This window comes from Allobosea eneae (genome assembly GCF_042657265.1).
GTDB lineage: Bacteria > Pseudomonadota > Alphaproteobacteria > Rhizobiales > Beijerinckiaceae > Allobosea > Allobosea eneae.
Map to the genome: position 1 here is coordinate 1 of NZ_JBHSLW010000003.1, position 43,563 is coordinate 43,563.

At 62.1% G+C, this 43,563-nt stretch carries 38 protein-coding genes and 4 pseudogenes; 24 read left to right on the forward strand and 18 right to left on the reverse strand.

Going from position 1 to position 43,563, the window contains the following annotated elements; translation table 11 throughout:
- Positions 1–101: 101 nt before the first annotated feature.
- The 5 genes and pseudogenes from ACFPOB_RS00955 to ACFPOB_RS00975 form a co-directional block, all read left to right on the forward strand.
- A pseudogene (locus tag ACFPOB_RS00955) lies at positions 102–488 on the forward strand (MBL fold metallo-hydrolase); the annotation flags it as partial.
- Between the two features lie 284 nt (positions 489–772).
- Positions 773–1,978 carry a hypothetical protein gene (locus ACFPOB_RS00960; protein WP_377795160.1) on the forward strand — a complete coding sequence of 402 codons (1,206 nt, stop codon included), beginning with the start codon at positions 773–775 and terminating at the stop codon, positions 1,976–1,978.
- 55 nt (positions 1,979–2,033) lie between these two features.
- Entirely contained in the window at positions 2,034–2,687 is a 654-nt protein-coding gene (locus tag ACFPOB_RS00965; protein ID WP_068175942.1) for a TerD family protein, read from the forward strand.
- A 7-nt stretch (positions 2,688–2,694) separates the two neighbouring features.
- Complete coding sequence (locus tag ACFPOB_RS00970) at positions 2,695–3,780, forward strand: hypothetical protein (RefSeq protein ID WP_377795162.1); 1,086 nt, start codon at positions 2,695–2,697, stop codon at positions 3,778–3,780.
- A gap of 14 nt (positions 3,781–3,794) precedes the next feature.
- Positions 3,795–4,541: a VWA domain-containing protein gene (locus ACFPOB_RS00975; protein WP_068175935.1), complete on the forward strand. Its 747-nt coding sequence runs from the start codon at positions 3,795–3,797 to the stop codon at positions 4,539–4,541.
- Between the two features lie 98 nt (positions 4,542–4,639).
- Here the strand turns inward: ACFPOB_RS00975 and ACFPOB_RS00980 are convergent, their stop codons facing one another.
- The 3 genes from ACFPOB_RS00980 to ACFPOB_RS00990 all read right to left on the reverse strand — a co-directional run bounded on the left by ACFPOB_RS00980 (position 4,640) and on the right by ACFPOB_RS00990 (position 12,089).
- Positions 4,640–6,691, reverse strand: coding sequence for a heavy metal translocating P-type ATPase (locus tag ACFPOB_RS00980; RefSeq protein ID WP_377795164.1), 2,052 nt, complete (start codon positions 6,689–6,691; stop codon positions 4,640–4,642).
- Positions 6,692–7,484: 793 nt separating this feature from the next.
- Positions 7,485–10,748 (reverse strand): efflux RND transporter permease subunit, encoded by a 3,264-nt coding sequence (locus tag ACFPOB_RS00985; protein ID WP_377795165.1) that lies wholly within the window; start codon positions 10,746–10,748, stop codon positions 7,485–7,487.
- 18 nt (positions 10,749–10,766) lie between these two features.
- Positions 10,767–12,089: an efflux RND transporter periplasmic adaptor subunit gene (locus ACFPOB_RS00990; protein WP_377795167.1), complete on the reverse strand. Its 1,323-nt coding sequence runs from the start codon at positions 12,087–12,089 to the stop codon at positions 10,767–10,769.
- A 312-nt stretch (positions 12,090–12,401) separates the two neighbouring features.
- Here ACFPOB_RS00990 and ACFPOB_RS00995 point away from each other — a divergent pair, with 312 nt between their 5' ends.
- Positions 12,402–12,842: an MgtC/SapB family protein gene (locus ACFPOB_RS00995; protein ID WP_377795218.1), complete on the forward strand. Its 441-nt coding sequence runs from the start codon at positions 12,402–12,404 to the stop codon at positions 12,840–12,842.
- Between the two features lie 205 nt (positions 12,843–13,047).
- On the opposite strand, the gene ACFPOB_RS01000 is transcribed toward ACFPOB_RS00995, so the two are convergent.
- Positions 13,048–13,455, reverse strand: a complete 408-nt coding sequence (locus ACFPOB_RS01000) for a TFIIB-type zinc ribbon-containing protein (protein ID WP_377795169.1) — start codon at positions 13,453–13,455, stop codon at positions 13,048–13,050.
- 443 nt (positions 13,456–13,898) lie between these two features.
- Between ACFPOB_RS01000 and ACFPOB_RS01005 the strand changes: the two are divergent.
- A pseudogene (locus ACFPOB_RS01005) lies at positions 13,899–14,453 on the forward strand (AAA family ATPase); the annotation flags it as partial.
- Between the two features lie 294 nt (positions 14,454–14,747).
- Here the strand turns inward: ACFPOB_RS01005 and ACFPOB_RS01010 are convergent.
- Both ACFPOB_RS01010 and ACFPOB_RS01015 read right to left on the reverse strand, forming a co-directional pair.
- The gene (locus ACFPOB_RS01010; RefSeq protein WP_377795173.1) at positions 14,748–15,713 is read right to left on the reverse strand and encodes an arsenic resistance protein; all 966 of its coding nucleotides are present in this window, start codon (positions 15,711–15,713) and stop codon (positions 14,748–14,750) included.
- A 31-nt stretch (positions 15,714–15,744) separates the two neighbouring features.
- Positions 15,745–16,131: an ArsR/SmtB family transcription factor gene (locus ACFPOB_RS01015; protein ID WP_377795175.1), complete on the reverse strand. Its 387-nt coding sequence runs from the start codon at positions 16,129–16,131 to the stop codon at positions 15,745–15,747.
- 219 nt (positions 16,132–16,350) lie between these two features.
- Here ACFPOB_RS01015 and ACFPOB_RS01020 point away from each other — a divergent pair, with 219 nt between their 5' ends.
- A complete protein-coding gene (locus tag ACFPOB_RS01020; protein ID WP_377795176.1) occupies positions 16,351–16,707 on the forward strand; it encodes a LexA family protein in 357 nt (118 codons plus the stop codon).
- A pseudogene (locus ACFPOB_RS01025) lies at positions 16,652–17,293 on the forward strand (Y-family DNA polymerase). The gene ACFPOB_RS01020 and the pseudogene ACFPOB_RS01025 overlap by 56 nt, the downstream one beginning before the upstream one ends.
- Before the next feature lie 49 nt (positions 17,294–17,342).
- Here the strand turns inward: ACFPOB_RS01025 and ACFPOB_RS01030 are convergent.
- On the reverse strand, positions 17,343–17,861 hold the full coding sequence (locus tag ACFPOB_RS01030; protein WP_377795178.1) for a ParB/Srx family N-terminal domain-containing protein: 519 nt from the start codon (positions 17,859–17,861) through the stop codon (positions 17,343–17,345).
- A 514-nt stretch (positions 17,862–18,375) separates the two neighbouring features.
- Here ACFPOB_RS01030 and ACFPOB_RS01035 point away from each other — a divergent pair.
- Positions 18,376–18,993 (forward strand): acyl-homoserine-lactone synthase, encoded by a 618-nt coding sequence (locus ACFPOB_RS01035; RefSeq protein WP_377795179.1) that lies wholly within the window; start codon positions 18,376–18,378, stop codon positions 18,991–18,993.
- Between the two features lie 26 nt (positions 18,994–19,019).
- Here ACFPOB_RS01035 and ACFPOB_RS01040 read toward each other — a convergent pair whose 3' ends face one another.
- Together ACFPOB_RS01040 and ACFPOB_RS01045 are read right to left on the reverse strand one after the other, a co-directional pair.
- Positions 19,020–19,238, reverse strand: a complete 219-nt coding sequence (locus tag ACFPOB_RS01040; protein ID WP_377795180.1) for a DUF4113 domain-containing protein — start codon at positions 19,236–19,238, stop codon at positions 19,020–19,022.
- Positions 19,238–19,483: a DinB/UmuC family translesion DNA polymerase gene (locus ACFPOB_RS01045; RefSeq protein ID WP_377795182.1), complete on the reverse strand. Its 246-nt coding sequence runs from the start codon at positions 19,481–19,483 to the stop codon at positions 19,238–19,240. Before ACFPOB_RS01045 ends, ACFPOB_RS01040 begins: the two co-directional genes overlap by 1 nt.
- Between ACFPOB_RS01045 and ACFPOB_RS01050 the strand changes: the two genes are divergently transcribed.
- The gene (locus ACFPOB_RS01050; protein ID WP_377795184.1) at positions 19,482–21,128 is read left to right on the forward strand and encodes a ParB/RepB/Spo0J family partition protein; all 1,647 of its coding nucleotides are present in this window, start codon (positions 19,482–19,484) and stop codon (positions 21,126–21,128) included. The two genes, ACFPOB_RS01045 and ACFPOB_RS01050, sit on opposite strands and share 2 nt — an antisense overlap.
- Positions 21,129–21,307: 179 nt before the next feature.
- On the opposite strand, the gene ACFPOB_RS01055 is transcribed toward ACFPOB_RS01050, so the two are convergent.
- Positions 21,308–21,775, reverse strand: a complete 468-nt coding sequence (locus tag ACFPOB_RS01055) for a type II toxin-antitoxin system VapC family toxin (RefSeq protein ID WP_377795186.1) — start codon at positions 21,773–21,775, stop codon at positions 21,308–21,310.
- Entirely contained in the window at positions 21,772–22,014 is a 243-nt protein-coding gene (locus ACFPOB_RS01060) for a type II toxin-antitoxin system Phd/YefM family antitoxin (protein ID WP_377795188.1), read from the reverse strand. The genes ACFPOB_RS01055 and ACFPOB_RS01060 overlap by 4 nt, the downstream gene beginning before the upstream one ends.
- 337 nt (positions 22,015–22,351) lie before the next feature.
- Here ACFPOB_RS01060 and repA point away from each other — a divergent pair, with 337 nt between their 5' ends.
- The 5 genes from repA (at position 22,352) to ACFPOB_RS01085 (ending at position 26,812) form a co-directional block, all read left to right on the forward strand.
- Positions 22,352–23,566, forward strand: a complete 1,215-nt coding sequence (gene repA / locus ACFPOB_RS01065; protein ID WP_377795190.1) for a plasmid partitioning protein RepA — start codon at positions 22,352–22,354, stop codon at positions 23,564–23,566.
- Complete coding sequence (gene repB / locus ACFPOB_RS01070; RefSeq protein ID WP_377795191.1) at positions 23,563–24,579, forward strand: plasmid partitioning protein RepB; 1,017 nt, start codon at positions 23,563–23,565, stop codon at positions 24,577–24,579. Before repA ends, repB begins: the two co-directional genes overlap by 4 nt.
- Before the next feature lie 179 nt (positions 24,580–24,758).
- Entirely contained in the window at positions 24,759–25,988 is a 1,230-nt protein-coding gene (gene repC, locus ACFPOB_RS01075) for a plasmid replication protein RepC (RefSeq protein WP_377795192.1), read from the forward strand.
- Between the two features lie 144 nt (positions 25,989–26,132).
- Positions 26,133–26,387: a type II toxin-antitoxin system Phd/YefM family antitoxin gene (locus tag ACFPOB_RS01080; protein WP_068184785.1), complete on the forward strand. Its 255-nt coding sequence runs from the start codon at positions 26,133–26,135 to the stop codon at positions 26,385–26,387.
- Entirely contained in the window at positions 26,384–26,812 is a 429-nt protein-coding gene (locus ACFPOB_RS01085; RefSeq protein WP_068184790.1) for a type II toxin-antitoxin system VapC family toxin, read from the forward strand. The genes ACFPOB_RS01080 and ACFPOB_RS01085 overlap by 4 nt, the downstream gene beginning before the upstream one ends.
- A 257-nt stretch (positions 26,813–27,069) precedes the next feature.
- Here the strand turns inward: ACFPOB_RS01085 and ACFPOB_RS01090 are convergent, their stop codons facing one another.
- Genes ACFPOB_RS01090 through ACFPOB_RS01100 form a run of 3 tightly spaced genes read right to left on the reverse strand, consistent with a single transcriptional unit; the run spans position 27,070 to position 29,077 of the window.
- Entirely contained in the window at positions 27,070–28,512 is a 1,443-nt protein-coding gene (locus ACFPOB_RS01090) for a type IV secretory system conjugative DNA transfer family protein (RefSeq protein WP_377795194.1), read from the reverse strand.
- A complete protein-coding gene (locus ACFPOB_RS01095) occupies positions 28,512–28,754 on the reverse strand; it encodes a hypothetical protein (protein WP_377795196.1) in 243 nt (80 codons plus the stop codon). Before ACFPOB_RS01095 ends, ACFPOB_RS01090 begins: the two co-directional genes overlap by 1 nt.
- Entirely contained in the window at positions 28,754–29,077 is a 324-nt protein-coding gene (locus tag ACFPOB_RS01100; RefSeq protein WP_377795198.1) for a mobilization protein, read from the reverse strand. The genes ACFPOB_RS01095 and ACFPOB_RS01100 overlap by 1 nt, the downstream gene beginning before the upstream one ends.
- 264 nt (positions 29,078–29,341) lie before the next feature.
- Here ACFPOB_RS01100 and traA point away from each other — a divergent pair, with 264 nt between their 5' ends.
- Positions 29,342–32,503 (forward strand): Ti-type conjugative transfer relaxase TraA, encoded by a 3,162-nt coding sequence (traA, locus tag ACFPOB_RS01105; protein WP_377795199.1) that lies wholly within the window; start codon positions 29,342–29,344, stop codon positions 32,501–32,503.
- Between the two features lie 111 nt (positions 32,504–32,614).
- On the opposite strand, the gene ACFPOB_RS01110 is transcribed toward traA, so the two are convergent.
- Entirely contained in the window at positions 32,615–32,776 is a 162-nt protein-coding gene (locus ACFPOB_RS01110) for a hypothetical protein (RefSeq protein WP_377795201.1), read from the reverse strand.
- Between the two features lie 406 nt (positions 32,777–33,182).
- Here ACFPOB_RS01110 and ACFPOB_RS01115 point away from each other — a divergent pair, with 406 nt between their 5' ends.
- The 4 genes and pseudogenes from ACFPOB_RS01115 to ACFPOB_RS01130 all read left to right on the forward strand — a co-directional run.
- Positions 33,183–35,477, forward strand: a complete 2,295-nt coding sequence (locus tag ACFPOB_RS01115) for a tetratricopeptide repeat protein (protein ID WP_377795203.1) — start codon at positions 33,183–33,185, stop codon at positions 35,475–35,477.
- A 259-nt stretch (positions 35,478–35,736) separates the two neighbouring features.
- On the forward strand, positions 35,737–37,095 hold the full coding sequence (locus tag ACFPOB_RS01120; protein ID WP_377795205.1) for an esterase-like activity of phytase family protein: 1,359 nt from the start codon (positions 35,737–35,739) through the stop codon (positions 37,093–37,095).
- A gap of 15 nt (positions 37,096–37,110) precedes the next feature.
- Entirely contained in the window at positions 37,111–37,239 is a 129-nt protein-coding gene (locus tag ACFPOB_RS01125; RefSeq protein WP_377795220.1) for a hypothetical protein, read from the forward strand.
- Positions 37,213–37,503: pseudogene (locus ACFPOB_RS01130) on the forward strand (transposase); the annotation flags it as partial. The gene ACFPOB_RS01125 and the pseudogene ACFPOB_RS01130, both read left to right, overlap by 27 nt.
- Positions 37,504–37,755: 252 nt before the next feature.
- Here the strand turns inward: ACFPOB_RS01130 and ACFPOB_RS01135 are convergent.
- Positions 37,756–38,259: a hypothetical protein gene (locus tag ACFPOB_RS01135; RefSeq protein ID WP_377795207.1), complete on the reverse strand. Its 504-nt coding sequence runs from the start codon at positions 38,257–38,259 to the stop codon at positions 37,756–37,758.
- A gap of 287 nt (positions 38,260–38,546) precedes the next feature.
- Positions 38,547–39,275 carry a flagellar basal-body rod protein FlgF gene (flgF, locus tag ACFPOB_RS01140; RefSeq protein WP_377795209.1) on the reverse strand — a complete coding sequence of 243 codons (729 nt, stop codon included), beginning with the start codon at positions 39,273–39,275 and terminating at the stop codon, positions 38,547–38,549.
- Positions 39,276–39,450: 175 nt separating this feature from the next.
- Here flgF and ACFPOB_RS01145 point away from each other — a divergent pair, with 175 nt between their 5' ends.
- Positions 39,451–40,428, forward strand: coding sequence for an NAD(P)/FAD-dependent oxidoreductase (locus ACFPOB_RS01145; protein ID WP_377795211.1), 978 nt, complete (start codon positions 39,451–39,453; stop codon positions 40,426–40,428).
- Positions 40,429–40,527: 99 nt separating this feature from the next.
- On the opposite strand, the gene ACFPOB_RS01150 is transcribed toward ACFPOB_RS01145, so the two are convergent.
- Positions 40,528–41,184 carry a recombinase family protein gene (locus ACFPOB_RS01150; protein ID WP_377795213.1) on the reverse strand — a complete coding sequence of 219 codons (657 nt, stop codon included), beginning with the start codon at positions 41,182–41,184 and terminating at the stop codon, positions 40,528–40,530.
- 554 nt (positions 41,185–41,738) lie between these two features.
- Between ACFPOB_RS01150 and ACFPOB_RS01155 the strand changes: the two genes are divergently transcribed.
- Together ACFPOB_RS01155 and ACFPOB_RS01160 are read left to right on the forward strand one after the other, a co-directional pair.
- Entirely contained in the window at positions 41,739–42,656 is a 918-nt protein-coding gene (locus tag ACFPOB_RS01155) for a cation diffusion facilitator family transporter (RefSeq protein WP_377795215.1), read from the forward strand.
- Positions 42,657–42,763: 107 nt separating this feature from the next.
- Complete coding sequence (locus ACFPOB_RS01160; protein ID WP_068186367.1) at positions 42,764–43,066, forward strand: hypothetical protein; 303 nt, start codon at positions 42,764–42,766, stop codon at positions 43,064–43,066.
- Positions 43,067–43,563: the final 497 nt, after the last annotated feature.

Consider the following 43,563-nt stretch of genomic DNA (forward strand, 5'->3'; position numbering starts at 1 on the left):
CGCTCAAGGGCCTCGTCGAAATCTACAAGGCCAATCCCGACCTGCTCTCGCGATCCGACGGTCCGACGTAGACGCACTGCGGCCTACGCCGCATGGTTACCTTTATCCATGATACTTTGTTCATGCCTGACAGCGGCACCGCCAGGACCGACTTTCCTGGTGGCAGCGCCGCCCAGCTTTGGACCTCGATCCAAGGGATCCTGGCACTTCCCGATGAGACGCGGCTCTTCGTCGGTCACGACTACCAGCCAGGGGATCGCGAACCGTTGTGGGAATCGACCGTCAAGGAACAGCGGGCGGAGAACGTACATCTCGTCACAGCTCGGACAGAGGCGGAGTTCATCGCCCTTCGCGAGGGGCGCGACAGGACCTTGCCAATGCCCCAGCTGATCCTCCAGTCGCTCCAGGTCAATATCCAGGGCGGGAAGCTGCCCAAGCCGGAGTCCAACGGCCGGCGCTATTTGAAGATACCACTCGATGCGCTTTGAGCGCCGGTTTGTGATCTGACCGCCAAAGTCAAAAACGCGGAACGATTACAATGCTAAAGCGCTGCGGTTGCGTACGCGAGACGCGTCCCGAACTTTCTCCTGCAAAGAGTAGCCAGTCGCTGACCATAATCGGGCCGATGTCGCCGAATTGAACCGATCAAGTGTAGGTGTCCGACGTCGGACGGTCTGGCGCACCCTGTAGAACTCTCACGCTAAAGACATAAAGAGCGTCTACCTGATAAGCGGCTAATATCCGGCCGAATGCTGACTGATAGGGAGCCCCAATGAAGCCGACGAAAATTGGGGCGATTACGCGAGTCGTGGCGGATGCGACAGCGCAACGGATCGCGCCGGAACAACCTTTGGGCTCGGCCGCGCCGCTCGAAACCGGCGCCATTGTCCTGAGATCAGAGCAGCTCCCGCAGGTCGAAACAGCGCTCGCGGCGCTCGATTTTGCGACATTGCCGTCCGGCGACGTGATCAAGATCGGGCTCAGCGCCGAGCAGGCGCTCCAGCGAACCCTGGACGGCTTCCTTGCACGGCTCGACAAGAACAGCGCTTCGGCCGTCTTCGCCCTGTTTGGCCGTCTTGAAGAGGGCGTTCAGGACGCCAAGCTTCCCGAAATTCTCGACAGGATTCAAAACGGCGAAAAGCCCGGTATGATCGGCTCCCTGCTAGCGAGGTTTAGCGGCAAGCGTCCCGCTCAGCTTGCGGCGGAAGCGTTAGCCGAGATTGGCGAACTGATCTCCGGACGCACGAAGACGCTCGCTGACCAGATGATGAAGCTTGAGGGCGAGTTATCCGGCGAAATGCAGAAGCTGTTTGGCGAGCTGCAGGCTCTCGAAGCCCTCAAACGGAGCTATGGCGAACATTTCGGCGATTTCACCGTTTCGGCCGGTGTCGCCCGGGCTTTCCTCGCCCGGGCGCAGGCTTATGTCGGTGCGCAGGAGGCGAGCCTCAACCCGGCCGATCCCGTCGCGCTGACGCGCCTGATCGAGCTCAAGGACAAGCTGCGCCTGCTCGAAAGCCGGGCGCTCGCGCTTGAAGGAACCTATACGCGGCTGCCTGCCGATCAGCTGGTGATCCAGCAGATCGAACAGGCGGGAATCGCCACGCTGCAGGAGACCGCCACGACGGTCGCCTCGCGATTTGCCTCGATCAAAATGACGCTGCTTTCGATTCACGGAGCCTTCGCGGTCAGAAGCGTGCAACAACTGGCGGGCCGACAGGCCCAGCTCGACAGGCAGCTGACCGACCTGCGCGGCCGTGCGCTCAAGGATGTCGCGGTCACGGCGGCGCAGGCGCCAGGCGAGAACCGTCTCGCGCAGGCCCAGCAGATCGAGCAGATCATCGCCACCACGAACGAGATTCACGGTCTCGTCGCTGCCGCGCGCAAGACCACCGAGGAGAAGTTCGAGCAGGCGCGGCAGAAGTTCGCCGCAGCCCGCCAGGAACTTGCGACCCTATCGTCGAGGCAGCCGGCGCCATGATATTTTCATGCGCCTTGACTACGGGAGCGGTCAAACCACAGGAGAGATTCCACCCATGCTGACGCTTTCCCTCGAAAAGGCCGGCGCCGAGACACCAAAACTGCAACTGTCCCTGAAAAAGGGTGCCCGGTTCACGGTCAAGGTCGAGTGGCGATGCGACGCTCAGCATGCCGACGATGTCGACGTGCATGCGCTCGAGGCCCGCAATGACGGCAATGGCGCAAAGGTCACGCAACTCGCGAGCGTACTGTCGACCTACAACACCACCCGCATGAATCCGAAAGGCGGCGCCCTGCCGACGAATCCCGACGGCTCGTTCCAGACGACCAGTGGCGGGTTGGTTCATAGCGGCGACAAGCAGGTCCAGAACAACGTGGAATCCATCGTAATCGACGGGTCCAGTATCCCCGACGGGGTCAACGAGATTCCGATCCTCGTCACGGTCCATGAGGCCGATCATGGCGGCGGTCACGAGACCGGGGAACCCGCCGAAGACGAACCGGCGTTCGGCGACATCGAGTTCTGCTCGATCGTTCTTTTGGACGACACGGGCAAGGAGCTCGGCGCCTACAGGCTTTCCGACGAGTTCAAGGACTTCAATGTGGTTCAGCTCGGCAGCGTCTTGCTCGGCGCCAATGGCTGGGAATACGCAGCCGTCGGCAGCGGCTTCAACGGCACCTTCAACGACGTCCTCGCTCATTTCTCCTGAGGCAGTCATGCCGCGGGACAAGGACGCCGAGCCGCGCCGACCCGGAGCGGAGGACAGCCGGGAGCGGCTTCGCCCGACCGTCATCGGCCCACCGGCTGGACGGGTCCGCGCGCCTGACGTCGGACCGCAAGAGCGGGACAAGGCCGGCATTGGCCCCAAGCCGACCGTCATGACTGCGCAGAGTCTTGCGGCCAGACCCTCCCGAGCCCCGGCGCAGGTCAAAGCGCCTTCGCCGCGGAACGCTGGCCCAGCCAGGCCGACGGCGATCCCAGGGGTCGCGCGCAAGCGCATTGCGGTCGATCGCGCCGACTTGGCGAGGTTGTCGCCGCAGAGCGCGCCTGGCGTGCTGGACGAGGCGCGACGCCTCGTCCAGGCCTTCGTCGTAGAGGGCGCCAGGGATCGCCAGGCGGTGTTGTGGGGGTACCGGATCCAGCAGGACTATAGCGAGCTGGTATCGCGGAGCGTGGAGCTGTCGCAGGCCGATGTCATGAAGCGCGTGACAGCCCATCTCGGTCGCATGACCGACATCCTCGGTGCGATCGACCTCGAGGCCGTCTGCGGCGTTGCCCCGGCCCGGGGCCTGTTGACCCAATATCTCAAGACGGTGAACAGCAGGATCGACACGCCCGAAGAACTGCAACGGGCCCGTGTCGAGCTGGACCAGTTGCTAATGCTGATGGGAGGGGCGCTGGAGCCGCTCATGTCGTTCAAGGATACGCTCGAGCGGCATTCCCGCCGCATCGAGGAGATCGCCGACGAGGTCGAGGCCGCCGCGCTCGCCGCGGAATTCCTGGCGGCGCATCTCGGAGATAGCGCGAAGCCGTTGTCGCAGCGCTTCCTCGAGCGCAGCATGAGCCTGACCCAGACCGTCGCGCAGATCCGCGGCAGCGCGTCGATGCGGACGCTGCAGATCGAGCAGCCGCTCCGGCTCATCGGAGCGATTCAGAACGTGGCGCTCGTCATGGTTCCCGGATGGCTGGGAAGCATCGCCGCATTGGCGACAATGCTGGAGGAAAAACGACAGGTGACGCCGACCCAAGCCGGGGAGCTGACCTACCAGCTCCGCACCATCCTGCAGCAACTGAAGACATAAGGGGACGATCCGCCATGGCACTGCAACTGAACCTCAAGAAGTCGGCCGAAACCCTGCGCCTCTCACTCGACAAGGCGGGTGTAGCGCCGGGCCTCAAGGCCGAACTGATCTTCGACATGGATGTCTCGGGATCGTTCGAGCACGAGCATGAGGAAGGCACCACGAGCAAGCTCATCGAACGGCTCGTCCCCTACGGAATGGTTCTGGACCCCGACGGCCAGATGGACGTCTTCAGCTTCAGCCACGGCAATGAGAACGTCCACCATGTCGGCACGGTTACGCCGAACAATTGCGAGAACTACATCATTCGCAATGTGATCGACAAAGTGCCGGGCTGGAAGGGCGGGACCACGTACAGCTATGTGCTCGAACGCAATCTTCAGCACTTCGGCTGGCTGCCGCGCGAACAGAGCGGCGGCTTCCTGAGCCGGTTCTTTGGTGTCTCCCGGGACGAGCCGGCCGCCGTGAAGAAGCGCTCGGTCGTCGTCTTCGTTACCGATGGCGAAAACGACGCCAGCGACCTTGACCGGACCATTCAGGTACTCGAGGCGTCCGAGCGCCGCGGTGACCAGGTCTATTTTCTGTTCATGGGCGCCTGCGAGCATGCGGTGGATTTCGGCTTCCTCCGGACGATCGCAGCGCGGTTCAAGAACACGGGCGTTGTGATCGTGCGCGACCTCGATGGCTTCGTCGAGCTTTCGGACGAGGAGCTGAATGCGCAGTTGCTTGGACCGGAACTGCTGCAATGGCTGCGCAATTAGATGAGCCGAATGAGGATGTCATCCCAGAGACCGATCCCTAAAGCGATTTTCTCCTATGAAAAGTGCTTCCGATCTGATCATCGGAAGCGCTACCTGGTTCACGGCCCATCCGCCGCATCTTTTCGATAAGCCAGCAGCCGGAGCGCGTTGAACACGACCAAAAGCGTCGATCCCTCGTGAAAGGCCACAGCGATTCCGATGCTAAGGCCCATGATCGTGGACGGCACCAAGATTGCGACGACTCCGAGGCTGACGAAGACGTTTTGTCGGATGACCGATCGCGTCGTTCGGCTCAGTCCAACCGCAAACGGAAGATGAGAGAGATCATCCGCCATCAAGGCGACATCGGCCGTTTCCAAGGCAACATCAGAGCCAGCGGCGCCCATGGCGATCCCGACGGTCGCGGTCGCCATTGCAGGCGCATCGTTCACGCCATCGCCGACCATGGCGACCTTTCCCAGCGACCGAAGCTTCTTGATCGCCTCGACCTTGTCCTCGGGCATCAGATCGCCCCAAGCCTCGTCGATGCCGACTTGGGCTGCGACTGCCTCTGCGACCTTTTGATGGTCGCCAGAGATCATGATCAGCCTCGTGATGCCTAAGTCGTGCAGGCGTGCAAGCGTGGCTTTTGCAGCCTCCCGCGGCGTGTCCATCAGTCCGATCGCACCCATATCGCTATCGCCGCGCCGAACCACCATCGTTGTTCGGCCGCCCTCGCGAAGCGATGCGATCGCCTGTTGCATCGGTTCGGAAAGGGGAGGTACTCCCTCCACCCCAAACATCTCCGCCTTGCCGATCAGCACCGTCTCGCCATTCAGACGCGCTGAGACGCCGCGTCCGGTCAGGCTGTCGAGATCGGTTGCTTCCGGCAGCGGCTTGTCGCCGAGCCGCTCGCGTCCATCCCGCGCGATCGCGCGGGCTAGCGGGTGGTCGCTCAGGCCCTCGACAGCAACCGCAACGGTCAGCAGGTCATCCTCTGTCACGCCGGGAGCTGGCACGATATCGGTGATACGCGGGTTGCCGGACGTCAACGTGCCCGTCTTGTCGAAGGCGATCGCCGTCAGCGATCCCAAGTTCTCCAACGGGGCGCCGCCCTTTATAAGAACGCCGCCGCGCGCGGCGCGCGCGACCCCCGACAGGACCGCGCTTGGAGTGGCGATGGCAAGGGCGCATGGACTGGCTGCAACGAGAACCGCCATTGCCCGATAGAAAGTATCGCGGAACGGTTCATCAATGACTAGGCCAGCAAACAGGAGAGCGACAGCAAGCACCAACACTGAGGGCACGAAGATCCGCTCGAATTGATCGGTGAAGCGCTGTGTCGGCGATTTCTGGGTTTCGGCCTCGCTGACCATTTTCACGACTTTAGCGAGCGTCGTGTCCGAGGAATTGCGGGTGACTTCGATTTCGATGACGCCGCTACCATTGATCGTTCCGGCAAAGACCCGATGAGCCGCGGCGACACTGTCGGGATTGGCGCGCGCAACCGCCACATCGTCGACGGGACGCTTATCCACGGGGATGCTTTCGCCCGTGACCGGCGCCTGGTTGATGCTGCCGTTGCCCTTGATCAAAAAGCCATCGGCCGGAAGCCTCGAATCCGGCTTTACGACGATGATGTCGCCGATTTCCAAGGTCTCGACCGGCACCTCTTCGAGATCGCTTCCACGCCGCCGCAACGCGGTCCTTGGCGCCAGCTCCCCAAGAGCCTCGATCGCGCGCTTGGCGCGTCCCATGGCATAATGTTCGAGAGAATGGCCGAGGCTGAACAGAAACAGCAGCAGCGCCCCTTCCGCCCATGCACCTAGCGCGGCAGCCCCGGCTGCCGCCACCAGCATCAAAGTATCGATCTCGAATTTCTTCAGCCGAAGGTTCTCGAACGCCTCGCGAACCGTAAAGAAGCCGCCGAAAAAATATGCTCCCAGATAGAAGGCCAAAGGCAACCAGGCCGGAACACTGAGAGTTTTCTCAATGACATAACCGGCAATCAGCAAAGCTCCACAGAGCAGCGAAAAAATCAGTTCGGTGTTCGCCCCAAAGATGCCGGCCTCATGGTCGTGGCCCCCCTCTTTTTCACCATGGCTGTGCTTGCCGGGCGAATGGTCATGACCGGCGTGAGCATCCGGCTTAGCGACAGTGTTCGACGTCACGGCATCACCAAATCTAAGTTTTTACAGCTCGTTCTTGAGCACGGTTTCCGGCGGAACAGGCCGGCTAAGTCCTATATGTCAAACGCCGCTGGGCTTGCGCCTATCACGAACTTGCACATCCTGCCTCGCGCGACGATCGAGCCTGAATTTTGCTTGCGTGAAGGATCAAATCCAGACCACGATTATGCATCCTCTCTTCAGATTTTGTCGCCATCCGGCTCAGAAAATGCGCTATGGCTGTCACCAGCCACCGGTTCAAAACCATCACGGAAGCCCGACCTCGCCGGCTTCAAATCAACGGCAGCTCTCTGAACGATCGCTATTCATCTCGCTCGCTAGGCTCATCTCGCCTCCCGTGGGGGTGATCTGGAGTGCATTTTCCGTTCATGCAAACGACCCTGACAATCGTATGCGAGGTTCCAGCACAGGTGGCCTCGTAAACCAGGGCTTTGCCGATCGGGGGCCAGGTCTTGATGCTCGATTGCACGCAGCCGGCCTCGGCCAAAGCGCTGTTGATGCCACCATCCGCAGCTAGAGCTTTAAAAACCATGATGCAGCCGAGCAGGATCAAAGGGCTGACTAACCCCATCTTCAACCGGCGTGAATAACGCTTCAAGTTCAGTATCATCTCATGGACCTCTGCTCTTCCGACACAGCGGTCAGGTCGATCATCGCCTCATCTGGCGTTTGCGAAATTTTGACGTGATGAGACCCTGCCGGGCTCGCCGCACCGGCTAGTCCTCGTGTGAGCCTGGTCCACGATTCCATGTTTGCGCTTCTAAAACTCGCATGATTATTCGCCTGCGGGATGTAAAATGATTGGCCCCGGAAGAGCATCCGCGGCGTCTTCATGCTCGTCCTTGCGCCGGTGCGGCTGCCCCGAGAATCGAGCATAGAGCGCCGGAAGCACGACAAGGGTCAGCAGGGTTGCGCTGATGAGTCCGCCGATGACCACGGTGGCGAGCGGCCTTTGCACCTCGGCTCCGGTTCCGGTGGCAAGCGCCATCGGAACGAAGCCCAGCGACGCAACAAGCGCGGTCATGGCAACCGGCCGCAGTCGCACCATCGCCCCTTCCAGAATAGCTTCATGCTTTGGCATACCTTCGTCCATGAGCTGCTTGATGAACGTCAGCATGACCAGGCCGTTCAAGACCGCGACGCCCGACAGCGCGATGAAGCCGACGGCTGCCGGAACAGAAAAGGGCATGCCGCGCAGCCACAGGGCCGCGATTCCGCCTGTCAGTGCCAGGGGTACGGCGCTGAACACCAGAATAGCGTCCCGCGCCGACCCAAGCGCTTGGTAAAGCAGCAGGAAGATCAGGAAAAAGCAGCCCGGCACCACGATCATGAGGCGCTGGCGCGCGGAGGCGAGGTTTTCGAATTGGCCGCCCCAGCTCACGTAATATCCTGCTGGCAGTTGGACCTGTTCGCCGACCTTGCTTTGAGCTTCTGCGACGAGCGAACCGATGTCTCGGTCCCGGACGTTTGCGGTCACGACGATGCGCCGCTTGCCGTTCTCGCGAGAGATCTGGTTGGGCCCTTCCGCCACCGCAAAGGAGGCAACCTGTTTCAATGGGACCGATGACCCGCGTCCGGTCGCCGTTGGCGGCAGTGGGACCGGTATGTTCTGCAAGGCCTCCAGATTTTCACGCCGCTTGTCGTTGAGCCGTACCACAATCGGAAAGCGCCGATCGCCCTCGAATACATAGCCGGCCTCGCGTCCCCCGATGGCGGCGCCGATGACTTCCTGCACGGTGAAAAGGCTGAGGCCTAGGCGCGCGATCTCTGTCTTATCGACCTTGATTTCAAGGAATGGCAGGCCAGTGGTCTGTTCGACCTTAACATCCTCAGCCCCTTGAGTGTCGCGCAGAACCGTCGCGATCTGGTTTGCGGCTTGGAGCATCGGTTCGAATTCCTCGCCGAACACCTTTACCGCAAGGTCGCCGCGCGTACCCGCCAGGAGTTCGTTGAAGCGAAGCTGGATTGGCTGCGAGAACTCGTAATTATTCCCCGAGAGCTGTGAGACGGATTTTTCCATCTGCTCCTGCAGTTCAGCTTTCGGCAGCGTCGGATCGGGCCACTCAGCCTGGGGCTTCAATATGATGAAGGTGTCGGACGAATTCGGTGGCATCGGGTCGGCCGCCACCTCCGCCGTTCCTGTTTTGGAGAACACATAGGCGACCTGCGGGAACTGGCTGACAGCCCGTTCGACCTTGATCTGCATGGCCTGCGACTGAGACAAGGACGTCGAGGGAATCCGCAACGCGTTCATCGCAATGTTCTTCTCGTCGAGCGTCGGAATAAACTCCTGTCCGAGCCCTGTGAATACAAGGCCTGACAGTAGGAATAGGCCAACCGATCCGAGGATGAATGCCATGGGCCGCCGCACTGCGCCTGCCAACATGGGGCGGTAGGCCGCCTTCATACCACGAATGAAAATGTTGTCCTTCTCCTGCACGCGCCCGGTGATCGCGATTGCGATGAGAGCGGGAACGAACGTCAGCGAGAGGATGAAGGCTGAGACGAGCGCGATGATGACCGTCAGTGCCATCGGCTCGAACATTTTGCCCTCGACGCCGGTGAAGGTGAGGAGTGGGACGTAGACGAGAATGATGATGGCTTGGCCATAAAGCGATGGCTTTATCATCTCCTCGGCCGACTCGATGACTGTGCTGAGACGCTCGCCTTTCGAGAGCTTGCGTCCGAGTTCATGTTGACGTTCGGCAAGGTGTCGAAGGCTGTTTTCGGCGATGATGACGGCGCCATCGACGATCAGCCCAAAATCCAGCGCGCCAAGGCTCATCAGGTTGGCGCTGATCCGGCCTTGGACCATGCCGGTCATCGTCATAAGCATGGCGACGGGGATCACCATCGCGGTGATGATGGCAGCCCGGATGTTGCCGAGGAGCAGAAACAGGACGACGACGACGAGCGCCGCTCCCTCGGCGAGGTTCTTGGCAACCGTCTTGACGGTGGCATCGACGAGCAAGGTGCGATTGAGCACTGTCTTGGCTTCGACGCCGGGAGGCAGCGAACGAACGATCTCCTTCATCTTGGCATCGACTGCCGCGGCGACCGTCCGGCTGTTTCCACCGATCAGCATTAGCGCCGTGCCGACCACCACCTCCTGGCCGTTCTCTGATGCCGAGCCCGTCCGCAAGTCGCGTCCGATCCGGACTTCGGCAATATCCTTGACCCTGATCGGCACGCCGCCGCGGGTCGCCACCACGACGTTGCCGATCTCATCCATGCTTTCGAGGCGTCCCGCCGAACGGACGACGTAGCCTTCACCGTTTTCCTCGAGATAGCCTGCGCCCCGGTTGGCGTTGTTGGTGTCGAGCGCCGCAGCAATGTCGCTGAAGGACAGGTTCAAACCTACCAGCTTCGCAGGATCGGGCTGGACGTGATATTGTTTTTCGTAGCCGCCGATGCCATCGACGCCGGCGACGCCCAGGACAGTTCTGACCTGGGGACGAATGATCCAATCCTGAACCGTGCGCAAATAGGCTGAACGTTCAAAATCAGTGGTGAGGCTTTGACCCTCAGGCGTCAGGAAGCTTCCATCTTTTTGCCAGCCAGGGCGACCGTCGTGAACCGAGGCTCCGTCAGAGGGCTTTTTGTACTGGACCGCCCACATATAGATTTCGCCCAGCCCGGTCGAAATCGGGCCCATGCGGGGTTCGGCTCCGACTGGAAGGCTTGCCTTCGCCTCGGCGAGTCGTTCGTTGACCTGCTGCCGGGCGAAGTAGAGATCGGTCTTTTCGTTGAAGACGGCAGTGACCTGGGAGAAGCCGTTGCGCGACAGCGACCGGGTGTATTCCAGGCCCGGGATGCCAGCCAGGGCGGTCTCGACCGGATAGGTCACCTGCTTTTCGATATCGAACGGCGACAGCGACGCCGCGGTCGTGTTGATCTGGACTTGATTGTTGGTGATGTCAGGCACGGCATCGATCGGCAGCTTCGTCAACGAGTAGCCGCCGAAGCCCGCCGCCAGAAGCGACAGAAGCAGCACGAGCCAGCGCTGATGCACCGAGAAAGCGAGAATGCGGGCGATCATGAGGGTTCGTTTCCGTTTTCAGTCGTCGTGCTTGGCTTCGGTCTTGCCGAGTTCGGCCTTGAGCAGAAAAGTGTTCTTGACCGCGATCTCGTCGGCTGAGGAGAGCCCTGATAGAATTTCGACCACGGTATCGTCGGCCTGGCCCACCTTGACGTCCCTGCGCTGGAAACCCTCGGGTTTGCGCACGAATACAACCCGTTCGCCGCCGATCGTTTGCAATGCAGCGCGCGGAACGAGGACTTTCGCTTCCTCTCTGGCAATCTCGATCTCGGCGGTGACGAAAGAGCCTGGGCGCCAGAACAGGTCTTTGTTGGAAAGCGAAGCGACGACGCGCGCCGAACGGGTTTCCGGGTTCAAGATCGGGCTTACGAACATGATCTTGGCTTCGGCGCGCCTTTCATCGTCTCCACTTGTCGCGATCGAGACTTTTGCGCCCTCGCGAACTTTGCCGAGATCGCCTGGCGTCACCGTGAGATCGATCCAGACTGTGGAGAGGTCGGCCACGGTGTAGAGATCGGCGGGATCGCCTTCTTTGCCGACTGCTGTGCCGACATCCACCTTGCGATCGACGATCCGTCCCGACATCGGAGAGCGGAGTTCGTACTGCCGTAGGCTCGATTGGCCTGATCCCGCAGTGTCCTGCCTGGCCGCATTCGCGACTTCTGCCGCATCCACGCCAAGAGCGGACAGTTTCTGACGAGCCAGATCGATGCGCAGTTGCGCCTCCGAAAAACTTGCACGGACCTGCAGATACTGCTGCTCGGCCGAAATCCGCTTGTCCCACAGGCCCTGCGCGCGATCGAAATTCGTTTTCTGCAGGTCGAAATTCACCGATGCCGTCAGGTATTCGCTCTTGGCGTCTGCAACCTCGCGGCTATCGAGCACCGCGACCACTTCCCCCTTCTCGACCATCTCGCCGAGCTGCTTGCGCATTTCCGCGACTGTGCCGACCACGCGTGCCGGCACGCGTGCAATCCGGTTGACGTCCGGCGTGATCGTGCCAGGCACAATGATGTGCCTGGAAAGAGCGCCTCCCGCGACGGGGGCAATTTCGATCTCCTGCGCACTGATCTGGTCTTGCGTCAATTTGATCGAGCCTTCTGTCGATGCCTTGTCGTCGCCATTCTCAGGCTGCCCAGGCGTGCTGCTCCCGGCTTTTGAAGTCTTGCCGCCGCCTGTGGAGCGAGCTTTCGATCCATCCTGGGCCCGAGCCTGCTCGACACCCGGCGTCGGCTTGAAACCGACGACACTGCGGATGGCTTGGCCCAGGTAAGGCACGAAAGCGCCAACGACGATGCCGACTATGGCAACGAGCGCGAAAAGATAAGCCCGGCGGGTCATTCCATATCCTCTAACGTCAAGTTTCGGGCCGGCTGCGACAGCTCGCATTGAAACGCAGTAAAAACCACAAACGGGCCTACGCTTACCAGGTTCTCGTCCCATGCCGAAGCGAACGACGATGACGAGCTTCTAGCACTCGCCAGGTGTTGGTTTTGCGGCAGGAGATGTGTCGATCCGTACTGAGCAGCTCAAAAAAATACGAGCAACTCGGTTGGTTTGGGTGATCAAGACCCGCAATCTGCGAAATCGTGTGCCAGCGAAAGGCTGCTGGCCTATAAGGCAACTATGATTGGATCCGTGACCACCGCTGAAATGCTGTCCCATGTCGTCAGTCTCGCCGTGGCGTATGCGCTTGCGCTGCCTATCGGCTGGAATCGCGAACAGGAGGAGCGCAGTGCCGGCATCCGGACGTTCCCGCTTGTCGCGATGGCGGCGTGCGGGTTTGTGCTCGTCGCCATCGCCGTGCTGGGCGCCAATTCTCCTGGCCAGGCTCGCATTCTCGAGGGGCTGATGACCGGTGTCGGCTTCATCGGCGGCGGCGCAATTTTGAAGCACGGCACCCAGGCGTTGGGTACGGCGACGGCTGCAAGTCTCTGGGCGACCGGAGCACTGGGAGCAGCCGTCGGCTATGGTCTCTATGACATTGCTGCCATCCTGAGTGCCGTGACCTATGTGACTTTGCGGTATTTGGCACCATTCAAAAAAGAGCTCCCTGACAATGTCGCCCAAGTCACGCCTCCCGATAAAGAGTGACGCGCACCGATCAGACCGGGCGAGCGTGCGCCCGTTGTGTGGGGGGCGGTCATGATCCTGTGAGGGTCGTGATTTCCCAAGCGCCGCTCAATAAAAGCACGTGAGTGCGTCACAGTTTTCGGAGCTCGTCTTGGGTGACATCAGCTTTTCACACCGCACGCTTGCTGGCTCGTTTGAGACTGTCGGCGCCATGGAAGCGGCAAGTTCAATCGAAGATGCGTCCCAGAAATCCGCGCCGGCCACCATGCCCGCCTCCGCCATGGCCACCGCCGCCGTGACCATTATCGCCGTGGCCACCGCGTGAATCCCAACTCTGTGGTACGTTCGGGGTAGGATAGGGCTGCGGCGGCGACCTGCCCCACGGAGCGGTCGCCCCGGGCGGTTGAGCGGAGCCTGCAACCTGCCCACTTGCGGCCCGGTCCACGCCAAAGGGCGCATCCTGCTCATTGACGCTGCGCTCGATAATCTTGTCGAGTTCGCCTCGATCGAGCCAAACGCCGCGGCATTTTGGACAATAATCGATTTCGATACCCTGTCGTTCGCTCATGACGAGATCGATACGACAGGTCGGGCAAAGCAAGCCTTCATTCTTGGAAGACGCGATATCGGCCATGGCAGACTGACTCCGATGAGTTGGGCTTCAGAACGATGCTCAACGGTTGGGAGCGTAATTCCTCTAGCCACTCGAGCTACAAGACGGATTGATGAGACAAAACGCCACAGTCATTTTGCAAGATCGAGAAACGGGTCCTGCCCCCGCACTCAGAGGTGAAGTTTCGTTCGCCTCGGGAGTTCATTGGGCCCAACTGCCGCTCAGCGAAAACGGTGTCACTCCAGTGACAGGCCAAGAATCCGGAGGTATGTTTGATCGCTACAACCACGCCCCTGTGTTGTAGGAGAGCGTGGGGCAGCACTCGAGACCCCGTGCTGCCCCATTGCTCGTCCCATGCTACACGCTTTTGAATTGATGGATCTGCCCGTTCGGCGCCTGACACGGAACGGCCAAACCCTGTTGCGTCAACCCTCGCCAATTCATGAATAATAAGGGCGATCTATTCCGCTGGTTTGAGCGACGAGCAGCGTCTGGCGATGGATCATGTCACCGGTGGGGAGCAGGTCGTGGTCCGCTTGGCCGGCGCCGGCAAGAGCACGATGCTGGTTGCGGCGCGCGACGCTTGGGAGCTTCAGGATTTTGCGGTTCATGGCGCGGCCTTATCGGGCAAGGCGACCGAGGGGCTGGAGGAGGCGTCCAGGATCGGCTCGCGGACGCTGGCGTCGTGGGAGCATGGCTGGAAGGCAGGACGCGGCGAGCTCGGGCCGAAAGACGTTATGGTGATCGACGAAGCCGGCATGGTCGGATCGCTCAAGCTCGCCCGCTTTGTCGCCGAGGCCGAGCGCACGGGCGCAAAGCCCGTCATGGTCGGGTACCAGTCGCAATTGCATGCAATCGGGGCCGGCGCGCCGTTCCCCGCGATGGCGGAGCGGGTCGGGTTCTCCAGGCTGCAGGAAATCCGCCGCCAACGCGAAGACTGGTAGCGAGAGGCATCAGGCGACTTTGCCCGTCACAAGACGGGCGAAGGGTTGGCTGCCTATGCCCAGCGTGGCGGTGTTCGCGAGCGGCAGTTGCAGGTGCGGCATGATGCGGCGGAGCGAGGCCTGGAGGTTACACGGCCGCTTGATGTGCTCACGGTTCCGCGCGGACCGGCCGAGTTCGAGCGCGAGCTGATCAAGGCCCCTACCGGCGAGGGCCGCTCCCTCGCTAAAGCCCGAGGTCAGCCCATGGGCAGGCCGGGCGCCCTTACCCGCCATCAGCCAGACGAGGCGCTGCAGGCGCTGGACGCCGGAACAGCGACGCAGGCCGTCCTGGCCAGACGGTTTGATGTCACCCAGGCAACGATCTCACGGTTAGCCCGAACCGCTGCCGCCTAATTTTGGAATGAGGCGCATGTAGATCAACGAGCTGACAAGCTCGACCACCGTTTGTGCGACGATGATCGCAGGCAGCAGAGGCATGGCGTTGGGAACGGCGAACGCCAGCGGCAGGACGACTAGCGAGTTGCGGGTCGCGGCGCTGAACGCGACGGCCCGCCCGGCCGGAGCATCGAGGGCCCCCATTCGGCCGATACCCCAACCGATCAACGGCGCGGCGATGGCAAAGGCTATATAGACCGGCACCGCCCGCACCGCGCTTCCGAACGCGAGTCCGAGCTGCGGCACCACCGACGCGAACACGATAAACAATACCAGCGCGGTCGCAGGCACCGGCAGCAGGCCGAGGACAGTGGCAATATTGCTCACCTCTTTATTGCTGGTGGCGCCGAGCTGGACGATTGCCGCGAGGGCCAGCGGCATGGCGATCAGCCAGATGAACGCGTGCAAGAACGGCCCCATCTGGATCAGGTCTACCGCATCGCGCCCGAGAAACAGCCCGAAGTAGACTGGCAGCAGCAGCATTTGCAGCACCAGCAGGGCTGGCGTCGAGGCGAGCAGCAGCTTCGCGTCGGCACGGCCGATATGGGCAAAGGTCACCACATAGTCGATGCACGGTGTCAGCAGCACGAACAGCACGCCAAGCCTCACCATCGGATCGGCAGGCAGGAACTGGATAAGCCCCAGCACCAGCAGCGGGACCGCGATGAAATTGGCGGCCAGCAGCGCCCCGAGGAAGCGGATCTGCAATAAAGCCCGGCCGAGGTCGGCGAGCGGCACCTGCAAAAAGGTGACGAACAGCATCAGCGCCAAAGCGGGATTGATACCGGCCTCCAGTACGATCGTCGCGGGCACGGCGATCGAGAGCAGCACGGCCGCGACAATCGTGGCGAAATAGATTCTCACCTGCCGGGCTTCTAGAAGGTCGCGGAGAGCGGTCATGGCGTCATCGCTTGCTAGTCAGCCAGGAAGATCAGTTGCAGACCATCTTGCGGCGGGCAGGCTCCGCGAGTGCGGTCGGACGCCCCGTGCACTTAGCGAAGAGCGCGATGGCGCGATCGCAGGCCTCGCAATGGCCTTCGCAGCAGTCCTTCATAAGAAAGACAACCAGATCTGACAGAGCGGGGAAGATCGCGCTGTAGATGATCGAGCGACCTTCGCGGCGGCTGACGATCAGCCCAGCATGTTCGAGATGCGTGAGATGAAAGGACACCTTCGACGCAGCCGAGCCATCGAGCGCGGTCGCGATTGCGCCCGCAGCCATCCCTTCGGCTCCGGCCGTGACCAGCAGGCGGACAATCCGCAGCCTGGTGCGCTGAGACAGCGCGGCAAAGGCCCCAAGTGCCTTGGCTTCATCCATAACGTTTCAACCATTCAATAATTATTGAATTAATATGCATTGCTCGGCCCGATGGCGCAAGTGGGAAAACGGCCCCGGCCAGCGCGGGCGGGGCAGCTGGCCAGGGTTGCAAAGCCGACCGCGCGGGTGATTTCTCTCGACGCGAATGATGTTCGTGTGATGTTCTAGATATGCGTCACGATAATCAACCCGCCTTGCTGTTGCTCGGACCGAAAGCCCATGGCGATATCTCCCTGGCCGATAGCAGGCACGCGCATCTGTGCCGGATTCCCCTCCCGGGCCGACGACTTCCTGGACGGTGAGATTGACCTGGCCTGCATCCTGACGCCGAACCGGGCCGCGACGTTCCTGTGGCGGGTTGCCGGGCATTCAATGAAGGAGACCGGCATTCACGACGGCGACGTGGTGGTCGCGTCGATCAATGGCGAGGTCAGCCTGAAGCTCTTCAGGAACGACGGGCGCCCTACCCTCTCCTTCGCCAACCGTGACATGCCGGTGTTTTTCCTGGCCGACACCGCCGATGTCGAGGTGTGGGGCGTGGTCACCTGGACATTGCATCAGCCCCGCCTGCCATGACCGGCCGGGTGTTTGCTTTGGTGACGGCAACAGCTTCTATTGCAGTTGCGAGCGCCTGTTCGCGCCGAAGCTGCGCGATCGGCCGGTCATCGTGCTGTCGAACAACGACGGCTGCGCCGTGGCGCGGACGCCGGAGGCCAAGGCCCTCGGCATCAAGATGGGCGCGCCGTTTTTTTAAATCCGCGACCTGTGCCGAGCCGAGGGCGTTGCCGTGTTCAGCAGCAATTACACCCTGTACGGCGACATGAGCCGCCGCATGAACGAGATCTATCACCAGTTTGCGCCGGAGGTGGAGGTTTACTCGATCGACGAGAGCTTCCTGGATATCACCGGCATCCGGGAGACCGACCGCACCGCCTACGGTCTGGAAATCCGCGCGAGTGTTCGTGAATGGACCGGCATCCCCACCTGCGTCGGCATCGGACCGACCAAGACTCTGGCGAAGCTGGCCAACCGGACGGCCAAGAGCCACCCTGAACTTCACGGGTCTGTGACTTCACCGACGAGGTGCTGCGCGAGAGCCTGTTGCCAGGCATTCCCGTGGAAGACCTGTGGGGCATCGGCAAGGCCTCGGCCGCGCCGCTGACAGCGGCTGGAATCGGCACCGTTGGCCAGCTTCGGGACATGGCGCCGCGTCACGCCCGCCAGCTGCTGACGGTGGTTGGCGAGCGGATGGTGCTGGAGCTGAACGGGGTGTCCTGCCTCCCCCTGGAATCCCTGGCGCCGCAGCGCAAGGGCATCGCCGTGACCCGCAGCTTCGGCGGGTCGATCGTCCGGTTCCCGGAGATGCGCGAGGCCATGGCGGCCTCGCGCTGCGTGTTCTCGGCAAGAGAGATCTCTGTATCGCGCTCGGCCGCCAGCACATTGCAGGGGATGTCGATGTTCTTGGCGATCCGGCCCTCCTTCGCCAGAAGCCGCAGCGCCGCGAGCCGACGCGCACCGGCGACGACCTCGAACTTCTGGCCCTTGCCCGCCTTCCTGACGGTGAGGTTCTGGATCAGGCCATGCGCCTCGATGCTGTCGGCCAGTTCGCCAATCCCAGCCGTCGAGTTGACCTTGCGGACATTGGCGGCGCTGGGAACGAGTTTCGACAGAGCGATGTGCTGGAAGGCCGTAGTGAGCGTGCCGATCGTCGCGGTGGTGGTCGTGGTCATCGTGTTCTCTCCTTGTCTGAGGCCGTAGGCCCGTCACCCGGCAGGGTGCAGGTCCGCCTGCACCTCTGCCTTCGCGGCGAGCAGCGGGGAGAGAGGGGGGCAAGAGCCAAATCGGGAGGGGGATCGCCCACGCGGCACGCGCCGGGCGAGGGGCCGCGGCACGCGGATACTCGTCCCGGTCCTGCACAAGCCGCCCAAGCGGCGCGGAAGGATGGGGAGACCCGATTTGGCTCTTGCTGGGGAGAGAGGGCCGCGCGCCTCTCTTCCCGCCAAGCGCAACATCATCGCGCCAGCGGCGCGGCGATCGCCGGCGCCTGGCGCCGGCCCGCGCGAGGGATCGTCACCGAAGGCCGAGACGCCGATCGGCGGCTCGGGGAGGGGCCCTGGCCCCGAGTAGAGCCCGGTCACGGCGAAGCCGGGACGCACATAACGCGAATATCGCCTGATCTGCGGCTCAAGATTGCCCAATTCGATAACTACCAGACCGGCCCACTTTCGAGATCCGGAGATAGTCATGCAGGTTTTGGAGATGAATCGAACCAATAGCGGCCCAAACATGGGACTGTTGATGGGCATGCACCGGTTGAGGCGAAAGGTTTTTAAGGATCGCCTGGAATGGGCCGTTTCCTTAACTGGCGACCTCGAGATGGATCGATTTGACGCACTCGACGCCAGCTATCTGATCGTGAAAGAGGGGAATTCGGTGCTCGGCTCCGTTCGCCTTCTTCCGACCACCGGGCCCAACATGCTTGCCGACACGTTCCCGGAGCTCCTCGACGGCGGCAGCGCGCCGAACTGCGACTCGATTGCCGAAAGCTCTCGCTTCTGCGTCGATACAACCGCCACGGACGCGATCACCGAAGGAGGTTTGAGGCAGGCCACCTTCATGCTGTTTGCTGGAATGCTGGAGTGGGGGAGGGCTCGTGATCTGCGATCCATCGCGACTGTCACCGACGTACGCATGGAGAGAATTTTGCGGCGCGCGGGCTGGCCGCTCGATCGGCTCGGCGCTCCCCGCAGGCTTGGAGTGACGGTAGCGGTCGCCGGCTTACTGCCGATCAAAACCGCAGCTCTAGACTCGATACGGACAAAAGCGGGGCTCGTTGCTCCAGTCCTTGCCGCCCTCCATTGATCGGCGATCAGGGTACCAGGTAGTGCTCAACACGGCACGGTCGGCAGTTCCCTCCATTGGGTCGTGTACCGGGCGGATTTCCGCTCGAACTTGGTCTGCCAGTCCCGCTTCACGCCTGCGGCGGCCGGATAAAGCGTGCCCCGGCCGTAGCGCTGGTTCAAGGAATCCAGCGCGCCCATCAGCTCCGCCCGCCTCTCCCGGTCGAACCCGACCAGCAGGCTTTTTTGCACGGTTTCGATTGGCATTAGCTCGGTAAGCACCAGCCCGGCCTTGGCGTACCGGAACCCGCCTGCCAGGCGGCTGCGGCGGCTCCGATCGCGGCGGTCACCAGTTCATGGGTGTCGTCGGTCACCTCGAGGAACGCGAGGGCCTTGCCGACATGCCGAAAGGGGTCACCGTTGAACTTGTTGGTGTGCATGAACACGTAGCCCTGCACGGCCGAGACGCGGTGACGGCGCAGTTTCTCGGCCGCGCGTGTCGCGTAGGCCATGCATGTCGTGGACGAGGTGCTGGCCTATCAGCGGCTGGTCGAAGACGGGCTGCCGGCGGACGCGATCGCTGGCCGGTTCGGCCAGTCCATTGTCACGGTGCGCCAGCGCTTGAAACTCGCCAGCCTGTCGCCGGCCATTCTGGACAAGATGCGCGGCGATGCCATCACGATCGAGCAGGCCCGCGCGCTGGCGATCAGCGACGATCATGCGGCGCAGGAAGCAGCATGGTTCGGGCGCGAGGGCTGGAGCCGCAGCCCCGGCAATCTGCGGGCAGTGCTGACCGACGAGCATATCCGCAGCAGCGACAGGCTGGCGCGCTTCATCGGCATCGAGACTTATGAGGCCGCCGGCGGGGCGGTGCTGCGTGACCTGTTCTCGCAGGATCAGGCGACCTTCCTGACCAACCGTCCCTTGGCGATGGAACTGGCGGCCGAGCGGCTGCAAGCGGTTGCCGATGCCGTCCGGCCGGAAGGATGGGCATGGGCTGAGATCAGCATCGAGGCCGACAGCCTTCATCAGGCCGGCTATGGTCGCATCCACCCCCGCCGCCGCGATCACACCGAATCCGAGCAGGCCGAGCTTGCGGCATTGGGTGAGAGCTATGACGCCTTGGCCGAGCAGATCGAAGCGCATGCCGAGGGCGACCCGCAGATCGCGGCCGACGAAGACCGCCTTGCCGAAATCGAACGGCGTATCGAGGCGATCAGGGATGCCACCGAGAGCTTTGCGCCCGAGGAACAGGCCTTGGCCGGTTGCCTTGTCGCGATCGGCTATGACGGCGCGCTGAAGGTGACGCGCGGCCTCGTCAAGGCGGAGGACCGTCCGGCGCTGGAGCGGTTGTGTCACGGCGAGCAGGGCGATCACGATAACAGTGAGGCCCCTGCCCTGCCCTCACAGCCTGACACCACGGAGCCGAGCGGGTATTCCACGACGCTGATCGAGGAGTTAACGGCGATCCGCACGGCCGCGATGCGGGTGGAGCTTTCGCAGCGGCCGACGATCGCGATGGCGGCGATGCTGCATCCCTTGGTGCTGGCGAGCTTCTATGGCCGGCATCATGGTCTGCACATGCACTCAGCCATCGAGGTCAGGGGTGAGCGCAAGGCGCTCGACCTCAGCATCAGGCAGCCCGAGGCTTGCCGGGCGCTGTCCGGCTGGACCGAGATTGTGGAGGCATGGGGTTACCGCCTGCCGGGCGATCAGGCCGATCTCTGGGCATGGCTGATCGACCAGCCGATCGAGACGCTGACGGACCTTCTCGCCGTGGTGTCGGCGGCGAACCTCAATGCGGTCACCGCGCGCCATGAGATTAGGCGCGGTCGTATCGCGCAGGCGAACCAGATCGCGCAGGCCGTCAATCTCGACATGCGGTCATGGTGGAGCCCGGAACAGGAGTTCCTGTCGCGCCTGTCGAAATCGACCATCGCCGCGATCCTGCGCGAGGCCGGATGCTCCGAGGATGCCGCCAAGGCGATCGAGCGCAGCCCAAAGGCCGAGGCTGTCGCTCAGGCCGAACGCGAACTGGACGGCAAGGGCTGGCTCCCCTCCCCGCTCCTGACGCGCGGCGCTGATCAGGCCAACGCCGCCGATTCCGAGCATGATGATGTCGAGGACGAGGTGCCGACGCCCATGGCGGCCGAGTGAGTAGCCGCGCCGTTGGCGAGCCAGACATCTCCGATCGAAGCAGCAGTCCGGGTCTCATGGCCCGGGCGGTATTCGCCCGCGGGGACTGCTCCTGCGCGGGATCGACCCGCCCAGGACCAGATCAGGGGCGCCCCAAAGACCCGCCCCTCACGCTCCCCTGTCCGCCCGAGGCGCGTGAATCAGTCGGCATTCGGGAGGTCGTCCTGCAAAGGGTTGAACAATCGGACGCTTAGACTTAGCGGCTCGAAATGGCGCATGTTGTCGGTCAGAAGCCCGTGTCCGTGCGCCTGCGCGGTTGCCGCGATGAGCACGTCGGACAGACCAGGATGGCGACCGTTGGCCCTCGCCTCTTCGGTCAGGACGCCAGCGACCTTCGCTACCTCCGCATCCAGCGGCAAAACGCGTTCGTCGTACGCATCGAGGATTCGGCCGAGCCACTTGCCCAAGTCGATGGCACGTCGCTCGCCTCCGGCGCGACGGAGCTTTTCGATGCCGGCCGTGATTTCGACGACGGAGAGCGCCGACAGAAAAAGGGTATCGGAATTCCTCAGCATCCAGTCGCTCAAATTCTTCGGAGCTTTCGCTTGACCATTTTTGTCCGGCGCGAGTTGGCTGACGATATTGGTGTCGAGCAGCCAGTTCGTCACAGTTCGATCTCGCGAGACGGCGAGCGATCGCGCTCGATCTCGAGTTCATGTGGAATCGAGAGCAACAGTTCGGCGAAACTGGGCCGGTCATCGGGATAAAGTTTGCGGCCATCTGCGAACGGCACGATCATAGCCGCCGGGCGGCCGTGTTTGGTCACGATTGTCGGCTCGCCGTGTTGTGCCGATTCGATGATGGCCGAGAATGTCGTCTTGGCCTCTTTGAGGTGCAGGGTTTTCATGCGGCACGTCCTTAGTGGTCACCAGTGACCATTTAGCATGTGTAATAGAAATTGGCCATCGGCGCTTCGGGCGTTATTCGACAGCTGGTCCAGTGGTTTTCTTGGCTCCGGCTTGACTGCTCACCTGCTCGATCTGTCAGTTCCTGCCCGGAAAAAATCCCGGATGACGCGCGGGTCACGATCGCCAATGGCCGACACACTTCGAGTTGCCACATGGCAACACGGCAAAATGCCAGATAGGTAAATCCGAGTTCACCTTAAATCGCTTGCCAACAAGGCCGACTCGGGCCATTTCTGACTACGATGAAAAACCGTAGTTGGATGAGATCGCGTAGTTATGGCGAAAGCACGTAGCGAAAAGACTTTAGCAACCGGTCAAAAGCCGCTGATGACAGACGTCATCGCTGGCGACGGTGCTGCGCTCTCTGCCGAGCTGCTCGCGATGCGAGAGGCGCTGTTTCCCCCTGTCTCCAAAAAATCCCTGCGCTCGTTTTCTTCGGTTGAGACTGCGAAGTTGATAGGTATTGCCGACGCCTATCTGCGCCAGCTTTCGCTTGGCGGTAAGGGCCCCCAGCCTTCGATTATTGCTGGCGGGAGACGGTCTTATACCCTCGAGCAGATCAACGAGCTGCGCGTAGTGCTCGAAGAAGGCTCTAAGGGTAAGCGTTATGTGCCGCATCGGAGCGACACCGAGCATTGCCAGGTAATGGCAGTGGTTAATTTCAAAGGCGGGTCTGGCAAAACGACGACCGCTGCGCATCTTGCTCAATTCCTGGCACTTCACGGCTATCGTGTACTCGCAGTCGATCTCGATCCGCAGGCCTCCCTCACCGCTCTTTATGGGTATCAACCGGAATACGATATTCAGCCAAACCAGACGATGTATGCTGCCGTCCGTTACGGTGAGGAACGTCTCCCACTCCAGGATGTCATTCGCAAAACCTATTTCTCGGGTCTCGACCTGGTTCCAGGAAATCTGGAGCTGATGGAGTTCGAGCACGATACGCCGAGAGCGCTGGCTGAACACAATGCAGAGCCATTCTTCGGACGAGTCGCGACCGCTTTAGGGTCGGTCGCCGACAACTACGATGTGATGATTCTGGATTGTCCGCCTCAACTCGGCTTTCTGACACTTGGGGCGCTCTGTGCGGCGACCGGTCTTCTTATCACCGTGCATCCTCAGATGCTGGACGTCATGTCGATGTGCCAGTTCCTGCTGATGGCCTCCGATATCCTAAAGGTCGTGCAGGGCTCTGGTGGAGACCTAGATTACGACTTCATCCGTTACGTCGTGACCCGATTCGAGCCGGCTGACGCGCCGCAAACTCAGATGGTCGCTTTCATGCGTTCCCTCTTCAGAGAGCGGGTGCTCAACAGCACGATGGTGAAATCAACTGCGGTTTCTGACGCAGGCCTCTCAAAGCAGACTCTCTATGAGGTCGGGCGAGAGAATTTTTCCAAGCAGACCTACGATCGCGCTATTGAGTCCCTCGATGCCGTGAACGGAGAGATTGAGCGACTCATCGAGCAGGCTTGGGGGCGTGCTTCATGAGCCGTAAGGATACACTGAAAGCAATGCTGTCGCGCCGATCAGAAGAGTTGCCACCTGGCAACTCTTCTCCGGAAGCTCCTATTTCACAGGCTTTGCCTCCAATCTCGCACGTCAGATCTGGCGCTGTCGGAGCTATGGGTAGATCTCTAGGGCAAATCGCAACGGCTGCGGAGCGTGCGAACGCACTCGTGGCATCCGGGGCGGCTGTCGTGGAAATTCCTACAGACAAGCTGACAGGCTCTTTCGCGAAAGATCGCCTTGATGACGAGGGCGCCGAGTTCGTCACGCTCTTCAACGCGATTAAGGACTTCGGTCAAAAAAGCCCGATTCTAGTTCGACCGCATCCAGACAAGCCGGATTACTACCAGATCGCTTATGGGCATAGGCGCGCCAAGATCCTTGGTAAGCTTGGGCGACCAGTGCGCGCGGTTGTTCAAAATCTGACGGACGAAGAATTGGTCGTCGTCCAAGGGCAAGAGAATTCAGCTCGCAAAGATCTGAGCTATATCGAACGGGGCCTTTTTGGACTGACCCTTGAAGAGCAGGGCTTCGAACGTAGCGTTATTATGTCGGCGCTAAGTATGGAAAAGACCCAGATATCAAGACTTTTGTCGCTCAGTAAGTCGATCCCAAAAGAGGTTATCTTAGCGATTGGCCCTGCGCCAAAGGCAGGACGTCCTCGTTGGACGGCTCTCGCCGAGCGTATAACCGAGCTCAAGAACTCGTCTCGCTTGGGTAAAGCATTAGCCGATCCGAAATTCTTGGAGGCAGATACAGACGGACGCTTTGTCCGACTCTTCAATGAATTGGCCCCCCGAAAGTCACGAGCCAAGACTCACCGCATCGTCATCAAGGGAGCGGCGGGACAGAAGATTGCGACCGTGGAAAAGACAAGTACCACGCTTTCCGTGGTCGTGGACGCAGAAGGCTCTCTAGAGTTCGGGGAATTTGTTGCAGCACGATTGTCCGAACTACATCGCCAGTTCGAACTAGCAAAGGAGCCTTCGAGCTAAGTCAGACCCAAATCCGATAGGCCGCAAAAGAAAAAGGCCCCCAAACAGCGTTCGGAAGCCCTTCTCCGTTCATAAGCAAGCAGAGAATCGCACTTCCGCGAATCGCCGTCAAGAGTCTCATGTGAGATTCAACGCCGTTTGGTGGCGGGTTTCTTTTGCCTAACGCTAGGTGAAAGACAATGGAATCACGACTCTCGACGACGCCCTTTGGGCGGCGAACGCTGACCCTTGCCCATGTGGCCAGCCAGGCTGTCGCAAAAGCACGACCGCTAGAGAAGGCGGTTCACAAATGGAACATCTTCCGGGCGATCTGCACGGCCAAGAATGCTCTCGGCGTGCCCGAGCGAGCGCTGGCCGTCCTGGACGCGTTGCTGTCTTTCCACCCGGAGACGGTGCTGACCGGCGAAGGCCTGATCGTCTTTCCCTCGAACCACCAGCTCAGCCTGCGGGCGCATGGCATGCCGATGGCGACGCTCAGGCGGCATCTTGCGGCCCTGGTCGATGCCGGCCTGATCGTCCGGCGCGACAGCCCCAACGGCAAGCGCTACGCCCGCAAGGGCAGGACAGGGGAGATCGAGTTCGCCTTCGGTTTCGATCTGGCCCCACTGGTCGTGCGTGCGGAAGAATTCGAAGCGCTGGCGGCCGACGTCGAGGCCGAAGCCCGGGCGCTGCGCCTGGTCCGCGAGCGGGTCACGATCTGCCGGCGCGACATTGTCAAGATGATCGCGACGGGGATTGAAGAAGGCGTTCCGACGCAGGCAGCAGGGCAGGGGCCGGCCGACTGGGCCGAGATCCACCAGCTCTATCGCGGCGTAATGGCGCGGATTCCGCGTAGCGCGACCCGCCTTGCACTCGAGCCAATCGCCGATGAGCTGTCGCTGCTTGCCGACGAAATCCTCAACCTGTTGGAAACTCATATTAAAACTCAAAATATGAGCGGCAATGAGTCTCACGATGAGCGCCACATACAGAATTCAAAGCCAGACTCCCCTATTGATCTTGAACCTCGCTTTCCAGAAAGCAGGGGGGCTGGTTTGGAGATCGTGCCGGAAACGAAGCGGGTGCCGGAAGGATCGTTCCCGCTGGGAATGGTTCTGGACGCCTGTCCTGACCTGATCGACTATTCGAAGGGCGGGATCGCGAACTGGCGCGACTTTTTGGCGACTGTCGCTATGGTCCGGCCGATGCTTGGGATCAGTCCGAGCGCCTGGGAGGAAGCCATCGGCGTCATGGACGAGGTCCAGGCTTCGATCATCGTGGCGGCCATTCTGCAGCGCGGCGAGGCGATTTCCAGCGCAGGCGGCTATCTGCGCGAGCTGACGCGAAAGGCGCAAGCGGCCGAGTTCTCGCTCGGGCCGATGCTGATGGCGCTGATCGGCAGCCGGCGGCGCGAGAAAAAGCGGGCGTAAGGATGATGCGGCGCAGCCAAGCGATGTCTAAAGGCATTGCGATTCGCTGATCCGCGACTGGTCCATGACGTGTTGGCATCGTCGTATTGCCGAGCTGCGGTCTATGTTCTAATGTATCAACATCGCTTGTGAGGGGTGTTTGCCATGTCGATCACGACTGTTTCGAGCCGTGCGTTCCAGCAGAACGCGAGCGAGGCGCAGAAGGCGGCGCGGACTGGTCCGGTCGTCATCACGAACCGGGGCCGTCCGACCCAGGTGCTGCTGAGCTACGAGGCCTATCAGCGGCTGGCAGGCGCGCGGCGCAGCATCGTCGAGGCGCTGGCCATGCCGGGCCTGGCGGAGATCGAGCTGGAGACACCGGCGATGCGGAATCTGCCGCGGCCGGCCGAGTTCTCCTGATGTTTCTGCTCGATACCAACGTCATTTCCGAATTGCGCAAGGCAGGAGACGGCAAGGCAGATGATCGCGTAGTGGCTTGGTTGTCGGCGGTGGATGCCGCGACCTTCTATGTGTCGGCTGTCACGCTGATGGAGCTTGAACTCGGGATCCTGTTGATCGAGCGCCGCGATGTCGCGCAGGGCGCGCGGCTGCGCACCTGGATGGACGGTTATGTCCTGCCTGAATTCGCGGAAAGAACCGTTCTGATCGACCGGGCCGTGGCGCTCGCCTGCGCGCGTCTTCACGCGCCCGACCCGCGCCCCGAGCGCGACGCCTTCATCGGCGCCAGCGCGATCGTACATGGCATGACCCTGGTGACGCGCAACATGGCGGACTTTGCGCCGATGGGGCTAACCGTCGTTAACCCGTGGAACCAGGAGCGCTGAGTGCAGGGCCGCAGCTTTGAGGGTCAGCTAGCGATCATTTGACGGACAAAGACAATACTGGGTTTCTTTGGTTAAGATGGAACGACCCGTTCCAGATCATGACGATAAGAACATTCGCGGCTTTTGCCGCGCTGGCGCGGAGGCGAACGCGCTTTGTCATAGCGCCGTAGAGAGCCAGAGGGCCGCATGCAGGAGCTTTCCGGCGCATGGCGCCGGTCCACCTGCTTCACGCGCTCCAGCGCCCGCAGAATCGCGCGTTACCCACGGTCGAACAGACCTTCGAACTCCCGATCGGCGAAGTAGCGCAGTTTGCCGGCGATGATGGGGCGCTGGTTTGCGATGAAGAGCATCTGCGCGGTGGGGTGCATGTTGCGCACTTCATCGGGTGTCATGAGCGGGCGGGCGACGTGCTGCTCGCCATAGGAGATCCCGGACTTTTCGGAATCAAGCGCGCGGCTCATGGTCTGGAAGACGACGGTCTCCTGGCCGGTGAGGTCGGAGACGAGGCGGGCGCTGTCATGGTCGTTGACGCCAAAGACCTGCAGGACGCCGGCGTTCGACAGGAAGGTGCCGGCGCGGCGGCCATAGGTGGCGCGGAGCTGATGGACGTCCTGGAGGATGGGCCAGAGCTGGACGCCGTAGCCTGCCATGAGGCCCATGGCGCGCTCGACGGGTGCGAGATTGCCGAGCGCCGCAAACTCATCGAGCAAATAGAGCACGGGCTCCGCCGGCGTGCCTTGTGCGGCCTGTGATCCTGCCGGGGCAGGGGAGGGCGCACGCGCCATGTCGGAGAGGCTGCGGGTGACCATCAGCCGCAGCCAGCGCGAATAGGTCGCGAGTCGATCGGGCGGCAGGACCAGGAACACGGTCGCGGTGCGGCGTTTGAGATCGGCGAAAGAAAACTCGCTCCGCTCCAGCACGGCCGTCATGCGCGGCGAATCCAGAAAATGCGTATGGCGCTGCGCGGCCGAGAGGACGCCGGCAGCCTCGCGATCGGATTTTCCGAGATGGCGGTTTGCGGCGCGGGCGATCAGCCCGCCGGCCGCAGTCGACGCCTGCATGCGCTTCAGCAGGGCGGTGAAGGCTTCGGGCGCGAGGGTGAGGCATTCTCGCAGTATCGCGAGGTTGCGTCGCTCGCGTGGTTCGTCAGCGGCGATCGACAGGATGATACCGCCGATCAGGGCTTTCGCTTCGTCGTTCCAATGCGCCTCGCCGGCTTCGCCTGGCGCGTCGAACACGAGCGCGTCGGCGAGCGTGGCGGCTTCCTCGGCCACATCGATGTCGTCGGGATCGAGATGATGCAGCGGGTTGAAGGCGGATGAGGGGATGCCGGTAACGCCGAAGGGATCCAGCACATGAACCTTGCCGAAGCGGTCCCGGGCGCGCGCAGTGACCATTGCGTTCTCGCCCTTGGGGTCGATGCAGACGACCGAGCGATCGGCGGTGAGGAGGTTGGGGATGATGGTGCCGACGCCCTTGCCGGTGCGGGTCGGCGCCATTGTCAGGAGATGGGCCGGCCCGTCATAGCGCATCAACTTTTTGGTGATCGGGTCGCGGCCGATCAGCAGGCCGGCTTTGCCGCGCGTCAGCGACGAGACTTCGTTGTCATTGGCGAGGCGGGCCGAGCCATGGGTAGCGTCGTCATCGACCATCCCGAAATGCTCGATCATCGGCTTCACCGCGAAGCGCGCCAGCGTCATCAGCCGAGCAGGCCGGCGAGCAGATTGCCGGCGAGATGGAGCCAGGTCCGGGCCATACCGATCGCGTCCATGGCGAGATGCACAGTGAAGAGCAGGACGAGGGTGACGATGCCGGCGATGGCTCCGACTTTTGCGACATAGTGGATCGCGCCGAGGGGTCCAAACACAGCGCAGCCCAGCGCCCATAATGGATCGCGCCAGGCCGCTCGCAGCATGTTCACGAAAGCGACTTTTGCCAGCATCAGGCACGCTCACCAGTAGCGGCCGGCTCGGCAGAGGCCTGAGCCGCAGCCTTCTCGGTCGCCGACAGCTCGATCAGGTCTGGGAAGAGCGTCCGGTCACCGTCGCGGGTCAGAAACCCCGGCAGCTCGCGCTTAAGCCAGGCCCGCAGCCGATCGACGAACTCCGCGTCCTTGCTGGTCTCGAGCCGCTGCAGGACCAGCGCCCCGAGCAGCACTTTCCGTCGTGTGTCGTTGGCGCGCTCCTGGCGGCCAAGTCTCGCCTGCAGGGTTTTGCGCTGGGCGTCGAGCTGGGCCAGCCGCTCCTCGATCGATCGTCTCGCCATCGGGCGTCTCCGTCAGAGTGAGCGCCCGTTTCTAACGGCGACAATGCGGCGAGCCAACCCCGCGCGCAAAGATTGGAACGGTTCGAGCCAAACCAACACCACGCGACATGCAAATCCCGTCGCCGATCGCTCTAGCACAAAGCGTGCCGCAGGCGGACCACGAGAAGCGTCAGAAGCGTAGCGGATGATGCTTCAAGTGCGCACTTACGAGTTGTTGCACAACTCCACGCCTGTTACGGTGATCGCGGAACTGGGATCCACGAATTGGCGATCTACCATCTCAGCATGAAGCCGATCAGCCGCGGCGTGGGCCGCAGCGCGGTTGCGGCTGCGGCGTACCGCGCCGGCGAACGACTGACCAACGAGCGCGATGGCGTCACACATGATTTTACCCGGCGCGGCGGGGTGGAGCATTCCGAGATCGTGCTGCCGCGCGGGTCGGACGCTGAATGGGCGAAAGATCGGGCGACATTGTGGAATGCGGCCGAAGCGGCCGAGGCCCGGAAAGACGCCCGTGTGGCGCGGGAGTTCGAGATCGCCTTGCCGCATGAGCTTTCTGCGGAAGAGCGGCTGGAGGCCACGCGGAGCTTTGCGCAGGGGTTGGCCGATCGCTACGGGACGGCGGTTGATGTGGCGATCCACTCTCCGCATGGCGAGACCGATGTGCGCAACCATCATGCCCATCTCTTGATGACGGTGCGGGCTGTCGGGTCGGAGGGGTTCTTGGACAAGACCTCGATCGAGCGGGAGAACAAGTGGCTCTTGTCGCAGGGGCTGCCGACCTCCTCGATGCAGATGCGGGAGATCCGTCAGTCCTGGGAGCAGGTCGCCAATGAGCGGCTTGCCGGTGCTGCGCTCGACGTGCGGATTGATCACCGCTCGCATCAGGAACGCGGGCTGGAGATCGAGCCGACCGAGCATATGGGGGTGTTCGCCACCCAGATGGAGCGGCGTGGGGTCGAGGTGTCGCGGACCCGGCTCGACGGGGATGCCGCGCGGCGCAACGCCGATCTGATCGCGGAAAAGCCCGAGCAGGTTCTGACGCTGATCACGGGTGAGAAGAGCGTGTTCGATCGGCATGATGTCGCGAGGGCGCTGCATCGCTCGATCGATCAGCCTGAGGCGTTCCAGGCGGCGTTCGCCAAGGTGATGGCGTCAGACGCCCTGGTCGAGCTTCAGGCGGAGCGCGTCGATCAGAACGGCGAGATCACGCTGGCGAAATACTCGACGAAGGAGATGGTCGCGCTTGAGCGCGGCATGGCGGACGGGGCGTTGCGGATGAGCGAGGCGCGTTCGCATGGGGTCGACGGGGCGAATGTCGATGCGGCTTTGGCCGTGCAGGATGATGCGATCCGGCGTGGGGTGGCGGCAGACGCGACCGGCCAGGTTGCGCGCGGCGTCATGTCGGAATCCGATCGGGATGTTGCGATCGATTCGGCGGGTCTGAGCGACGAGCAGCGGCGGGCGGTCGAGCATGTCACCGGCGGGGAGCAGATCGCGGTCGTCGTCGGGCTGGCCGGCGCGGGCAAGAGCACGATGCTGGCCGCCACGCGGGATGCGTGGGAGCGGCAGGGTTATGCGGTTCATGGCGCGGCCTTATCGGGCAAGGCAGCCGAGGGGCTGGAGGAGGCGTCCGGGATATCGTCGCGGACGCTGGCGTCGTGGGAGCATGGCTGGAAAGCCGGGCGCGGCGAGCTTGGGCCCAAGGACATCATGGTGATCGACGAGGCCGGCATGGTCGGATCGCGTCAGCTTGCGCGTTTTGTGGATGAGGCGGAGCGCACGGGTGCAAAACTGGTCATGGTCGGGGACCAGGAGCAGTTGCAGGCGATCGGGGCCGGGGCGCCGTTCCGCGCGATCGCGGAGCGGGTCGGGTTCGCCGAGCTGCAGGACATCCGCCGGCAGCGCGAGGACTGGCAGCGCGAGGCGTCCGGCGACCTTGCCCGACACAGGACGGGCGAAGGTCTTTCCGCTTATGCGGAGCGTGGCGGCGTCCGGTTCAGCGAGACGCGAGACGCGGCGCGGGCGGCGATCGTCGCCGACTACATGGCGGATGTTGCCGAGCGGCCCGAGGGCTCCCGCGTCGCGATGGCGCATCGGCGGGTCGATGTGCGGGCGCTGAATGCCGACATCCGTGCGGCGCGGCAGGACGCCGGCGAGCTGGCGCGCGGGGAGGGGGATCAGGGTCGGCTTGGGCGCGAGCAGGTGTTCGAGACGAATGACGGGAAGCGGTCCTTCGCGCCCGGCGATCGCATCGTGTTCCTGGAGAACAATCGCGAGCTTGGCGTCAAGAACGGGATGCTGGGGGCGGTTCAGTCCGTCGAGCCGGACGTCATCACGGTCCGGCTCGACGGACCCGCGCGCGACAGGGGAGAACATCGCACGGTGTCGCTCTCGACGGGTCACTATGCCGCGTTCGACCATGGCTACGCAACCACGATCCACAAGACGCAAGGAGCGACCGTCGATCGCGCCTTCGTCATGGCGTCGGGGACGATGGACCGGCACCTGGCTTATGTCTCGATGACGCGTCATCGCGATCAGGCGACGCTCTATGCCGGCCGGGACGAGTTCAAGGGCGGGATGGAGTCGTTGACGACTCGGCTCGGCCGCGACGGATCGAAGGAGACCACGCTCGATTACGCGCAGGGGTTTGCCGAGCGGCGGGGGATCGCCGAGCGGTTCGGGGTGAAAAGCGAGATCGAGGTCGAGCGCGGCGGCGGCGGGCAGGGGCGTCAGCGGCCGGGCGGCGAAAAACCGCGCGGGGATCTTGCGCGGGAATCCGGTGCGAACGTGCCGGCTGCCGATCGGCGTGGTGATCGCGGCGAGGCGCAGGGGCGTGTCGCCGGCGGGGAAGGTGCTGATCGCGCTGATACTGGCGCGGAGACGCCGGCAGCCAAGCGCAGCATGTTTGCCGGGCTCAAACTCGGGGCGGGTCGTGGCGAGTCGCAGGAGCGGGCTAGCGCGGCGCCGGAGCGGTCGGGTGGTTCGAGCATAGGCGCCCCATCGTCGGGCTCTGCCGCGGCGCGCGTGCAGCTTCTGGCGGCCGTCGAGGGCTATGCCCGCGCGTATCAAGATGCCGCCCGCATGCGCGCCGCCGATCTGCCGGTGCTCGAGCATCAGAAACTGGCGCTGCGGAGCGCCGGGGCTGCCATGGACAGGGCTCGGCCGGGGTCGACGCAGGAGATGGCGTTGGTTCTCAAACATGAGAGCTTGAGCCAGCGCGCCATGGCCGAGCTGACCGGGCCGGCGCGCGCCGCGCAGCTCGTTGCAGGCATGGATCGCGAGCGGCAGCGGCAGGTGCAGCGGGAGGCTGCCGCGCGGGGCTTGGAGGCTGGCGCTGGCATGACAGGTCAAGGTAAGGCGGCGCGCGAGCTTGAGGCCGAGAAGCACGTTCGCGAGCGCGACAAGGGCATGGAGCGGTGAGCGTGATGGGTGACGGTCGGATGCAGCCCGGGGAGGATGATGCGGCGCGGGCGTTTGCCGCGCTGCAAGCTGAGGTCGCGACCTTACGTCAGGCCGTCGAGGCGTTGCCGGCTACACCCCGACGCTCGGCGCCGTCGTAAAAGTGCTGACCCAGTTGAAAGGTAGGCCATCAATCGCAGACTGTTCTAACGCCAAATCTACCGTGGCGATCCTGATACTCGACTTCTCGGCAGCCACGATGATGAGGGCTCCGGTGCCCTCCTTGGTCTTCATAGCTCCGTTCCTGATGATGCCTATCCCGATCGAAAATGGGACGTTCACCATGATGTTCGGTATGGGGAGCACCATGATGGAAAGCCGCAGCCTGGTCCGGCGATAAGCGCTCCGGCACCCAAAATCCCGACGGTCACGATGAGCCATTTTAGACTAGGAATCATTTTTCATACTCCTTACGCGGTAATAGGGTACAAAATGTTGATGAACATCGCCTGAAAGATGTGCTATCCGTCAATGCTTGTCTGAATTCTATAAGCGCACTGGTAGAGGCGGGGTGCGGATTGTATCCGACTTGGCAAGCACGGCTGTGGCGTTTTATCCTGGTAGATAAGGCTTGATGCACACGAGTTATGCCGCAACTGTCGCGCTGCATTGGTTATCGAAGCAAATGGGAAGCCGTGCAATGACCGCTATCTCGTCTTCAGCAGCGTCTCCAGCAATAGCGGCAGTTCGACGGGCAATCCAAGCTTTGAATGCCGGCAGGTGCGATGAGGCAGAGATTGAGGCATTGTCCGCGCTTGCGATGCGTCCTCAGGAGCCCAGTGCACTCAACGTACTCGGTTGCGTTGCCCTAAGCCGAAATAAGCCGAATGAAGCAATCGGTTTCTTCGAGCGGGTCCGCTCGACACAATCCAAGGAGCCTCTCCTTCATTTCAACCTCGGCGAGGCTCATCGGCGTGCGGGTGCGCTGGAGACGGCCCTGCGTCATTTTAGAAAGGCCGCCCGTCTACGCCCCGATTTTGCCGAGGCGCACGGTCAGATGGGTGAAATGCTGCGGGCGCTCGGGCATTCGTCAGAAGCCGCACACGCTTACCGAACGGCCTTGGCGCTCAACCCGAACCTTCCACATTGCTTGAACGGCTTGGGACTTCTCCTTCTCCATTGCGGCGAGTTTTATGCAGCGGCCGCTTGTTTTGGGTCGGCGCTCCAATCTACCCCCGCACACATGTCGGACGCTAGGGCAGGTCTTTGCGCCAATCTTGGTAAGGCTTGGATTGACGCCGGAGAGGTGCCAAAAGGTCTTGCCGCGCTGACTGACGCGATCGCCTGTGCACCAGGTGAGGCCAGATTCTGGCACCTGCTTGCCATCAGCCTGCTCAATGTAAACGCTGTGCCAGAAGGTGAACGCTTCCGGACCGTGCTAATCGAGCTTCTCAAGCGCGAGGACATTGATCCGCGCCTCGTCGCCACCGCAGGCGTCGTCGCGCTGAAGCACGACCTTCGGGTTGAAGCCCTGTGTGCTCGCTTGCTTGCAAATCCTCAAGCTGCCGATGACATCATCGCACAAAGCGCGACGGTTATCGAAGCCCTTCGGTGCGATGCGCTCTTCCTTGCGCTCTTAACGGCTACGCCAATACCCGATGTCGGTCTGGAACTGGTCTTGACACGCATCCGTCGTGACCTGCTCATGGCCGAATCAGAGGGTACCAAAGAGGCATGCGGCAAAAAATTGGACTTCATCTGCGCGTTGGCCAGACAATGCTTTTTAAACGAATACGTTTATTGGACCGATCCGCACGAGGAAACCGCGTTGGCGGCCCTTCGCGCTTGCTGTGAGCCAAGGGGATTTGTCGGCGGTGAAGTCGGTTGGCAGCGGGTTGCCGTTCTGGCCTGCTATATGGGGCTCCACCGAACTCACGCAGGTCTCCTCAACTTCGACGGGGCCCCGGAGCCATTGCAGGCTCTCGTCTGCGAGCAGATTGCGGAGCCGGCAAGAGAGCATGAATTTGCCGCGAGCGTGGCATCTCTCAAGCCCATTCGCGATACCGTCTCGCTCGCGGTGCAGGCCCAGTATGAGGAAAGTCCCTATCCGCGATGGACCCGGTGTCAAATAGGCGCACCGCGGCCGCTGCAAGATGTGATTTCGTCGGCTCTGCCACACGTTCAACCCAATGAACTTCCTAGGACCGATAGGCCTCAAATCCTGATCGCTGGCTGCGGGACGGGCGTTCAGACCATGAAGGTCATCCAAACCTACGCAAACGCCTCCGTGCTTGCCGTGGATATTAGCCGAAGCAGCTTGGCCTATGGCATGCGCAAGCTCGCAGATCTTGGCATTGATTCGGTGCGGCACCTCCATGCCGATATTCTTGACCTCTTTGATCTCGACGAACGCTTCGATCTCATCGAGTGCTTCGGCGTGCTGCATCATATGCGCGATCCTGAGACTGGATTGCGCATTCTTGCTAGCCTTCTCGCACCAAACGGGCTGATGTTCCTAGGTCTCTATAGCGAACTGGCGCGGTCCAGTGTCGTTGCAGGCCGGCACTTCGTTGCAGAGCAAGGATTGCCGGCGGAACCGGCGGGCGTGCGGGCGGGGCGCCGAGCGATTATAATACAAGCGGCGCGCCCGGAATTGGGCATGCTGATCAGCCCGGCTTCGGATTTTTGGACCTTGTCAGAATGCCGCGACATGATCTTTCACGTTGAGGAACACCGCTTTACCCTTATTGAGATTGGCAGCATGCTCCAAAGCTGTGGATTGGAGTTTCTGGGACTTGAACTTGCCAACCCGCTCGACCGCGCGCGATTTGAAGCCGACCACGCTGATAAAGCAGATATTCGTTCACCTGCAGCTTGGCATGACTTTGAGAACCATTACCCGAACACGTTTGGGGACACTTATCGGATCTGGGCCAGGCGCGCCGACAACGCGCATAACCTCTCGCCACGAGCTTCCTGCAGTGAGGTGCCTTAAGGCTCGTTCGTTTTACTGAGGTGAAGCGTTCTTGATGGCTTGCTGAGCGCCGTCTCGGGGGCCTCGAGAACGACACTGTCTTGAGATCGGCTGAGAAAGCGCATCCCCTACGCGTTCTCGCGCTGGATTAGGGGCGCTGCGAAGCAGCGGTTCAGGAATGACAGGCTGGCGATGTCACTCAACCGTCACCGCTTCGTCGTCGCAGTGAGATGCAGGACCGCCAAACGCTCCGGTCTGCCCCCAAAACCTGGAGCGTTCCATGCGCCTTTCCCTGACCGCGGCCCTGCTGCTCTCCTCGACCATGCTTGCCGGCGCGCAGGACGCGCAGAAGGAGTTTCCGGCCAAGCTTCTCGGCCATGCGCTGCTGCCGGCCAACACCATGGTCGCCGCCCCCGCCGACGCGCCCGCCGACCTCAAGGTCTCGGGCAAGTTCACCACGCCGGGCAAGCGCGTCGAGACGGTCGGCACGGTGATGGGCACATCCGGCGGCCGCCCGACGGGCTTGTCCACGCCGTTCGCGGGGCAGCCGGTGCAGGGTTTCTCCGGCATCCGCTCGCTCGGCAACGGCGAGTTCCTGGTGCTGACCGACAATGGCTTCGGCTCCAAGGCCAATTCTCCCGATGCGATGCTGTTCTTCCACCGCATCAAGGCCGACTTCGCGGGTGGCAAGATCGAGCGGACGGCCACCACCTTCCTGCACGATCCCGACAAGAAGGTGCCGTTCCGCATCGCCAATGAAGGCACCGAGAAGCGCTACCTCACCGGCTCGGATTTCGATCCCGAGTCGATCCAGCCGATCGGCGGCAAGTTCTGGATCGGCGAGGAATTCGGGCCCTATCTGATCCGCGTCGACGCCAGCGGCAAGGTAGAGGCCGTGTTCGAAACGATGGTCGACGGCAAGCCCGCCCGCTCGCCCGACCATTTCGCGGTGACCACGCCGGGCGCCCCCAACCTGCCGGTCGAGTTCAACGTCCGCCGCTCCAAGGGCTATGAGGGCATGGCGCAGTCGCCGGACGGGCGCTTCCTCTATCCGCTGCTCGAAGGCCCGCTCTGGAACGCGGAAACCAAGGGCAATGAGGAGGTCGATGGCAAGGAAGTCCTGCGCATCCTCGAGTTTGACGTCGCCGCCGAAAAGTGGACCGGTCGCTCTTGGTTCTTCCCGCTGGAGCAGAAAGGGCTGGCCATCGGCGACTTCAACATGATCGACGCCACCACCGCGCTGATCATCGAGCGCGACAATAGCGAAGGCACCGCCGACAAGGCCTGCGCCACCGGACAGCGCGGCCCGGACTGCTTCCACGACCTCGCCAAGTTCAAGCGGATTGTGAAGATCGAGATGACCGACGCCAATGTCGGCAAGGCCGTGCGTAAGGTCGGCTTCATCGACCTGATGAAGATCGCCGATCCCGACAAGAAGGCCGTGCAGGGCGCGATCGACGGCGTGCTGCCCTTCCCCTTCTTCACCATCGAGAACGTCGACGTCGTGGACCGCGCCAACGGCATCATCGTCGTCGGCAACGACAACAACCTGCCCTTCTCCTCCTCGCGCGACCCGAAGAAGGCCGACGACAACGAGCTCGTGCTGCTCTCGGTCAAGGACCTACTCGACGCCAAATGAGAAGTCGCATGCGTCATGCCTGCGCTGGACTCCGGAATGCTGTGCAAAGCGGGCAGGTTCGCCGCAGAGATCGTCCCCGTCGGCGTCAACAGCGATGGAAGGCGCGAGGTGCTCGGCATGGATATCGCCACGGCGTTTGCTTAGGATGATGCGGCCGCCGCAGCCAGCAATGGCGTAGGGTCGCCGACCAGCTCAGGCCGACGGTCCCCAAGCTCGCCGCGCTGATGGACACTGCCGAAACCGACGTCTTCGCATTACACGACCTTCCCGACGCAGCATCCCGCCAAAATGCACAGCACGAACCCGCGGGAGCGTCCCAACGGTGAGATCAAGCGCAGAACCGAGGTCGTCGGCATCGTTCCCAACAACGCTGCAATCACAAGGCTCGTCGGCCTGATTCTGCTCGAATAGTATGATGAATGGGCCTTCCAGCGCGCCCGCTACATCACGCCAAAAAGCATCGCCGATCAGCTGATCACATCGTCCGCCCGTCAGCTGTGGCCGCCTGACAATCCCGGCCAAAGCCGGCATCGTGGTGCTCTCGTAAAGGCGTTCAAGGATTTCGTCGGCGAACTGCCCAATGTCCTCAATGTCCGCACGGCGCTGGCGCTCGACCGGGTCAATGACGAGCCGATCGTGCCGTTCGAGTGAGGCCGCGCCTCACCCGCCCAGATAGCGCTTGATCCAGAGCGAGTTGTTCTCGATCAGCGCGGCGACGCGGCGCTGGTCTACGTCGGGCCGGTACCAGGCTCCGCCGGAGCCGGAATCGACCACTGAGAGGATCGGAAAGGTCTGTAGTACCTCGCCATGCGAGCCGAATACCGTTATCTCGCTATCGAAATTGTCGTTGCTGCCACCACCGCCCGTCGACCTGCCGCTGCCGCCGGCGAAGCTCGAAAGCCAGACACCCTTGACGAGGACATGCAACGTCGCGCCCTTGCCGCGCTGATAGAGCGGGCCAAGCGTCTCTGCGAGCTGGCGTTCCATCGCGATGCGGATGCGTTCGGCGTTCTCACCCCAGCCCTGCCTCGCGATGCGCGAGGTGTCGACCCGGATCGACCCGATGGCGCGTGCCTGGGCGAGGGCGGCTGTGACGAGGGCCGGCGAGAGCGTCAGCGCTGCGCCGGTCAATCCGAGCGAAAGGAGGTTTCGACGCGTCGTCATCGGCGTTCTCCAGCGATCCTACCGGAGATATAATCTTCGTCTTGCGTTTGTCCATGGTGCTTTCGGCGCCGCTCGAAGCCGTGTTTAGCAGGGTGATGAAATACGCCCCTGTTTGACGGGGGTGAGCTTCGAGATCGGCGGTTTGGGTAGCAGGGTCGGTCGGGTATGTGGCTGGTTTGTGCCGTCCGAACCGAGGACTTTTGCGCCTTCCCCGTTTAATTAAATGATTTTCGACATAACAATTCATGGCACCAAGAGGCTCTAAATCGTGTTTGGCGCTGTCAGCCTCAAAGCGTGTCGGAAAGCCTTTGCATCTCGACCGAGTCGTCGTCTTTTTTCATCATGTTGGCGACCATCTCATACGTTCTGGTCAACTTGACGAGATCAACCATTTCGGTGGCGCCGACGACGTTGGATTTTTCGATCGCGCCGGAGGCCATGCGAGGTGCAATTGGGGATGGATTCGTGCTTGAGGAGAAAAGGTTGTTGCCTGCGGCGAGCAGATCGGCGGGGTTGGGAAAATCAACCACGGAGACCTTGCCGCGCGTACCCTGGCTTGTGGAAATCGTCCCGTCGTCGCTGATCGTTATATTTCGCTCGGTAGCGGAAAAGGTCAAAGGACCACTCGAGGTGACGACCGGATTTCCGGAGGCTGTGACAAGTTGCCCGGAGCTGTTCAGCTTAAACGAGCCGTCGCGCGTATAACGGTTACCGTTGGGTGTGTTTACGACGAACCAACCGTTGCCTTTGATGGCGACATCGAGCGGATTGCCCGTGAATTCGATTTGCCCCTGCGACAAATTTATCCTGGAGACGCCGTTATCGACGAGCGAGACATACTTGTTCGCATTCGGTTCATTGCCCGATTGGGTCGCCTCTTTCAAATGTTCCTTGAAAGAGGCGCGCTGACCCTTGAAACCTGGCGTCGATATATTGGCAACGTTATTTGCCAATCTGTCGAGATCACGCCGCATCGCGATCAGGTGCGAAAGACGAACTAAGCCGGTCGATGACATCTTTTTCTTTTCACCAACAAGAACCGCAAAACAATCTATTAGATTTCGTGCAATCTGGCAATTTTCACAGAGATCCTCTTGGCTGGATCGCAACGGTCCGAATTTCATCCGCTTTGAATGCGACGGTGAATGGCAGCGTCTGCGCGAGCGTCGAGCATGACCGGAGCTTCGAATGATGTCGAACCTTGAGGCCAGCTACGGGCTGGCAGTCGCAGCGGAGAGGGACGTCGCCAGCGTAGGGGAGCCGCTGGATTGCCTTGTGATAGGCGGCGGTCCCGCCGGACTGACGGCTGCGATCTATCTGGCAAGATATCATCTGTCCGTTGTAGTCGTGGACGGCGGACAGAGCCGGGCCAGCTGGATTCCGGTCAGCCATAACCATGCCGGTTTTCCAGACGGGATTGCCGGATCTGAGCTCCTGGTTCGCATGTCGGCTCAAGCAAAGCGCTACGGTGCTCGCCATCTGTCAGCCGAAGTGATGTCGTTGACGAAAGAAAGCGGCCATTTCCTCGCCAAGGCTGGCGCCGCAATCCTGCGGGCCCGGACGGTCCTGCTGGCGACCGGCGTGGTCAACCGTCGCCCCGCGGGCATGCCGGATGATATGCATACCCAGGCGCTGGCGCGCGGTCTGCTGAGATACTGCCCCATTTGCGACGGCTTTGAGGTGACCGACGCCCGTGTCGGCGTCATCGGAGACGCCATCGGCGGATTGGGCGAGGCGGAATTCTTGCGCAGCTTCACGTCGGATGTAACCTTGATTTCGCCTGATAGCGTGCACGAACTCGATGCGTGCCAGCGGTCGCGCGTCGATAAGGCCGCCATCAAGGTGCTCGATGGTCCCTGCCTGGCTTTCGAACTGCGTGATGACGCGATCGCGGTCGCATTGCCCGACGGCAATCATGTCTTCGACGCGATCTATCCGGCGCTTGGCAGCGATGTTCGAGGCACTCTTGCAGTCGCGTTGGGCGCGACACTGTCGGATCAGGGATGTGTGATCGTCGATGACAGGCAACGAACCGACGTGCCGGGCCTTTACGCGGCGGGCGACGTCGTCCAGGGACTGGATCAGATCAGCTACGCCATGGGTCATGCAGCCGTCGCAGCGACGGCGATCCGCAATGATTTGAACGCAAGCACGCCTCTCTTTCGCTGAGGCGATCCAGCGGCTTCGATCCAACAACCGGGCTCTTTGACCGTCAGGAATGGGCTTGGAAAATGCGGTCTGGCGGGGGCTTGCCTTGAGGTTTGTTCGCTAAACCGCGTTTTCGGGGATGGATCGGGAACGTGGCGGTTTGGGCTTGCGGCCGAGTAGCTTTTCGCCGTCCGGCCGGAGGTCGCCTGTGGGCGCGACATGGCGATAGAGCGTCTGGCGGGTGACGCCGAGTTCGGCACAGAGATCAGCGATCTTCGTCTCGGGTTTGCCCATCGCCGCCTGCGCCAGCCGCAGTTTCGCCGACGTCATCTTGAAGGGTCGGCCGCCGTTGCGCCCGCGGGCTCGCGCGGCAGCGAGACCGGCGTTGGTGCGCTCGACGATCAGCTCGCGCTCGAACTCCGCCAGCGCAGCGAAGACGTTGAACATCAGCCGACCGTTCGCCGTGGTGGTGTCGATTGCGGCGCCCTGGCCGGTGAGCACCTTCAGGCCGACGCCGCGTCCGTTGAGAGCCTGAACGACATCGACGAGGTGCTTGAGGTTGCGGCCTAGCCGGTCCAGCTTCCAGACCATCAGCGTGTCGCCATCGCGCAGCGCTCTTAGGCAGGCCTCCAGTCCCGGCCGGTCGTCCCGCTTTCCGGACGCGCGATCGGTGTAGAGCTGATCGACGGCGACGCCGGCGGCCACGAGCGCGTCGGATTGCAGATCGACGACCTGGCTCCCGTCCGTCTTGCTCACGCGCATGTAGCCGATCAGCACGAGTTTCCCCCTTACGACGCCGTCACGCAAACGGCCGATTATCCGAGCGCCCGCACGGCAGCTCCGCCCGATCCGAATCCTGTCACTAATCCCGTCATTCTGTCAAAGGTCTGCAAACGCTTAGACTTGTTGATTGTGTGACAAAGCCGGCTGATCGGACGCGGCGAGGTAGGGCACATCGAGCGTACGCTGTTCACGTTCACGGGCTCGGCTCGTAGCGTCGGGGTGCCAGGCCTGACTGAACAAGGGCGAGGCTTGCCAACCCACCCGGCACCAGCCGTTCATGTCCACCGACAAGTCGCTTCTTGGTTTGGAACCCTGGCCCCTGCTCGATCGCAGACCTCGAACTCTCCCGTGATCAGGATTATTGCCCAGCGGTGCCCGATGCGAACCTGCCCAGAATGCTCAGCACCCCTATCATGAGAGGGATATAGAGCGCCTACATAAGGTCGTCATCGAATGCTCCGACGGTGATATCGGCCGTATCTTAAACTCACGCCTTATGCCTGTATCATGTAGACCAAGGTCGAAATTCGGTTCGATGAGGAGAGACGATGGGTTCGGGACACTCGCATGCCGGCGCGGCGCCATCGGGTACGGCGGCAGGGAAGCACAAGAGCCGGCTCGCCTGGGCTCTGGCGCTGACGACCAGCTTCATGGTGGCCGAGGTCGTCGGCGGGCTCTGGACCGGTAGCCTCGCGCTTCTCGCCGACGCTGCCCATATGCTCACCGACGCCGGCGGCCTCGCTTTGGCGCTCATCGCGATTCGCTTCTCCGAGCGGCCGGCGACGCCGCAGGCGACCTACGGCTATGTCCGCGCCGAGGTGCTCTCGGCGCTGACCAACGCTGTCGTGCTGCTGCTGTTGACCGTCTACATCCTGTACGAGGCCTATAAGCGCTTCCAGAACCCGCCGGAAATCATCGGTGGGCCGATGCTGGTGGTCGCCGTGATCGGCCTGATCGTCAACCTCATCAGCATGAAGCTGCTTTCAGGTGGCTCGTCGGAGAGCATCAACATCAAGGGCGCCTATTTCGAGGTGCTGAGCGACATGCTGGGTTCGCTCGGGGTCATCGTCGCGGCGATCGTTGTGCTGCTGACCGGCTGGACGCTGGTCGATCCGATCATCGGCGCCGGCATCGGCCTGTTCATCGTACCGCGCACCTGGATCCTGCTGAAGCAGGCCATCCATATCCTGATGGAGGGCACTCCGCCCGAGATCGACGTCGGCCTGCTCGAGGGTCGACTCGCCGCGATCCCCGGCGTCGATGCGGTGCGTGATCTTCATGTCTGGACGGTGACCTCGGGCCTCGATGCGATGAGCTGCCATCTCACGGTCTCGGACATGAGCCAGGCCCGCACGATCCTTGAAGCCGCCAACACGGCCATGCGCGACGAATTCAAACTCGACCACACGACGATCCAGGTCGAGGACGCGGCGCTGCGGGCCAAGGAGGCCAAACTGCGCATTTGATGCGCAAGTCCCATCGATGCGGCAGGTCCCGTCGGCAAGCGCGATATGGCCCTATTGCGCAACTGCTCCCAAAGGCCTGATCTTTCAGCAAGCAGGAGGCATCCATTATGGACGCCATCATCTCCGCTCTCGTCTCGTTTTTCCTGATCGCCCCGCTACAGGCGGGGATCACCAAGACCCTGACCGCGGCCGGCGTGCCGGAGGCGGTCGTCACGCAGGTCACAGCCTGCGCGAAAACCGCCGCGCCCGTGATCGTCCGGCGCGCGACGGGCGATCCAGTCTGGCTCGTCTCGAGCACATTCGGCCTCTGGACCGGCGCGACAAGTCCCGACAAAATCCTCATCGACGCCGCACCCGGTTGCGCCGAGCCGGTGGCGGCGGCGCGCGCTTATTTTGCCAAGAGCACTTGAGCAGTTCCCTGCACTACGTAAAAGCAGGCGAAGTCGGAACTGAACGCATCAAGGCTTCGTCGCGGTTCGTGATATCATGTTCGGGAATGTCCGATGCCTAGCTTACAAAGAGCGTTTTTCGTTATCGGATTGCTGGCGGTAACGGCGTTTGCGGCTACGGTCGTCGGTATCGTGCTTTATCGCGTATTTCCCAGCCACCCGTGGGTCACGATTGTGGGTCCATTGGGAGCAGCGCTAGGGGTGATTGGTATGACTAGGATTATTTTCGGCCGTGATCGGTAGCAGATCCTGGTGACAAACCGAGCCTTATCGCCCTCAAGGCATCAGGCGCCGTCGTACGCGTCCTCCTGAGTCTCCGCTCTTCCTCTTCCGTAGAGACACGGCCGCAAGGATAGCGGTAAGCGGTGTTCTCAGGCCACGGCCTTGAGCGGCTGAGGCGCATAGGCCCATGGCAGCAGATCGTCGATCTGGCTCTGCGGATGGCCGTCGACGATGCG

Excerpts from the sequence above, each read along its gene's own strand:
- ACFPOB_RS01060 (WP_377795188.1), bottom strand. The coding sequence starts at position 22,014 with ATGAAAACCCTGCACCTCAAAGAGGCCAAGACGACATTCTCGGCCATC.
- ACFPOB_RS00985 (WP_377795165.1), bottom strand. The coding sequence starts at position 10,748 with ATGATCGCCCGCATTCTCGCTTTCTCGGTGCATCAGCGCTGGCTCGTG.
- ACFPOB_RS01135 (WP_377795207.1), bottom strand. The coding sequence starts at position 38,259 with ATGACGACGCGTCGAAACCTCCTTTCGCTCGGATTGACCGGCGCAGCG.
- ACFPOB_RS00970 (WP_377795162.1), top strand. The coding sequence starts at position 2,695 with ATGCCGCGGGACAAGGACGCCGAGCCGCGCCGACCCGGAGCGGAGGAC.
- ACFPOB_RS01160 (WP_068186367.1), top strand. The coding sequence starts at position 42,764 with ATGGACGCCATCATCTCCGCTCTCGTCTCGTTTTTCCTGATCGCCCCG.
- ACFPOB_RS01020 (WP_377795176.1), top strand. The coding sequence starts at position 16,351 with ATGGCGATATCTCCCTGGCCGATAGCAGGCACGCGCATCTGTGCCGGA.
- ACFPOB_RS01080 (WP_068184785.1), top strand. The coding sequence starts at position 26,133 with ATGTCGATCACGACTGTTTCGAGCCGTGCGTTCCAGCAGAACGCGAGC.
- ACFPOB_RS01000 (WP_377795169.1), bottom strand. The coding sequence starts at position 13,455 with ATGGCCGATATCGCGTCTTCCAAGAATGAAGGCTTGCTTTGCCCGACC.
- ACFPOB_RS01035 (WP_377795179.1), top strand. The coding sequence starts at position 18,376 with ATGCAGGTTTTGGAGATGAATCGAACCAATAGCGGCCCAAACATGGGA.
- ACFPOB_RS01040 (WP_377795180.1), bottom strand. The coding sequence starts at position 19,238 with ATGCCAATCGAAACCGTGCAAAAAAGCCTGCTGGTCGGGTTCGACCGG.
- ACFPOB_RS00965 (WP_068175942.1), top strand. The coding sequence starts at position 2,034 with ATGCTGACGCTTTCCCTCGAAAAGGCCGGCGCCGAGACACCAAAACTG.
- ACFPOB_RS01030 (WP_377795178.1), bottom strand. The coding sequence starts at position 17,861 with ATGACCACGACCACCACCGCGACGATCGGCACGCTCACTACGGCCTTC.
- repC (WP_377795192.1), top strand. The coding sequence starts at position 24,759 with ATGGAATCACGACTCTCGACGACGCCCTTTGGGCGGCGAACGCTGACC.
- ACFPOB_RS00975 (WP_068175935.1), top strand. The coding sequence starts at position 3,795 with ATGGCACTGCAACTGAACCTCAAGAAGTCGGCCGAAACCCTGCGCCTC.
- repB (WP_377795191.1), top strand. The coding sequence starts at position 23,563 with ATGAGCCGTAAGGATACACTGAAAGCAATGCTGTCGCGCCGATCAGAA.
- ACFPOB_RS01110 (WP_377795201.1), bottom strand. The coding sequence starts at position 32,776 with ATGAAGACCAAGGAGGGCACCGGAGCCCTCATCATCGTGGCTGCCGAG.
- ACFPOB_RS01145 (WP_377795211.1), top strand. The coding sequence starts at position 39,451 with ATGTCGAACCTTGAGGCCAGCTACGGGCTGGCAGTCGCAGCGGAGAGG.
- ACFPOB_RS01100 (WP_377795198.1), bottom strand. The coding sequence starts at position 29,077 with ATGGCGAGACGATCGATCGAGGAGCGGCTGGCCCAGCTCGACGCCCAG.
- ACFPOB_RS01050 (WP_377795184.1), top strand. The coding sequence starts at position 19,482 with ATGCATGTCGTGGACGAGGTGCTGGCCTATCAGCGGCTGGTCGAAGAC.
- ACFPOB_RS00960 (WP_377795160.1), top strand. The coding sequence starts at position 773 with ATGAAGCCGACGAAAATTGGGGCGATTACGCGAGTCGTGGCGGATGCG.
- ACFPOB_RS00990 (WP_377795167.1), bottom strand. The coding sequence starts at position 12,089 with ATGACCCGCCGGGCTTATCTTTTCGCGCTCGTTGCCATAGTCGGCATC.
- ACFPOB_RS01090 (WP_377795194.1), bottom strand. The coding sequence starts at position 28,512 with ATGACGCTGGCGCGCTTCGCGGTGAAGCCGATGATCGAGCATTTCGGG.
- flgF (WP_377795209.1), bottom strand. The coding sequence starts at position 39,275 with ATGTCATCGACCGGCTTAGTTCGTCTTTCGCACCTGATCGCGATGCGG.
- ACFPOB_RS01010 (WP_377795173.1), bottom strand. The coding sequence starts at position 15,713 with ATGACCGCTCTCCGCGACCTTCTAGAAGCCCGGCAGGTGAGAATCTAT.
- ACFPOB_RS01120 (WP_377795205.1), top strand. The coding sequence starts at position 35,737 with ATGCGCCTTTCCCTGACCGCGGCCCTGCTGCTCTCCTCGACCATGCTT.
- ACFPOB_RS01015 (WP_377795175.1), bottom strand. The coding sequence starts at position 16,131 with ATGGATGAAGCCAAGGCACTTGGGGCCTTTGCCGCGCTGTCTCAGCGC.
- ACFPOB_RS01125 (WP_377795220.1), top strand. The coding sequence starts at position 37,111 with ATGCCTGCGCTGGACTCCGGAATGCTGTGCAAAGCGGGCAGGTTCGCC.
- repA (WP_377795190.1), top strand. The coding sequence starts at position 22,352 with ATGGCGAAAGCACGTAGCGAAAAGACTTTAGCAACCGGTCAAAAGCCG.
- ACFPOB_RS00995 (WP_377795218.1), top strand. The coding sequence starts at position 12,402 with ATGCTGTCCCATGTCGTCAGTCTCGCCGTGGCGTATGCGCTTGCGCTG.
- ACFPOB_RS01115 (WP_377795203.1), top strand. The coding sequence starts at position 33,183 with ATGACCGCTATCTCGTCTTCAGCAGCGTCTCCAGCAATAGCGGCAGTT.
- ACFPOB_RS01095 (WP_377795196.1), bottom strand. The coding sequence starts at position 28,754 with ATGCTGGCAAAAGTCGCTTTCGTGAACATGCTGCGAGCGGCCTGGCGC.
- ACFPOB_RS01155 (WP_377795215.1), top strand. The coding sequence starts at position 41,739 with ATGGGTTCGGGACACTCGCATGCCGGCGCGGCGCCATCGGGTACGGCG.
- ACFPOB_RS01045 (WP_377795182.1), bottom strand. The coding sequence starts at position 19,483 with ATGGCCTACGCGACACGCGCGGCCGAGAAACTGCGCCGTCACCGCGTC.